Origin of the sequence: Bacillus sp. 7884-1, assembly GCF_002272245.1 — a bacterium.
Classification (GTDB): Bacteria; Bacillota; Bacilli; order Bacillales; family Cytobacillaceae; genus Neobacillus.
In genome coordinates, this window is the sequence record NZ_NPDD01000001.1 from 1 (window position 1) to 57,671 (window position 57,671).

The 57,671-nt window shown below is 39.0% G+C and carries 58 protein-coding genes, 1 tRNA gene and 2 pseudogenes (1 of these 61 running past the window's edge); 38 read left to right on the forward strand and 23 right to left on the reverse strand.

Annotation, left to right across the window (positions count from 1 at the left end):
- The first annotated feature begins 58 nt into the window (after positions 1–58).
- Positions 59–131 (forward strand) — tRNA-Phe (locus CHI06_RS00005).
- A 277-nt stretch (positions 132–408) separates the two neighbouring features.
- Here the strand turns inward: CHI06_RS00005 and CHI06_RS00010 are convergent.
- A complete protein-coding gene (locus tag CHI06_RS00010) occupies positions 409–1,371 on the reverse strand; it encodes a S8 family peptidase (RefSeq protein ID WP_095246369.1) in 963 nt (320 codons plus the stop codon).
- A 319-nt stretch (positions 1,372–1,690) separates the two neighbouring features.
- Positions 1,691–2,080, reverse strand: coding sequence for a VOC family protein (locus CHI06_RS00015; protein ID WP_095246370.1), 390 nt, complete (start codon positions 2,078–2,080; stop codon positions 1,691–1,693).
- 514 nt (positions 2,081–2,594) lie between these two features.
- Here CHI06_RS00015 and CHI06_RS00020 point away from each other — a divergent pair.
- The 20 genes from CHI06_RS00020 to CHI06_RS00115 all read left to right on the forward strand — a co-directional run bounded on the left by CHI06_RS00020 (position 2,595) and on the right by CHI06_RS00115 (position 23,067).
- A complete protein-coding gene (locus CHI06_RS00020) occupies positions 2,595–3,722 on the forward strand; it encodes an acyl-CoA dehydrogenase family protein (RefSeq protein WP_095246371.1) in 1,128 nt (375 codons plus the stop codon).
- Between the two features lie 174 nt (positions 3,723–3,896).
- Positions 3,897–4,214: a hypothetical protein gene (locus CHI06_RS00025; protein WP_095246372.1), complete on the forward strand. Its 318-nt coding sequence runs from the start codon at positions 3,897–3,899 to the stop codon at positions 4,212–4,214.
- Positions 4,215–4,236: 22 nt separating this feature from the next.
- Entirely contained in the window at positions 4,237–6,126 is a 1,890-nt protein-coding gene (locus CHI06_RS00030) for a XylR N-terminal domain-containing protein (protein ID WP_095246373.1), read from the forward strand.
- 48 nt (positions 6,127–6,174) lie between these two features.
- Positions 6,175–6,663, forward strand: a complete 489-nt coding sequence (locus tag CHI06_RS00035; RefSeq protein ID WP_095246374.1) for a flavin reductase family protein — start codon at positions 6,175–6,177, stop codon at positions 6,661–6,663.
- A 29-nt stretch (positions 6,664–6,692) separates the two neighbouring features.
- Positions 6,693–7,973 carry a Rieske 2Fe-2S domain-containing protein gene (locus tag CHI06_RS00040; RefSeq protein WP_095246375.1) on the forward strand — a complete coding sequence of 427 codons (1,281 nt, stop codon included), beginning with the start codon at positions 6,693–6,695 and terminating at the stop codon, positions 7,971–7,973.
- 3 nt (positions 7,974–7,976) lie between these two features.
- Positions 7,977–9,182 (forward strand): dipeptidase, encoded by a 1,206-nt coding sequence (locus CHI06_RS00045; RefSeq protein WP_257009109.1) that lies wholly within the window; start codon positions 7,977–7,979, stop codon positions 9,180–9,182.
- An 18-nt stretch (positions 9,183–9,200) separates the two neighbouring features.
- Complete coding sequence (locus CHI06_RS00050) at positions 9,201–9,965, forward strand: SDR family NAD(P)-dependent oxidoreductase (RefSeq protein ID WP_095246376.1); 765 nt, start codon at positions 9,201–9,203, stop codon at positions 9,963–9,965.
- Between the two features lie 25 nt (positions 9,966–9,990).
- Complete coding sequence (locus tag CHI06_RS00055) at positions 9,991–10,359, forward strand: hypothetical protein (protein WP_095246377.1); 369 nt, start codon at positions 9,991–9,993, stop codon at positions 10,357–10,359.
- A gap of 158 nt (positions 10,360–10,517) precedes the next feature.
- Entirely contained in the window at positions 10,518–11,933 is a 1,416-nt protein-coding gene (locus tag CHI06_RS00060; RefSeq protein WP_095246378.1) for an amidase, read from the forward strand.
- Between the two features lie 109 nt (positions 11,934–12,042).
- Positions 12,043–13,143, forward strand: a complete 1,101-nt coding sequence (locus CHI06_RS00065) for an NAD/NADP-dependent octopine/nopaline dehydrogenase family protein (protein WP_095246379.1) — start codon at positions 12,043–12,045, stop codon at positions 13,141–13,143.
- Positions 13,130–14,149, forward strand: coding sequence for a 3-hydroxybutyryl-CoA dehydrogenase (locus CHI06_RS00070; RefSeq protein WP_095246380.1), 1,020 nt, complete (start codon positions 13,130–13,132; stop codon positions 14,147–14,149). The genes CHI06_RS00065 and CHI06_RS00070 overlap by 14 nt, the downstream gene beginning before the upstream one ends.
- A 135-nt stretch (positions 14,150–14,284) precedes the next feature.
- On the forward strand, positions 14,285–15,616 hold the full coding sequence (locus CHI06_RS00075) for an MFS transporter (RefSeq protein ID WP_095246381.1): 1,332 nt from the start codon (positions 14,285–14,287) through the stop codon (positions 15,614–15,616).
- A gap of 290 nt (positions 15,617–15,906) precedes the next feature.
- The gene (locus CHI06_RS00080; RefSeq protein WP_095246382.1) at positions 15,907–16,734 is read left to right on the forward strand and encodes a dioxygenase family protein; all 828 of its coding nucleotides are present in this window, start codon (positions 15,907–15,909) and stop codon (positions 16,732–16,734) included.
- Positions 16,735–16,958: 224 nt separating this feature from the next.
- The gene (locus CHI06_RS00085) at positions 16,959–17,792 is read left to right on the forward strand and encodes an alpha/beta fold hydrolase (RefSeq protein WP_095246383.1); all 834 of its coding nucleotides are present in this window, start codon (positions 16,959–16,961) and stop codon (positions 17,790–17,792) included.
- Between the two features lie 29 nt (positions 17,793–17,821).
- Positions 17,822–18,550 carry a carboxymuconolactone decarboxylase family protein gene (locus CHI06_RS00090; RefSeq protein WP_095246384.1) on the forward strand — a complete coding sequence of 243 codons (729 nt, stop codon included), beginning with the start codon at positions 17,822–17,824 and terminating at the stop codon, positions 18,548–18,550.
- A gap of 11 nt (positions 18,551–18,561) precedes the next feature.
- Positions 18,562–19,251, forward strand: coding sequence for a CoA transferase subunit A (locus CHI06_RS00095; RefSeq protein WP_095246385.1), 690 nt, complete (start codon positions 18,562–18,564; stop codon positions 19,249–19,251).
- Positions 19,244–19,897 (forward strand): 3-oxoacid CoA-transferase subunit B, encoded by a 654-nt coding sequence (locus CHI06_RS00100; RefSeq protein WP_095246386.1) that lies wholly within the window; start codon positions 19,244–19,246, stop codon positions 19,895–19,897. The genes CHI06_RS00095 and CHI06_RS00100 overlap by 8 nt, the downstream gene beginning before the upstream one ends.
- Positions 19,894–21,033 (forward strand): muconate cycloisomerase family protein, encoded by a 1,140-nt coding sequence (locus CHI06_RS00105; RefSeq protein ID WP_095246387.1) that lies wholly within the window; start codon positions 19,894–19,896, stop codon positions 21,031–21,033. Before CHI06_RS00100 ends, CHI06_RS00105 begins: the two co-directional genes overlap by 4 nt.
- Positions 21,030–22,223 carry a thiolase family protein gene (locus tag CHI06_RS00110; protein ID WP_095246388.1) on the forward strand — a complete coding sequence of 398 codons (1,194 nt, stop codon included), beginning with the start codon at positions 21,030–21,032 and terminating at the stop codon, positions 22,221–22,223. Before CHI06_RS00105 ends, CHI06_RS00110 begins: the two co-directional genes overlap by 4 nt.
- A gap of 43 nt (positions 22,224–22,266) precedes the next feature.
- Positions 22,267–23,067, forward strand: coding sequence for a helix-turn-helix domain-containing protein (locus CHI06_RS00115; RefSeq protein ID WP_095246389.1), 801 nt, complete (start codon positions 22,267–22,269; stop codon positions 23,065–23,067).
- Positions 23,068–23,665: 598 nt separating this feature from the next.
- Here the strand turns inward: CHI06_RS00115 and CHI06_RS00120 are convergent.
- Entirely contained in the window at positions 23,666–24,871 is a 1,206-nt protein-coding gene (locus CHI06_RS00120) for an efflux RND transporter periplasmic adaptor subunit (RefSeq protein WP_095246390.1), read from the reverse strand.
- 15 nt (positions 24,872–24,886) lie between these two features.
- Positions 24,887–25,540: a hypothetical protein gene (locus CHI06_RS00125; protein ID WP_095246391.1), complete on the reverse strand. Its 654-nt coding sequence runs from the start codon at positions 25,538–25,540 to the stop codon at positions 24,887–24,889.
- A gap of 397 nt (positions 25,541–25,937) precedes the next feature.
- Between CHI06_RS00125 and CHI06_RS00130 the strand changes: the two genes are divergently transcribed.
- Positions 25,938–26,798: a DUF1002 domain-containing protein gene (locus tag CHI06_RS00130; protein WP_095246392.1), complete on the forward strand. Its 861-nt coding sequence runs from the start codon at positions 25,938–25,940 to the stop codon at positions 26,796–26,798.
- A 136-nt stretch (positions 26,799–26,934) separates the two neighbouring features.
- Here CHI06_RS00130 and CHI06_RS00135 read toward each other — a convergent pair whose 3' ends face one another.
- The 5 genes from CHI06_RS00135 to CHI06_RS00155 all read right to left on the reverse strand — a co-directional run bounded on the left by CHI06_RS00135 (position 26,935) and on the right by CHI06_RS00155 (position 32,516).
- Complete coding sequence (locus CHI06_RS00135) at positions 26,935–28,041, reverse strand: UDP-N-acetylmuramoyl-tripeptide--D-alanyl-D-alanine ligase (RefSeq protein ID WP_095246393.1); 1,107 nt, start codon at positions 28,039–28,041, stop codon at positions 26,935–26,937.
- A 50-nt stretch (positions 28,042–28,091) separates the two neighbouring features.
- Positions 28,092–29,177: a CapA family protein gene (locus CHI06_RS00140; protein WP_095246394.1), complete on the reverse strand. Its 1,086-nt coding sequence runs from the start codon at positions 29,175–29,177 to the stop codon at positions 28,092–28,094.
- Between the two features lie 203 nt (positions 29,178–29,380).
- The gene (gene ahpF, locus CHI06_RS00145) at positions 29,381–30,910 is read right to left on the reverse strand and encodes an alkyl hydroperoxide reductase subunit F (protein WP_095246395.1); all 1,530 of its coding nucleotides are present in this window, start codon (positions 30,908–30,910) and stop codon (positions 29,381–29,383) included.
- Positions 30,911–30,928: 18 nt separating this feature from the next.
- Entirely contained in the window at positions 30,929–31,492 is a 564-nt protein-coding gene (gene ahpC / locus CHI06_RS00150; protein ID WP_095246396.1) for an alkyl hydroperoxide reductase subunit C, read from the reverse strand.
- 373 nt (positions 31,493–31,865) lie between these two features.
- Positions 31,866–32,516, reverse strand: coding sequence for a DUF2238 domain-containing protein (locus CHI06_RS00155; RefSeq protein ID WP_095246433.1), 651 nt, complete (start codon positions 32,514–32,516; stop codon positions 31,866–31,868).
- Between the two features lie 200 nt (positions 32,517–32,716).
- Between CHI06_RS00155 and CHI06_RS00160 the strand changes: the two genes are divergently transcribed.
- Positions 32,717–33,010 carry a hypothetical protein gene (locus CHI06_RS00160; RefSeq protein ID WP_095246397.1) on the forward strand — a complete coding sequence of 98 codons (294 nt, stop codon included), beginning with the start codon at positions 32,717–32,719 and terminating at the stop codon, positions 33,008–33,010.
- A gap of 60 nt (positions 33,011–33,070) precedes the next feature.
- Here CHI06_RS00160 and CHI06_RS00165 read toward each other — a convergent pair whose 3' ends face one another.
- Entirely contained in the window at positions 33,071–33,649 is a 579-nt protein-coding gene (locus CHI06_RS00165; RefSeq protein WP_179292492.1) for a class I SAM-dependent methyltransferase, read from the reverse strand.
- A 217-nt stretch (positions 33,650–33,866) separates the two neighbouring features.
- Here CHI06_RS00165 and CHI06_RS00170 point away from each other — a divergent pair, with 217 nt between their 5' ends.
- Positions 33,867–34,730: a metallophosphoesterase gene (locus CHI06_RS00170; protein ID WP_095246399.1), complete on the forward strand. Its 864-nt coding sequence runs from the start codon at positions 33,867–33,869 to the stop codon at positions 34,728–34,730.
- A gap of 457 nt (positions 34,731–35,187) precedes the next feature.
- Positions 35,188–35,454, forward strand: coding sequence for a creatininase family protein (locus CHI06_RS00180; RefSeq protein WP_095246401.1), 267 nt, complete (start codon positions 35,188–35,190; stop codon positions 35,452–35,454).
- 63 nt (positions 35,455–35,517) lie between these two features.
- Here the strand turns inward: CHI06_RS00180 and CHI06_RS00185 are convergent, their stop codons facing one another.
- Together CHI06_RS00185 and CHI06_RS00190 are read right to left on the reverse strand one after the other, a co-directional pair.
- A complete protein-coding gene (locus CHI06_RS00185) occupies positions 35,518–37,032 on the reverse strand; it encodes a DHA2 family efflux MFS transporter permease subunit (RefSeq protein WP_095246402.1) in 1,515 nt (504 codons plus the stop codon).
- 25 nt (positions 37,033–37,057) lie between these two features.
- Positions 37,058–37,672: a TetR/AcrR family transcriptional regulator gene (locus CHI06_RS00190; RefSeq protein WP_095246403.1), complete on the reverse strand. Its 615-nt coding sequence runs from the start codon at positions 37,670–37,672 to the stop codon at positions 37,058–37,060.
- Between the two features lie 187 nt (positions 37,673–37,859).
- On the opposite strand from CHI06_RS00190, the gene CHI06_RS00195 reads away from it, so the two are divergent.
- The 6 genes and pseudogenes from CHI06_RS00195 (at position 37,860) to CHI06_RS00220 (ending at position 44,021) form a co-directional block, all read left to right on the forward strand.
- Complete coding sequence (locus CHI06_RS00195; RefSeq protein WP_095246404.1) at positions 37,860–38,516, forward strand: GNAT family N-acetyltransferase; 657 nt, start codon at positions 37,860–37,862, stop codon at positions 38,514–38,516.
- Between the two features lie 340 nt (positions 38,517–38,856).
- A pseudogene (locus tag CHI06_RS00200) lies at positions 38,857–40,295 on the forward strand (MFS transporter).
- Positions 40,296–40,335: 40 nt separating this feature from the next.
- On the forward strand, positions 40,336–41,523 hold the full coding sequence (locus tag CHI06_RS00205; RefSeq protein WP_095246434.1) for an amidohydrolase: 1,188 nt from the start codon (positions 40,336–40,338) through the stop codon (positions 41,521–41,523).
- 296 nt (positions 41,524–41,819) lie between these two features.
- Positions 41,820–42,590, forward strand: coding sequence for a transporter substrate-binding domain-containing protein (locus CHI06_RS00210; protein ID WP_095246405.1), 771 nt, complete (start codon positions 41,820–41,822; stop codon positions 42,588–42,590).
- 61 nt (positions 42,591–42,651) lie between these two features.
- Positions 42,652–43,296: an amino acid ABC transporter permease gene (locus CHI06_RS00215; RefSeq protein ID WP_095246406.1), complete on the forward strand. Its 645-nt coding sequence runs from the start codon at positions 42,652–42,654 to the stop codon at positions 43,294–43,296.
- Positions 43,293–44,021, forward strand: coding sequence for an amino acid ABC transporter ATP-binding protein (locus tag CHI06_RS00220; protein ID WP_095246407.1), 729 nt, complete (start codon positions 43,293–43,295; stop codon positions 44,019–44,021). Before CHI06_RS00215 ends, CHI06_RS00220 begins: the two co-directional genes overlap by 4 nt.
- Positions 44,022–44,116: 95 nt before the next feature.
- Here the strand turns inward: CHI06_RS00220 and CHI06_RS00225 are convergent, their stop codons facing one another.
- The 5 genes from CHI06_RS00225 to CHI06_RS00245 form a co-directional block, all read right to left on the reverse strand.
- Positions 44,117–44,482 carry an HIT family protein gene (locus CHI06_RS00225; RefSeq protein ID WP_095246408.1) on the reverse strand — a complete coding sequence of 122 codons (366 nt, stop codon included), beginning with the start codon at positions 44,480–44,482 and terminating at the stop codon, positions 44,117–44,119.
- A gap of 268 nt (positions 44,483–44,750) precedes the next feature.
- Entirely contained in the window at positions 44,751–45,908 is a 1,158-nt protein-coding gene (locus tag CHI06_RS00230) for a pyridoxal-phosphate-dependent aminotransferase family protein (RefSeq protein ID WP_095246409.1), read from the reverse strand.
- A 130-nt stretch (positions 45,909–46,038) separates the two neighbouring features.
- The gene (locus CHI06_RS00235; protein WP_373558120.1) at positions 46,039–46,929 is read right to left on the reverse strand and encodes a DUF2207 family protein; all 891 of its coding nucleotides are present in this window, start codon (positions 46,927–46,929) and stop codon (positions 46,039–46,041) included.
- Positions 46,930–47,009: 80 nt separating this feature from the next.
- Positions 47,010–47,369, reverse strand: coding sequence for a DUF2207 domain-containing protein (locus tag CHI06_RS00240; RefSeq protein WP_095246411.1), 360 nt, complete (start codon positions 47,367–47,369; stop codon positions 47,010–47,012).
- Positions 47,335–47,733: a DUF2207 domain-containing protein gene (locus CHI06_RS00245; RefSeq protein ID WP_095246412.1), complete on the reverse strand. Its 399-nt coding sequence runs from the start codon at positions 47,731–47,733 to the stop codon at positions 47,335–47,337. The genes CHI06_RS00240 and CHI06_RS00245 overlap by 35 nt, the downstream gene beginning before the upstream one ends.
- Positions 47,734–47,875: 142 nt before the next feature.
- Between CHI06_RS00245 and CHI06_RS29565 the strand changes: the two genes are divergently transcribed.
- The 5 genes from CHI06_RS29565 (at position 47,876) to CHI06_RS00270 (ending at position 51,383) form a co-directional block, all read left to right on the forward strand.
- Positions 47,876–48,655 (forward strand): hypothetical protein, encoded by a 780-nt coding sequence (locus CHI06_RS29565; RefSeq protein ID WP_179292493.1) that lies wholly within the window; start codon positions 47,876–47,878, stop codon positions 48,653–48,655.
- Entirely contained in the window at positions 48,639–49,229 is a 591-nt protein-coding gene (locus CHI06_RS00255; RefSeq protein WP_095246413.1) for a hypothetical protein, read from the forward strand. The genes CHI06_RS29565 and CHI06_RS00255 overlap by 17 nt, the downstream gene beginning before the upstream one ends.
- A gap of 501 nt (positions 49,230–49,730) precedes the next feature.
- A complete protein-coding gene (locus CHI06_RS00260) occupies positions 49,731–50,117 on the forward strand; it encodes a hypothetical protein (RefSeq protein WP_095246414.1) in 387 nt (128 codons plus the stop codon).
- 118 nt (positions 50,118–50,235) lie between these two features.
- Positions 50,236–50,721: a hypothetical protein gene (locus CHI06_RS00265; protein WP_095246415.1), complete on the forward strand. Its 486-nt coding sequence runs from the start codon at positions 50,236–50,238 to the stop codon at positions 50,719–50,721.
- Between the two features lie 95 nt (positions 50,722–50,816).
- A complete protein-coding gene (locus CHI06_RS00270) occupies positions 50,817–51,383 on the forward strand; it encodes a TIGR00730 family Rossman fold protein (protein ID WP_095246416.1) in 567 nt (188 codons plus the stop codon).
- A 47-nt stretch (positions 51,384–51,430) separates the two neighbouring features.
- Here the strand turns inward: CHI06_RS00270 and CHI06_RS00275 are convergent, their stop codons facing one another.
- On the reverse strand, positions 51,431–51,697 hold the full coding sequence (locus CHI06_RS00275) for a hypothetical protein (RefSeq protein ID WP_095246417.1): 267 nt from the start codon (positions 51,695–51,697) through the stop codon (positions 51,431–51,433).
- Between the two features lie 152 nt (positions 51,698–51,849).
- Between CHI06_RS00275 and CHI06_RS00280 the strand changes: the two genes are divergently transcribed.
- Both CHI06_RS00280 and CHI06_RS30295 read left to right on the forward strand, forming a co-directional pair.
- The gene (locus tag CHI06_RS00280) at positions 51,850–52,086 is read left to right on the forward strand and encodes a hypothetical protein (RefSeq protein ID WP_095246418.1); all 237 of its coding nucleotides are present in this window, start codon (positions 51,850–51,852) and stop codon (positions 52,084–52,086) included.
- 374 nt (positions 52,087–52,460) lie between these two features.
- A pseudogene (locus CHI06_RS30295) lies at positions 52,461–52,853 on the forward strand (DegV family protein).
- 170 nt (positions 52,854–53,023) lie between these two features.
- Here the strand turns inward: CHI06_RS30295 and hxlB are convergent.
- The 5 genes from hxlB to CHI06_RS00315 form a co-directional block, all read right to left on the reverse strand.
- Positions 53,024–53,572, reverse strand: coding sequence for a 6-phospho-3-hexuloisomerase (gene hxlB, locus CHI06_RS00295; protein WP_095246421.1), 549 nt, complete (start codon positions 53,570–53,572; stop codon positions 53,024–53,026).
- 2 nt (positions 53,573–53,574) lie between these two features.
- Positions 53,575–54,201 (reverse strand): 3-hexulose-6-phosphate synthase, encoded by a 627-nt coding sequence (gene hxlA, locus CHI06_RS00300; RefSeq protein ID WP_095246422.1) that lies wholly within the window; start codon positions 54,199–54,201, stop codon positions 53,575–53,577.
- Positions 54,202–54,432: 231 nt separating this feature from the next.
- A complete protein-coding gene (locus CHI06_RS00305; protein ID WP_095246423.1) occupies positions 54,433–55,410 on the reverse strand; it encodes a LacI family DNA-binding transcriptional regulator in 978 nt (325 codons plus the stop codon).
- A 232-nt stretch (positions 55,411–55,642) separates the two neighbouring features.
- Positions 55,643–56,926: an MFS transporter gene (locus CHI06_RS00310; protein WP_095246424.1), complete on the reverse strand. Its 1,284-nt coding sequence runs from the start codon at positions 56,924–56,926 to the stop codon at positions 55,643–55,645.
- A 1-nt stretch (position 56,927) separates the two neighbouring features.
- Positions 56,928–57,671 carry the 3' portion of a sugar kinase gene (locus CHI06_RS00315; protein ID WP_095246425.1) on the reverse strand. The gene runs 216 nt beyond the window's last position, so the window shows 744 of its 960 coding nt (coding positions 217–960); the start codon falls outside the window, past its right edge; its stop codon occupies positions 56,928–56,930.

Consider the following 57,671-nt stretch of genomic DNA (forward strand, 5'->3'; position numbering starts at 1 on the left):
ACCGCCATTTTTTATATCAGTAGGTTAACTCTACTGTTGATATAGATATAGATTGTATGGCTCAGTAGCTCAGTCGGTAGAGCAAAGGACTGAAAATCCTTGTGTCGGCGGTTCGATTCCGTCCTGAGCCATCATTTTTTTAAAAAAATTTATAAGTCTTATATATATAGGGGTAGCTAAGTGGCTAAACGCGGCTGTCTGTAAATCCGCCCTCATAAAAAAACAGTGCTAATTCTATGCGAATTGCACTGTTTTTTTTTTCAGGACTAGATACTTTTTCATTTATTTCGAATGAGGTAATCGAGTGCACCTAAGGTTTCTGTTGCACCATACTTGTCGACAACAATTTCTCCCATGCGAGTACGTTATGCCTTGAAGTACATGGGTTGCTAGGTTGGGATGCTCTTTTTATATTTTCAATGCCTGACCAGATAATTTTTGATTAAACACATCTGATAAGTAGTCCTCTACTGTTAAATACAGGAATCCATTGCCTTCAAGTTTTGGCGAGTTTCCTAGAGGAACTGTTCTCTTTATTAATTGTGCATAAAGCTCAGGCTCTGTCAGATTTCGCTCGAATCTTTTTGTGACAATATCTTTTATGAGCGCAAGTGCACCGGATACATGCGGTGTTGCCATCGAAGTGCCGGATAGTTTTGCATACGTGCCGTTTAAATAGGTTGAAAGGATTTCTTCACCAGGCGCTACTAAGTCGACTTCATTATTCGAATTTGAAAACTCAGAAGAATGTCGCTGCAGATCAATGGCTCCGACGCTGATGACTTCATTGTAGGAGGCAGGATAGGAGAATTCATCTGAAGAATCCTGTCCATCTCCCTCATTTCCAGCTGCACAAACGACTAGAATTTGATGAGCGACTGCGTTTTGAATCGCTTGATGCAACTCAGGTATATCCGCAGAACCACCGAGACTCATAGAGATAATATCCGCCTTCTGTTCAACGGCATAGTTGATACCATTAATGATCCAGTCGTATTGTCCTGATCCATTTTTATCGAGCACTTTTAAGATCAGTAAATTTGCTTCAGGTGCCACACCAATGACTCCGTTATTGTTTTGGACAGCAGCAATGGTGCCCGCCACATGTGTACCATGACCATTATAGTCAGTGTATACATTAGGATTTCCATTATCATCATCCGTGAAATTCCGGCCGCCGATAATTCGTTCACTCAAATCCGAATGGCTGACATCGCAGCCTGTGTCTAATATTGCAACTGTGATTCCCTTACCTTTCGATTTCTCCCAGATTTTTGGAGCCTCAATCATCTCAATGCCTTTTGGTACCTCAGACACCACTTCGACCACTTCATTCACTTGATACGGAATTAAACGTAATCTTTGTTCCATTCGTATCCCTCCTGACAGAATTGGTTTTCTGTGTATTCTAGGGAGTTACTAATAGTTTAACAATTCAGAATCTATTAAAACAGTTACTATAGTCGTGTTTTTATCGAACGAATGTTCCTTTAAATAAATAGCACTCTGCCTTCCATGAGCGCCATTTTCATTTAGTTAGTTAAAAATCCTATTCCTATGTATCGAATTATCTCAGTTATTAAGAGAAATATATCTTAAACCACTTGAAATAGCGGTTAAAGAAGAAACCCACATGGTGCGATATCCTCATTTCATAGAAAATGAGACTTGGCTTTTCCAATTTTCTTAGCTAGGCTTTTATCCGTTCTACAAGTTGGAGAAGTTCACGGTTAGGTCCATAGAATAAAATCATGCGTCCGCCTTCAAGTGTCGGCTTTGGTTCTTCGGAAGTAAATTGAATTCCTTTTTCCTTGAAATGGTTGATTGCCCCGTTAATATCTTCGACCGTAAAGGCAAGATGATTCACGAGGCCGCTCTCTGTATACTCTCCAATGGGATTAATATCGCGGATCAGCTCAATTTCCATATCAGGCTGGGACTCAAGATACAAAAATGCCATTTCCCTAATTGGACTGTTTCCTCGGAGACGCACCTTAAATCCCAGGATAATTGAATAAAACTCGATGGACCTGTCCATATCCGAAACCATAATCGCAGTATGTTCCATTTTGGAAATCATTGTTTTTCCCCTTTTCAATAGAATAATATTTTTACTCTCTAATGTTATGATAAAGAATTTCTATAGAAAAGAACTGATTAGCAAAGAAATATAATTTAGCGCTAAAAGGACTAAAATATCAAAATTTTCAGACCTAATGATAGATTGTTTATGTCTTTTTGATAATTTAAGATACGAATATAAGTTAAATATTCAAAAGTTTCAGATAGTAATTAGAAACGCTGTCGTTTTTTGAATCTTTTACTCTTGTACAAAGGAATCAATCAAGAATTAAACAGTTGGAGGTTGAAGGAAATAAAATTTGGCATTTATGCAGAATTGCAAAACCCAGAGAAAAAATAAAAAGCCTCATCCGCAAGTATATCAGGAAATTTTAAAGAAAATTGAACAAGCAGATAAACGAGGTTTGATAAATATTGTTGTCTCGAAGCAATAGTTGTTCGACCTTTTTATTATTGGAGAAAATCAATTAATCATTAGGTGAAACTATATAAGATATAGGGAGGAAAGAATCATGACTGCTGAAATAAAAAGTCAGAACCTGCTCAACAGTGTGTTGACCGAAATCCGCGCCCGACGGGATGAATTTGAGGCGAAGCGGCACGTGCCTCAGGACATGGTAGCGCAACTAAAGCAACTGGGCGTCTATCGCGCTCACACGCCGCGTTGCTTTGGCGGCGATGCCCGCTCGCCCTCGGAGTTCCTCAGGCTGGTCGAGGCCATCTCCGAGGCTGACGGCTCCGCCGGATGGGTGGCGAGCTTCGGCTCTGCTGCGGTCTATCTCGCGGCCCTGCCGCGCAATACGCTCGCACGCCTATACGCAAATGGGCCGGACGTGTCCTTCGCGGGCGGCTTGTTTCCAATCCAGCCCGCAGAGAAGGTCGAGAGCGGTTGGCGCGTGAACGGTCTCTGGAAGTTCGCGAGCGGCTGCAAGAGCGCCGACATTATTGGCGTTGGTATTGGCACCGGTGAAGGCGGCAAGCCGCTCACCGGTGTGCTCATGCCCGAGGACGTGGAAATCGTCGAGAACTGGGAAGTGCTCGGGCTGCGCGGAACGGGTAGCCATGACCTGCTGGTGAAAGACGTCTTCGTCTCTGACGAATGGACCTTTGTCCGTGGCGGTGTGCCTTCTATTGAAGAGCCGATTTACCAATATCCATCCATCGCTTATGCAGCACAGGTACTGGCGGTGGTCAACCTTGGCGTAGCCCGCGCCACGCTTGATGAAGTTTCTCAGATGGCCGGTGGACGTTCTGGCATCACCGGTGCACCGAGGATGGCCGATCGCGCTTACCTGCGAATCGCCGTGGCAAAGGCAGAAGCCTCGCTAAGGTCGGCGCGCGCCTTCTTCTACGAGGCAACCGATTCCGCTTGGGACTCGATCCTGAGGGGCGACGGTGTCTCCGCTGACCAAACAAGCATGTTGCGTCTGGCAGCTGTACAAGCTACCCGCGCAGGCGCGAGCGCCGTGCAGTCAGCCTACCTGCTTGCCGGCACCGCAGCGATCTACGACGGGCACCCGCTGCAGCGCTATCTGCGCGACGCGATGGTCGTGACCCAGCACGCCTTCCTCAGCGAAGGCATGTACGACGGCGCCGGCTCGGTATTCCTAGGCGTGCCGCCGATGCCTGGCTACATCTGACCCTGCCAATCAATACCGGAGCCACTATGTCGCAACCTGCCCAGAGAGCCCACTGTGCGTCCTTTTCTGCATCGGTATTACCTTAGAACTTCTATGACCTGCCAACCGGCAATGGCAATGAGATGTGGAAGGGATTCAGCGCCATAATAACCTCGTTAAAGGAGGACATTACCGATGCACGCACTAGATTTAAATAAATCACCATCCAATTATCAGGCTGAATGTATAGTTCATTTACCAGAAAAAGGATTTGTTGATTATTGTTCAAAACAGTTTTCTGTCAATCGAGGTGTCTTTAATGTCATTGATCACTGGTTTTTCGACTATGGACTGGAGAATATTGTTTTACGCCGCAAAGCTATCATTCAGTTTTTAACGTTTCTCCATACAGTAAATAGTTACCACAATAAGAAAATGTACCTACAGTTCGGGAAAGGCGGAGTAAAAAAAAGCCTTTATTATTTCGTTGACGAATGTTTAAATAAACAATAGTCAAAATAATGGGAGGCATTCCATGAGTATAAAAGCTAGTGACCTTAATTTAGACCATTTTATGAGTATTTCGGAAAAACCAGGATTGAATTTAAAGGAATTAAAGTTGACACTTACTAGTGCAACGGCATGGGGAGTGCTCCGAAAAGACTTAATTACGGCGTTGGGGGTTCAGCGGGCAAAACGATTTTTACTAAGATATGGTTATCAATGTGGTGTACACGAAGCACGCATCCTTAAAGAAACGATTAATTGGAAGGATGAACTAGAGTGGCTTATTGCCGGCTCCAAAATGCATTATTTGACAGGAAGGGCTTTTTCGTACCCAGAAACGTTCAATGTGGACATGAAAAAAGGTTTCTTTGATGTATCTGGCTATTGGATTGACTCGGATGAAGCTAATCAACACCTGCGGCATTTCCCTATGCATACAGAACCAGTCTGCTTCTATTTAGCAGGATATGCAAGCGGTTACACCAGTGAATGTTTAGGAAAGAAAACGATTTTTAAAGAGGTTAAATGCAAAGGTAAAGGTGATGATCACTGCCGATACGTGGGCAAAACTGTTGAACAATGGGGCAATGAAATTGCTGAAGATCTCTTTTTCTTTGAAAACGAAGATATGTCCGGAGAACTTGACCAAATGTACCGCCGAGTGGAACAGCAGAAAGAAAGATTTGAACTAGGTTCTTCATTAAGCCGTAATTTGACGCAAGCCATGCTTAAAGGGGAAGGTTTCCAGTCCTTTGCCAATCTTCTGGGAAAAAGTATTCATTGCCAGGTTTTAATTGAAAATAAACATTTTGAATCGCTTGCTAAATATGGAAAAAATCCAGGAATGGATGAATATATGACTGCACGAAATATCTGGGACAAGTGCAAAGAAGTGATTCATCATAACACTATTGTTGAAACACCTCTTAAGGATAAAACATTTAACATTTTGACGATACCCATTATAAACAGAAATCAGATTTATGGGTTTATCACCATAGATTCAGATCAAAAAAACGATGATTTTCGAAAAGATTTGCTTGAAAGGGTAGCGACAGTAGCTGCCTTACATGTACAGAATGAACGAGTGGCCATTGAAACAGAACACCGTATGAAAGGTGAGCTGCTTGAGCAGCTGCTTAACAATAAGGAAGTGGACACAAAGGAAATTAACAGCCGCTTTTCCTACATTGGTTATGATTTATCGGAGCAGCATTATATCTTGCACATGGAAATTAATGACCGAAAGGTGAAAGAAAAGGGCTCTGTTAATTACGATTATCTGAAAATTAGGGATAAATTAACCAATATATTTTATCAAAAACAGAATAAATTTGATGCCCCACTAATTTTAACTAAATTAAATACCGTTCAAGCTATCATCTTGAAGAAATATATCGACTCTGAAAGAACCACGATTAAAGAGTTTGGTGAACAGCTTCTGAAGCAGATTGGAAACCAAGAACAGCAGATTTATATTGGAATCAGCAATGAAACCCAGCAGCTTTCTGATTTTCATAAAAATGCTGAAGAAGCGAAGAAGGCGGTTGAATTAGCGAAGGTGAGGTCGTCAGACTCTCGGGTCATCCTAACAAGTGAATTAGGCCATTTAACCTTATTTTTAAATGCAAGGGAACCGATGGAACTGGAACGATTCGCAAACGAAAAATTACATTCCATTCTTGAATATGATAAAAAGAAAAATTCAGAATTGCTGGTGACGCTTTTTTACTATTCGCAAAATGAATTTAATTTACATAAATCAGCACGAGAAATGTCAATTTCAATTAGTGGAATGAGATATCGTATACAAAAAATTGAAGACTTGCTTTCTATTGATCTATCAAGCTCTAATAGTCGCTTTGAGATTCAGATGTCCCTGCAGATTCTGTTGATGCTTGGGAAAATAAAAATGTAATTTGGATGCTGCATTTGAAGGCAGCTCATAACCAAAGGAGGAGAAAAAATGGATCCACGTCAATTTAGAAATACGCTTGGACACTTTGCTACAGGTGTTACAGTCATTACCACAAAAAGTGAGAGTGGTTTTATTGGTTTAACGGCAAACGCTTTTTCGTCGGTTTCATTGGACCCGCCTTTAATTCTCGTTTGTATTGATAAAAAGGCAGGCAGCGTCCATGCGTTTAAAAAAGGTCAGCCGTTTACAGTAAATATTTTACAAGAGAAACAAGAAGAAGATTGCTGGCGCTTCGCGAAAAAGTCCGAAGATAAGTTCAAGGGAGCTTCGTACTTCCTATCAGATGATGGCGTACCGATCTTAAAAGGGAACTTGGCAACGATTGAATGTCGTGTTGATGACTTACTTGAAGGCGGTGACCATTATATTGTAACAGGAAGTGTGAAGAGTGCTGCATTTGATGAACAGAAAAAACCGCTTCTATTTTTCCGTGGGAAAATCGGGCACTTATCAGAAGCCGTTGAGATTAAACCATAATCACTGAACTGAATTTAGGGGGGAATAAAATGTTATCGAAAGAAGATAATCAATTATTAACGCAAACAGGTCCTGGGACTCCAATGGGTGATATGTTCCGCCGCTATTGGATTCCTGTTCTGAAGTCTGAGGAATTAGAAAGTGATGGCAAGCCTCAGCGAATAAAATTATTAAGTGAAGACCTCATTGCTTTCCGTGATACGGAAGGGAAAGTGGGATTGATTGACGAACGGTGTCCTCATCGTGGAACCTCCCTTTATTTTGGAATTAATGCTGGGTGCGGTATCCGCTGCATGTATCATGGCTGGAAGTTCGACTCGAAGGGGAACTGCACTGAAATTCCCTCTGAAGAAAAAGATGGGAAGTTCAAACAATCTATCAAACTGAAAAGATATCCGACAATAGAAGCAAATGGTATTGTTTGGACCTATATGGCTCCTGAAGAAGAGCAGCCGCCATTACCAGATTTTTATTGGATGGGCCTTCCAGATGAGAACATATTGGTGGAACGTGTGTGGCAGGAATGTAATTATGCACAGGTTATGGAAAATGATCTAGATTACGTTCACGCTGCTTTCTTGCATAAAGCTCATCATACACAAGCAGTAGAAGAAGGGATATTAAGCAGTGATTTAGGGATCGATCCGGATCATCCGCTTGTCAAAAATCCACCGGTTAAACAGGCTGTTGAAGATACGAACTATGGGAAGCGTTGTGTTGCGGTCGGAATCGGAACGGAAAAAGAGAATGCTTTCATGGAGATTCATTATATTTTCCCATTTTATACGTATCCACCGAGATTTGGCGGGGAAGATGGAATGTGGCACGCGTTTATTCCAAGAGACGATTATAGTACCTGGTCATGGGATGTACAGTTTGCGCACAACCGAACCATTGATGTCGAAGCGCAGCATAAGCGCCGAGGTTTAAAATTGGATAAGGAATTAAAGAAACAAATCAATCTTGAAAACGAATATGCTCAAGATCGAGAATTACAAAAGACTGGAAACTTCACAGGCATTCGTGGTATTGCCAATCAAGATCATGCCGCTACTGAAACAATGGGCCCGATTGTTGACCGCTCCAATGAGCATCTTGGAACGAGTGATTTACCGGTTATTCATATGCGCCGCATTCTGCTCCAGCAGGTGGAAGCATTCCAAAAAGGTAAAACACCTTTAATTTTAAATAATGCATCACTCAAATCATTGTATAGTGATGGTCTCTATGATGATAACCAAAAATCATGGAAAGTTGCTTTTCCTATGAAAGAGCAATTTCAATTGAAAAAAACGGTTGCTAAATTGTAATTCATGATGAATGTGAAGCAATATGATGGTTACCAGTCCTTTAGTTATTTAAAAGCGAATCAAGATTATAAACAATATGAGTTATCCTATGAACTTGATCGAGTCCCAGCGTACTCGCTTCAATTAACAGAGAATGAAGCAGAAAGACTGAAAAAAATATTAACAAAATACCCGATCGTTTCATTACGTGACCATGGCTTTATTGTCCCAAAAAAATCTGAACAGATTCTCTCTTATTGTGGTGAATTGCACACTGCTTTTCATTATGAAGGAATATCTATGTCAGGAATTGACGTAATATTCGAAAATTTCATGGATGGGATTTCGATCATTTCCTCTAAAAACGGCCTGAAATGGGATGATGTCCTTTATTTGCTTGGTATGCGCTACGCTGATATCCAGCGTCAAAAGACGATTTATGTCGCAAGCACATACGGTGACTTGTTAAAAGCAAAGCGGAACAAACAAGTAGCCATATTACCGTCACTAGAAGCGGCAAGCATTTTAGAAAATGAGCTGGATCGTGTAGATATTTTGTACGGTTTCGGTATCCGCTGTATGGGAATTACCTATAACGAAGCAAATAGTCTTGGTTCAGGGCTGATTGAGAATAGAGATGGCGGCTTAACCAATTTCGGCCGCCGTGTGATTGAAAGAATGAATCGATTAGGGATGATAATTGACATTTCTCATTGTGGAGATCAAACGAGTTTAGATGTGATTGAAACAAGTGAGCACCCTGTTTTCATCACACATGCAGGTGCAAGGGCATTGTGGAACACACCACGAATGAAGCCTGACCATGTTTTACAAGCATGTGCTGAAAAAGGCGGGATCATTGGAATTTGTGCTGCCCCTAATACGACATTAACAAAAAACTCACCTAACCATTCACTGCAATCCGTGATGGAGCATTTTGAATATATTAGCAAATTAGTAGGCATTGATCATGTTGGTCTTGGACCCGACACTTTTTTTGGAGACCACGTCGCCTTACAGCATGCCTTTGACGATATGTTAGGCATATCAGCTTCTCACAGTGGAGAGGTTTATAAGGAGTCTACTTATGTAGAAGGGGTGGAAAATCCTGCTGAGGCCATGAAAAATATGATTGGATGGCTGGTGAAACACAATTATTCAACTAAAGCTATTACCAAGGCAGCAGGCGGGAATGCCATGCGGGTGATAAAAAGTATTTTAATAAACTAAGAGAGGGGACGATTACTTTTGAAAAGGAATGTAGTAGATCAAGAAGTGGCGATCGTTACGGGTGCAGGGCAGGGGCTCGGTCATGCGATTGCCATAAAGCTCCTTTCAGAAGGAAAAAGAGTTGTTTTTGTTGACGTGAATGAAACTGCCTTAAACGAAGTAAAAGAATCTGATCTTTTGCATCGTTACCATTCTTCCTATTCGATGTTTTTAACAGTGGATGTATCGGATGTCAATGCTATTAAAAAGAGTGTGGAAACGATCATGGAAGACTGGGGACGCATTGATATATTGGTTAACAACGCTGGTGTCCGTAAAGAAACCGTGATTGAGGAAGTATCGGAAGAGGAATGGAATCATATTTTATCAGTCAATCTCGGTGGGACCTTTTTCTACTCTCAAGCTGTACTAAACACGATGAAACAGAAAAAAAAAGGGCGTATTATTAATGTTTCTTCATTTGGGGGACAAGCGGGTCCGCTGACATCCGGTGCCCATTATTGTGCTTCTAAAGCGGGACAGCTTGTTTTAACAAAAGTATTTGCTAGGTCTTTAGCTGATCAGGGGATCACTGTAAATACTGTTGCTCCCGCTGCCATTGAAACACCAGAAATGGAAAAGATGGACCCAGCGGTATTAGAAAAAATGAAGGAGAGCATTCCAGTAAAACGCTTTGGTGAAGCAGAAGAAGTGGCAAGCATGGTTTCTTTCCTAGCTTCAGATGCTGCTAGTTATATTACGGGTTCAACCTTCGACATAAACGGTGGTTTGCTCATGCGTTAAACAGATTCTAAAGGAGATGAATGTAATGGGAGAAATTAAACATGGTGCACCTGAAATACCCAATCCATTGAGAGTTTTTATGACGTTTGAGTCGACAGGGTGGTTTGATACTACTCAGGAGCAAAAAGAAAAAGAAATTTTGCCGCTGCTTCATGAAGTCTTAGTGGAGTGGAAAGAAAATGGATCGGAATTATTAGGCACGTTTGACAGAGATATATTAACAGCCGGGCATGCAGGACCGGTTAATTGGCATGCGTGTTTTCTATATAATGTCCCTAATTTGCAAACGGTTACAAATATGACGCACTCCTTTCGAGCAACTGGCCTCGATCGCTTCTTCCGTCTTGAAGCATCAATTGGACGTCCATTTTTCTTGTTAGAAAACAAGCGTTAAACAGTTGAACAAAAGAGATATGCCATTCAGGAGGAGAGGGGGGACCTTCTTGACTTTATATGAATATTTACAGGATATCCTGGAACTCGAAAAGGCAGAGATGTTTATGATAGATCCTGCTTTTACGTTGAACCTTGAAGATTTTGAGAAGGATGAAAATGAGTGAACTGCTATTTGCTTCGATTGAAGCAGCCGGGTATTTAATGGCAAAGAAAGAGATTTCACCAACGGAATTAACGGCATTAACATTGGAACATATAAAAAAAAATGACCCTGCCCTTCAAGCATTTATCACCGTGATGGAAGAAGAAGCCATCGTTCAGGCGGAGAACTTAGAAAAAGAAATTCAAAGCAATCAACTTCGTGGACCGCTGCACGGAATCCCGATTGTGGTGAAGGATTTATTGCAAACAAAAGGGGTACGAACAACTTGCGGGTCAAAAGTTTTTCAAGACTGGGAGCCTTCAGATGATGCCATAACTGTTCAAAAGCTGAAGGACGCAGGAGCTGTCATCATCGGTAAAGCAAACTTGCATGAATTTGCAATGGGAGCAACAACTGAAAATCCTCACTATGGAAGTACAAAGAATCCATGGGATTTAACAAGAATACCAGGTGGTTCGAGCGGTGGTTCAGCTGTGGCCACGGCAACAGGTATGGCCTTCGGTGCTATTGGTACAGATACAGCGGGTTCAATTCGTCTGCCTGCAGCAATGTGTGGCACGGTAGGATTTAAACCGACTTATGGACTTGTTAGTCGTGAGGGGTGTCTGCCATTTAGTTGGTCTTTAGACCATGTAGGTCCAATGGCAAGAACAGTAAAGGATACGGCGATCATGCTTGAAGTGATGAAAGGATATGATTCCAAAGACCATTCGACTGTTAAAAGGGATGAGTCTGTTATCTATCCCGAGTTACAAACTCTTAAAGGAATTAAGCTAGGTTTTTATGAACCGTACATGTTTTCAGGAATCGATGAGAATGTGAAGACCGTTATTCAGAAAGCTTTTCAGCGATTAACCGATCTGGGGGCTGAAATCGTTTCTATTAACCTACCAGGGATAGAAAGGGCCCTTGATGCTTTAAAAACAATTGCGCAAGCAGAAGTGGTTTCCTTTCACGAACCGTTATTAAAGAGATTTGGAGATTTATATGGGGATGATTTGAAATATCGCTTCCAATTTGGCCGTAGTATTTCCGCAACCGATTATATAAATGCCCAACGAACAAGAAGACAGTTTATCACCGAAACACTTAAACAAATGAAAGAGCTTGATGCGTTAGTTGGTCCTACCAATGTTCAGCCACCGTTTGAGATAGGCACTATGGTTCCAGAACAGGCGATTAGCAATATGTTTACGCTTGGAAAAACACCACTTGCCAATATTCTCGGATTTCCGGCACTTTCCGTTGCCTGCGGTTTTACGTCGGATACTCTACCGGTTGGCCTCCAGCTGTTAGGAAAACCTTTTTCAGACAAAAGAGTTCTGCAAATAGGAGATTGCTATGAGAAGTCAGAGAAATGGGTACAGGCCTTGAGAGAGAATCAGCGTTATCTCCATGCGGTTACATGATATTTTTTTAGAGGGATTACATTAAAAGGCAGCCCTGAAGATGAGGAATTGAAAACGTTACTAGCTTGTATATGACAGTATTCCAAATGACAATTAGGAGGAAAAGGGAATGGAAATTGCGGTAATTGGTGGAGGAAATGGAGCATATGCAGCAGCAGTCGATCTAACGGAAAATGGTCATCATGTAAGGCTATGGAGAAGAGACAAGGATGCTTTTCAAGCAGTTCTCGATAACCAGACCATCCATGTAAAGGACCATAATGGATCACGAACTGTTTCTATTAAGCTAGCAAGCACTGATTTGAAGGAGGTGGTTAATGGAGCCGAATTAATTGTCATTCCATTGCCGGCTGTTACGCAACAATCGTTAGCCAAACAACTAGCGCCTGTGCTGGAAGACGGACAGGTGATATTCTTGCCGCCTGGAACGTTTGGAAGCTATTTAATGTCAAAGGTTCTAGTAGATGAGGGCTGCAAGGCGAAAGTTGCATTTGCAGAAACAGGAACTCTACCCTATTTAGCAAGAAAATACGATGAACTAACGGTTTCTATTTCTGGAAGGGCAACACGGCTTCCGACAGGTGTATTCCCTAGTGAACGATCCGAGCAGGCATTTGAAGTGTTAAGAAAAGCATTTCCATCCATTGAACCAATTCAAGATGCATTGGACGGAGCATTAATGAATGCAGGTCCCATCATTCATCCTCCGCTTATTTTAATGAACGCTGGTCCGATTGAGCATTTTGACAAATGGGATATCCATAATGAAGGAACACAAACTTCAATTAGAAATGTTCATAAAGCACTTGATAATGAAAGAATAAAGATCCGTGAAGCATTAGGGTATACTAAGCCACATTTTCCGCTTGATGATCATTATAATATTGAAGGGGAAGAATGGATGTATGGGAATGGTGCTCATGAAAAGCTAGTAGATGGAGAGGATTGGTTTGAGCCGTTAGAGTTAAAAACTCACCGTTACATGAGAGAGGATGTTGCGTGTGGACTTGCCTTTCTCGTTTCAGTTGGAGAATGGCTGGATGTTCCCGTGCCAACTGCCAAAGGATTGCTTGCCATTGCTTCCGCTGTAGTCGGTGAAGACTTGCGTGTAACAGGTAGAACGATGGAGAATCTCCAGCTTGCTTCGAAAACAAAAGCTGAATTGAAAGAAATCCTGGAGAAAGGATTGCTCCAATATGAAATCAGCTAAAAAGACCATCTTTATCGCAGGTGCCGGCCGTATGGGTAGAGGTATCGCCTTAACCTTTGCTTATCAGGGTTTTCCAGTAACACTTATTGATATAAAAAATAGGAATAATGAAGAATTCAACAGCTTAAAATCATCAGCCTTAGCTGAAATTAAGAGCCAACTGGAGATTCTCGCGCTATCTAGCGTTTTTCCATATGAAATGATCGATCGTATTGTCGATAGAATAGAAGTTCGTCATATTCATGATCAGACTGACATATGGAAAGAAGCGGAAATAGTGTTTGAAGCAGTGCCAGAAATTCTAGCATTAAAGAAGGAAGTTTATAGTGGTATTTGTTCATCCTTGCAGAAAGATGCACTGATTGCTTCGACAACCTCTTCCTTTTCTGTAAATGAATTAGCTGAATTTGTTTTGCATAAAGATAGATTTATGAATACACATTGGCTTAATCCTGCTTATTTGATTCCTCTAGTTGAAGTAAGCCCAGGTAATGAAACGAGCGATATATCGTTAAAGGAAATGTTTAAACTACTTGAGGGAATTGGCAAGGTTCCTATTAAATGTGCACCTTCCCCAGGATTTATTGTTCCAAGGATTCAGGCACTCGCGATGAACGAAGCATCCAGGCTCGTTGAAGAAGGCGTTGCTTCTATTGAAGATATTGATAAAGCATCAAGGGTTGGATTTGGATTACGTTTTGCCGTATTAGGTCTATTGGAGTTTATTGATTGGGGAGGAGCCGATACGCTTTTCCATGCAAGCAACTATTTAAAAGAATCATTAAAATCAGAGCGATTTTCACCGCCGGAAATTATTGAAGAGAAAATGAAAAGCGGAAATATCGGATTAAAAACTAAAAGAGGTTTTTATCATTTCGATGAAACGAATTTAGACCAATATCAATTGGAGACTCTTCAAAAATTTATTGATTTAATACAGCATCTAGGGTTTATTACAGCACCTAAAGATGATAACTTAGCTATCATGAATGAGGGAACTTATTAAGGTTTTGGAAACATGTAGCCGAAAAAGTCTGAAGGTTCGAAAAATACTTTGTGAGGAAATCACACTTCAACAGGATGGTGTTTGCGGTATATTCCTGTTCGTTTATGTTTAGACAATTTTTAGGGGAGTGAGTCTATGAAAATTGAAAGTGTAAAACATAAAAAAATGGGAAGAATTGCAGCCGTTGCTGCGACGATAGGATCAGTTATTGAATGGTATGACTTTTTCTTGTATGCAACGGCCTCAGCATTAATTTTTCCAAAAGTATTTTTTCCCGCTTCCGATCCTTATATAGCAACGCTGCAATCTTTTGGCGCATTGGCAATCGGCTTTTTAGCCCGTCCTATTGGAGCAGCCATTTTCGGACATTTTGGGGACCGAGTGGGCCGCAAAACGGCATTGGTTCTTACCATGTTTTTGATGGGAATAAGCAGTCTAGCGATGGGGCTTTTACCAAGCTATGACAACATAGGCATGTGGGCACCTACTTTGCTGATCTTTTTACGATTAATTCAAGGAATTGGAGTAGGAGGAGAATGGGGTGGAGCTGTTCTTCTTTCAATGGAGTGGGGGAAAAAGAATAGGCAAGCCCTAATGGCGAGTTGGCCACAGATGGGTGTCGCAGCAGGTCTTTTGTTATCTTCTATGGTCATTTCACTGATTATGTTTATTTCAGGTGACGGCTTTTATACCTGGGGATGGCGCATACCTTTTCTCTTTAGTGTACTACTGCTGATTGCTGGCTTGATTATTCGATCAAAGATACCGGAAACACCTTCTTTCCAAAATGTACAAGAGGACAAACAAGTATCTCGCATGCCTGTATTAGAGGTGATTAAAAAGCATCCAAGGGAGATTCTATTAGCAGCTTTGATCAGACTATCTGAGAACGGTCCATTTTACGTGTACGCTGTGCTTATGATCAATTATGGCATGGAAACATTTAAAATAGACAAGCAATTTTTAGTGAATGCTAACACAATCGGAAGTGTGGTAATGGTATTTTGTATTCCTTTCTTTGGCTATCTGTCAGATCGAATTGGCATTAAGCGTATGTATTTGATTGGTGTAGCCACTACCTTCCTATGGGCATTCCCGTACATAGGGCTTGTCAATACAGGAATTCCGTGGGTTATTTTCCTGGCTACCGCCTTAGCGATGATTCCTCATAGTATGCAGGTGGGTCCACAAGGTGCGCTTCTTGCGAAAAGCTTCCCTGCTAGGTTACGATATAGCGGCCTGTCACTAGGGACACAATTTGGATCTATCATCGCGGGAGGAATCGCACCACTTATTTGTACGTTTCTTTTACACAAGTTTGGCACGGCATATGCAGTGAGTGGCTATATTGTTTTTGTTGCCATTGTTTCGTTTACAGCCACACTAATGCTTAAAAGCTATCCCAATTCGGAGGATACGTCTTTGGAAGTCAAAGGAACTCCTTCCACTACTGTTACAGCTCAATGAAACTAACATAACGTTTTTAGAAAACCCTTTCACCCAGATGGTGAGAGGGTTTTCCTTTTGTCAGCTAAAAATATTTTAGAAACATATAAATTTGATTGCAGAAAATAAATGGATTCCATACGAGCAAAGTAGAAATCCATATGATTAATGCTAAATATTATGAATTTTCAAACCTATTAGTAGATTGTGATAATTTTCCGTGCGTTTTATGATTAGGGCATAGCATGATTATTGAAAAAACAGCTGAGCGAAACCGTTGCTAATTATGAAAATTAGAGGAGGCAAGAAGAATGAAAAATCAAAAGGTTATCGATGTTTACCAAGGTTTAGTAGTTAAGTTTAAAGAATTAATTAGTGAACATGAACTTGATCATGATGATTACCAGGATTTAGTCAATTGGATGGATCAAGTAGGAAAATCAGGTGAAATTCCATTATTTATGGATGTGTTTTTTGAAACGCATGCGCTGCAAGAGATGTATAAGAGCGTAAAAGGAACGGAGCCAACGATTTTAGGACCTTATTATATTGAAAATGCAACTGAAATTCAAAATCCGGGGACTCTTCCACAAAGACAAGAGGAGCCAGGGGACGTATTATTCTTTAGTGGTTCGGTCAAAGATACTGATGGCAATCCATTAGTAAACACGAAGATTGATATATGGCAAGCGGACGCTAACGGGGAATACTCTAACTTTGCCGAAGGTATTCCAGGTGATAACCTTAGAGGTGTTTTGTATACAGATGAAAATGGGAATTTTGAAATTAAAACGATTGTTCCAGGAAATTATTCGATTCCGGCAGATGGTCCCACTGGTCATTTTTTAAAGTTGATTGATCATCATTCTTATCGTCCAGCACATCTTCACTTGCTGTTAAAGCCTGAAAATGGAGATAAATTAGTTACACAAATTTATTTTGAAGATGATCCATATTTGGATAGTGACGTAGCACAAGGTGTAAGAGGGACATTAATTACAAAACTTGAAAAACAAGAAGATCCTAATGTACTGATTGAGAAGGGGTTAAATAAACCATTCTATACAGCTCATTTAGAATTTGAATTGAGACTTCAAGATACGCCTCATCTTAACAAAGCTAGTTTACAAACGTTATAAAATATTTAGATAAATCGTCCGTAAATTCAAATAGACATAAACCATTCTTCCCTAAATAGATAGAGTTGTTTAGTAAAAGATTGATCAAAACGACGAAAACTCGTGGATGGTCAGTCTTTTTTTTACAAAGTATTACATGAGAACGGTTAACATAAAAATTTAAACGAGAATAAGAGTAACCATAACGTTTCAAGTAGGTACATGAATAACAAGGAGTGTCATTTATGAAAACGTATATAAAAGAAATGAATAACCACCATTTTCAAATTGCGGATTATCCAGGTGAAAAAGGTACCATTATTGCGATTCATGGGTTAACAGGAACACATAAAAATATGCACTATTATGCAGAAGCACTAAAAGGTGATTATCGATTTATTGCTGTTGATTTAAGAGGACGTGGGAATAGTTCGGAAGCCGATGAACATCCATCGATCTTTAGACATGCAGAGGATGTCATCGATTTAATCACTGAGCTGGAAATAGAAAATCCAATCTTAATTGGTCATTCAATGGGTGCATTTATCGCAGCCATTGTAGCAAGTAAATTGGATACGGTTAAAGGCTTGGTTTTATTAGACGGTGCAGCGAAAATGTCTGACCAGCAAAGTGCCATCGTAAGCCCATCGTTAGGAAGATTAAGTAAAAAATATGATTCTAAAGAAAGTTATGTAGAAGAAATTAAAGGGATTTATCACCGATTAGGTGTTGAATGGACACCTATTTTACAAGAGGTAGTGGAGTATGAGTTTCAAGAAGTCGGAGATAAATGGGAGCATAAATCGTCAGAATTCAAAATACTTGAAGACTTTGAGAGTTTTTATTCCTTTAACCCTAAAACCGTGTGCTCCAAGGTTACATGCCATACTTTATTAGTGTATGCAAAAGGTGAAATAGGTCCGTTTCCGCCATTTTTTTATGAAGATGCTTATGATGCTACGAAGAAATATACAGGTCATATTGAAACGTTTATATCGGAATGTAATCACTATACTATGGTGTTTGAAAATAGACCGGAGATCAATCAAGCGATAAAAACATTTTTAAAGGGAATATAAAGAAAACTATTTTACGAGGTGTTTATAATATGACTCAAGCGTTAGCGTATTTTAAAGAAGTTTATGATGTGGTTCCCGGCTGGGTTCAAAAAATGTACGAATATAACCCAAATGTACTTGATCACTACACAAGCTTACGTAGTGAAATTATGAAAGAAGGGGATTTAACTAGAAAAGAGAAGGATATTTTACTAGTAGGTATGAATGCGGCGAGATTGTATGAACGAAGTATGGTGTACCACACCAAAGGTGCAATAGATGGCGGCGCAACTCTACCAGAGTTAGCTGAATATCTCATCGTTCCCTATTTATATAACGGAGTACTAGCTTTAAAAACAGGAGTTAAGTCTTTAGAATATGCACTTACTTTAAAAGGCATTGAATTTCAGGCACTAAGTGAAAGTGAAAAAACAACAGAAGAGCTTCTTCTTCATATGGTAGAGCTTTTAGGTAAGGAGAACTCATCCTTTGTAACCAATGTGATAAAGCTTGTTCAATCAGGAGAGGAAGAATTACTTAAAGAGTATATTCTAAGTGATTCCGCCGTTTCAAAAACGCTGAAACATATTCTAATGGTTGGAATTTTCATTACTGAATTAAAAGGGAAGCATGTAGAAGAATGGATGATCGCTGCAAGAGCAAAAGGGGCATCTGAAGGACAATTAGCTGATGTGGGATTTGTTTGTTTATTAACGGCAGGTATCCCAGCTTGGTTTGAAGCAAGTGATTCATTACTAGAATTCAAAAATGTGATTTGAGGGTGAAAAACATGACGAAAATCCATAAAGATATAGAGACAGCTTTATCTTGTGTGGAAAATGGCCAAACGATAATGGTTGGGGGGTTTGGACTAATCGGTGCCCCTCTTACATTAATTGAAGGTTTAACAAAAAAAGAAGTAACAGAATTAACGGTTATCAGCAATAACTTAGGTGAGGCAGGTAAAGGGTTAGGGGAAATCCTAAGACAAAAGAAAATCAAAAAAGCGATAGGATCTTATTTTACTAGTAATCGAGAGGTAGGAGATTTTTACCAAAGAAGTGAAATTGAATTAGAGCTATTACCTCAAGGGACATTATCTGAATCTATTAGAGCTGGTGGTGCTGGCATAGGTGGGTATTATACGAAAACGGGTGTTGGAACAGAACTAGCAAAAGGGAAAGAAGAAAAAGAAATAAATGGAAATAAATATATTTTTGAACCAGCTTTACGAGCAGATGTGGCATTGATCAGGGCTTGGAAAGCAGATACACTCGGCAATCTTGTTTATTACAAGACAGCCCGCAATTTCAATCCATTGATGGCGACAGCAGCAGAGGTGGTCATCGTAGAAGTAGATGAGATTGTTGAAGCGGGAGAACTGTCTCCAGAAGAGATTGTCACACCCCATTTATTCGTCGATAGGCTGATTCTCGCGAAAAAAATCCTGACGAAAGAAGGTGTGATTGATTATGAATGAAAATAATCAAATTCAAGAGATGATCGCAAAACGGGCAGCGAAAGAACTGACAGGTCCTTGTGTCGTAAATCTTGGAATTGGAATTCCCACGTTAGTGGCGAAATACATTGACGATGAAGATGTCTATTTTCATACAGAAAATGGCTTGTTAGGTGTTACCGATGTGGCAGAAGAACAAATTGATCCAAACTTAGTAAATGCAGGAAAGCTGGCAGTTGGGGAAACAATCGGTGCCTCTTTCTTTAATAGTGCGGAATCTTTTGGAATGATTCGTGGTGGGCATGTTGATGTTGCGATACTTGGTGTACTGCAGGTAGATCAGTCAGGACAAATTGCCAATTGGGCAGTGCCTGGTAAGAACATTATGGGTGTAGGTGGAGCAATGGATTTGCTAGTGGGGGCAAAGAAGGTCATTGTAACGACGACACATACATCAAAAGACGGAAAAAGTAAGCTATTAAAAAAATGCCACTTTCCTATTACATCAACAAGAAGTGTAGACATGATTATTACGGAATTAGCCGTCTTTGAAGTGGAAGAAGAGAAATTAACATTAATCGAATTAATGCCAGGTGTAACAATTGAAGAAGTGAGAGAAAAGACTGATGCAGACTTTTTTCTACCAATAAAGGCGGGAACTATATGAAAATACATTCTTTAGATGTGTACGTAGTGGACTTACCAACAATCAGGCCTCACCATTTGGCGATGCATACCATTGTAACGCAGACGATTGTGCTGGCTTGTATAAAAAGTGATGATGGTATAGAGGGATGGGGAGAAGTGGCCACAATTGGTGGAGCATCTTACTCTGAGGAAAGTCCAGAGGCCATTAAATTGAATATTGATAAGTATATTAAGCCATTAATCATTGGAAAAAACCCAATTAACTTTGATGCCCTTTCACATATGATCGGTATACATGTGAAGGGGAATTACTTTGCAAAAGCATTGGTTGAATCGGCGATGGTCGATTTAGTCGCTAAATATAAGAATATTCCAAGCTATGAATTATTCGGGGGACAGTGTCATACCACATTACCTGTTGCTTGGACATTAGCGAGTGGAGAAACAGCAAGGGATATAGAAGAGGCTCAAAATTGCTTAGAAACAAAACGACATAATATTTTTAAATTGAAAATTGGAAAAGGCGATCCTAAAAAGAACGTAGCACACGTCATCAAAATTAAAGAAGCAGTTGGCGAAGTAGCGAGTGTTCGTGTTGATGTAAATCAAGCCTGGGATGAAGTAACATCTCTTTATTGTATTGAAGCATTAGAAAATGGCGGTGTGGACTTGATTGAACAGCCTTTAGTTCGTTGGAATAATGAAGGGATGTCGAAATTATCCTCGCGATTTAAAGTGCCAATTATGGCAGATGAATCACTGGGAACGATTCAAGAAGCTTATCAAATTGCAAAGTACAGAGCAGCAGATGTATTTGCTCTAAAAGTTCCAAAAGCAGGTGGTCTTACGGCAACTAAAAAAGTAGCTGCAATTGCAGAAGCGTCCGGAATTCCAATGTATGGTGGAACAATGATTGAATCATCATTAGGAACAGCCATTTGTGCACAGCTTTATTCAACTATCCCAGAAATAACGTTCGGAACAGAACTATTTGGTCCCCTGCTATTTAAAGACAATGTAACAGTAAACCAAATTGAATATGAGAATTTTGAATTGAAAATTCCAAAAGGACCAGGGTTCGGCATGGAAATTGATAAAGAAAAGCTGAAACATTATTCAAGAGAATTTGTAGGAAGTGGAGTGTCGAAAAAGTGACTAATGTCGTTATTATTGATTCCGTTCGAACCGCTATTGGGAAACTAGGGGGGGCATTAGAAAATGTTCCTGCTGACTTTCTAGCAGCTACTGTTCTTGACGAAGTGGTTAAGCGAGCGAATATTTCAAAAGATATGATAGATGAAGTAATAATGGGACAAGCAAAACAAAGTTCTGATGCATCAAATTTAGCAAGAATCGCTTTACTCCGTGCAGGTTTTCCAGTTGAAATACCAGGTTATACTGTTCATCGACAATGTGGATCAGGTATTCAAGCAATAAATTCAGCTAGTCAACAAATACAATGTGGTCTAGGGAATATCATTATTGCGGGTGGAGCAGAATCAATGAGTACAGCTCCGTATTATTTGAGAAATATTCGTTTTGGATTGAAATCGGGCAATGGACAGTTATTGGACCCAAATACTGAAAGTCAGCCTGGTTCACAGCCGATTGAAGATTATGGCATGTTAACAATGGGAATGACAGCAGAAAATTTAGCGGAAATGTACTCTATTTCAAGAACTGAGCAAGACGAATTTGCTTTAAGAAGCCAAGAAAATGCAAAAAGGTCAATTTCGACTGGGATATTTGTAAAAGAAATCGTTCCATATCGAATAAAAACGAGAAAAGGGTTGACTGAGTTTAAAGAGGATGAGCATCCAAGAGAAACTAGTGTAGAAAAACTCGCCCAGTTAAAACCAGTTTTTAAGGAAAATGGAACCGTAACAGCGGGGAATAGCAGCGGTAGGAATGACGGTGCAGCTGCTCTCTTACTTATGTCAGAGGAGGAAGCAAAGAGATTAGGTAAAAAACCAAAAGCAAGAGTAATTGCTCAAGCAGCTGCAGGGGTCTCACCAAATATCATGGGAATCGGACCAGTAAATTCATCACTAAAAGCTCTTCAAATGTCTGGTTTGAGTGTAGATGAGATTGATTTAATTGAATTAAACGAAGCTTTTGCTGCACAAGCTTTAGCCGTAATAAAAGAATTAAAGCTAGATCTAAAAAAAGTAAATCCTAATGGCGGTGCAATTGCCATGGGGCATCCAATTGGTGCTACAGGTGCCATTTTAGTAACAAAAGCGATGCATGAGTTAGAAAGAACAGGAAAAAGATATGGGCTTATCACTTTATGTATCGCAGGCGGGTTAGGAATTACAACCATTATTGAAAATATACAGTTATGATAAAAAGGGATAAATATATTGGTGGAAGCAGAAGGGGTCGGTAATGAGTTCACAGTTAATAAACAATTGTTTTATACCAATTCAGCCTGAATTAGAAAAAAACGCGGATTACTATTTCGAAAAAAAAGAGATAGATATAAAAAGTCAAACAACTATACTGTATTATCAACTTCAATTGAAAAAAAATTTAAACAAGTCTATTTCGATTGAACCAGATGGTTGTATTGACATCTTGTTTTGGTGTAATGACAGTTCCCCTCGTGCAATTGTGTATGGAAGCCGGCTCCAAAAAACACCTACTATTCTTCAAACCGGATATGAATATTTTGGGATCAGATTTATACCAAATCAAGATGTAAGAAATTTTAATTATTCCATGAAAGAAATTACCGATAAAGATATCCTCCTAGTTGACTTACTTAAATTAGATGCTCATACAATAGACCTATTAGTAAATGAAGATAACTTTTATAGGAGAATTAATTTATATAAAGAATTGATTGGCAATAAGCTGCTTACAAATTGTTCATCACAAAGAATTATTAGTTATGCAATAAATAAAATTTATTCTTCAAAAGAAAATATTAATATTAATAGTCTAGCGGAAGATATTGGCTACTCTTCCAGATACTTACGAAAGCAATTTGAAGAGCGTGTCGGGCTTTCACCAAAGTTATTTAGTCAAATTACAAGATATCAGTATTCTTTATCAATGTTACTAAACGAAAATCATTCTTTATGGAATGTTATTAAACTAAGTGGATATTATGATCAAGCACACATCATTAATGAATTTAAAAAGTTTGGGAGGATCACACCTAAACAATTAGTGAAAAACAGTTAAAAATTTTCCTTTTTCTAATTTACATATTTAGAAAAGACCGAAATCAATTCAATTGATTACGGTCTTTTTCTTTTTCTCCATAAAAACTCTCTAATTAAGATAAGTTTATGTTCCGCTTTATCCAATAATTTATAAGCCTATCTAGATATGATGTTATTATCAATTAATTATTAAAGGGGTAGAGAAAAGACGACTCGAGTTTTGTGCGGTTATTTAAAAGAGAAGTCTATTCTTTATTTTTTGGCTCTGTTAAGCTTGGCTGTTGATTTGCGCTCCACTAAGGAAGGCTTCTTTTAGTTACTTAAAAAACCTTGTAATTTATTAGTTCTAGGGGGGATGGCGATTTCTTGCCGTCCCCCTATTAATCTATGTATTGAGCATATTTCAGAAAAGATAATTTATTTTTATTAAACAAAAGTTTTTTAGGAGAATTTAAATTAAATACTTTATTGGAAAATTTTAAATGATTAAACCTTTTTATTAAACTGAATACTAAATTACAAAGAAAGAATCCGTTTTGATCAAAATTTTCAAAACGGATTCCTTTAAAATTGCCTATGAATATGGGATTTACGATATATTTTTAATAGAGAAGCATTTAGTTAGTTAAAAATCCTCTTCCTATGTATCGAATAATCTCTTTTTCTCCCATTTTTCCAATTAATTCTGTTTCTATTTGCTTCGTATTTATTGGCGTAAAAAATGGAACATTATTTTTTAGAGTAGATGGTTGAAAAACGATTAGTTCCCCTTTTTCGACTCCTGCCTTCAGTTCTTGTACTTGGTTTACGTGAATACCTTTTTGAATGGTTCGCTTTTCAATGGTTCCATCTTGCTGCAATACATAGATATAGGATTTAGCCACTATTTTTTTAATAGATATACGTGGGACAGTCAGTACATTATTTACTTCTTTTTTAATTATGTTCAGATTGACATGAGTGCCGTTGACTATTTCTTCTTCGGTGCCTTCTTTTAATGGGACAGAAAAACCGTATTGACTTTTCTTATTTACTTTTGGCTGATTAATAGGGTTCGAAGATATCTCCGTGATGGTACTTTCAATTTTCTTTTTTAGAGCAGGAGAAGTCACATCAACCTTCATTCCCTCTTTAATTTTCAGAACTTCATCCTCTTCCAGGATTCCTTCAACCTGTTGTTGATCTGAAGAAATGGTGATGAGCGGATTTTTTAAATGATGACTTATCTCTATGATGACTCCTGAAATATTGCTCTTTACAACGAGATTGTCTAAACTTTTACCTTTGCTGTCAATAAGAGTTTTGTATTTTTCTATTTCGCTTTCAATTCTGCCCATTTGTAATTCTTTATCATATATTTCTGCTTCTATGAGCATCCTGTCATTAGAAGCAACTTCCTCTTCATTTTCTAGCCCTATTGAAAGATCGGTTTTTAATGATTCCAATTGAGCTATATTTTCTTCAATAATGCCTAATTCACTTTCTAACCTTGTGATTTCCACTTCCAGTTTTGCTTTGCTTGACTCAATATCGGTAGAGGAATATTTAAACAGCGGCGTTCCTTCTTGAACTTTTTCACCTTTTTTCACAAGAAACTCCTGGAACTGTCCATTTTTGTCATCGAAGTAGACAAATTGCTCTTCTGATGGGGTAATGACACCCGTTTTCTTTTTTGCTTGGACCAAATTTTGTTCCTTTACAGCTGTCCATTCATCTATGTAATTCACTTTCGTAATTTTATTGTCTTTTTTGAATGTCAGAAAAAAATTCAATGCCAAAAAAAATGTTATGAAGACCGTAATGGTCCATTTCTTCCAATTCAATGGGGGGAACCTCCTTTATAGTAATTCTTTTATGTATGGAAAAAGAGCTATAAAAATCCAAATAAATAGATTGATAGGGATGACAATGAGCAGACTAATCTTTGTGCTTTTTTCTGAAAGAACTTTTATAAATGTAGTTTGAAGAATAATCGACCAAATTTTAAAAAGAGTGATCGTTGAAAAAAAGTTTATGATCAACTCGTAGTCTGTTAAATATTGAGCGATAACTCCAAAAGAAAAAGGCAACGAGACCAGATCCAGTCCAACTATGTGAAAGGGTATACTTAAAGCTTGTTCGATTAGATAAATGGTTAAAATAAACAACTGCATGATGACTAGTTTTTTATAATCTACATGAGTAAATACCCAGAAATATAAAGCAGGGGGAAATAGTAAGAGAATCGAACCTAATATCCCTTGGATTACTTGTCCGATTCCAAATAACGCTTTGATTGTTTCAAACTCATTTGGTGATAGATCATAGATTGTCTTTGAAAGAGATTCATTTCCTATACCAAAATAGGCGCTAATACTGAAAAGGATCAAACTAGTAAACAATAAGAGTGCTGAACGTGTCCAAATTCCCTTGATTTGCTCTGCTTCCTTCATTTGGTGAGAGCATCTGTGCGATTGATAAAGTCCCCGAAGCAGCTGAACGCGAAAATACATGTAGAATCCTCCAAGAATTTGTCGTAATTTTATGAATGCTTCTATAGTAACCGATAAAAAATTTTTGAGAAACGTAAATTCTTCCTATCTTTTAAGGGGCTAATAGGTGTTTCTATCATTTCGTCCGCAAACTTTGGCACCAATCATCTCCTCTAAAGTAGTTTTGCAATACAAAAGCTATATTTAGTAAGCTTGGTTGTGGTTTCATCTTATTGCTGTAACATTACTATCTACTATGTAATAGTCTTAATAGAATTAGCATAAATGTTATCCATTCTTTTCATGAAATACTGAAAAGCTATGTTAAGATTATGCAAAGCCAATTTTTCAAATATAAATTGGCGGAACATGAGCGATTCTTATCTGAATGGCTGCATGTATTAAAGGAGGTCATTTTATGAAACGAAAATTACGTGCGATGTTGCTTACGATAATGATGCTAGTAGCAGTTCCTTCTATTAGTTTTGCAGATGCAGTAGAAGGAGATACGATAGTTTCTTTAGGGGAAAACCTAACGGAACAGCAAAAAAGTGATTTGTTAGCAGAGTTAGGGGTACCGGAAAATGCACAGATGATTACGGTATCCAATCAAGAAGAGCATGATTATTTAGGGGAGTTTATTCCTAAGGCACAAATTGGATCACGTGCGATTTCATCCGCGAGCATAACCATGGGTGCGAAGGATTCCGGGTTAGAAGTGCAAACGAACAATATTACATGGGTTACGGATGAAATGTATATCAATGCCTTGACTACAGCCGGTGTAAAGGATGCAGCTATAAGGATTTCCGCTCCGTTTGATGTTTCCGGTACAGCTGCTTTGACAGGAATTATGAAAGCTTATGAAGCAACAACGAATAAAGAAATTCCGGAAGAAATCAAAAAAGCGGCGAATGAGGAATTGGTGAAGACCGCACAGCTCGGTGACTCGATCGGTGCCGACAATGCTGCTGTTCTCATGGGAAAAGTCAAAGAAGAAATCGCCAAGAATGAACCGAAAACTGAAGCTGACTTGCGTGCGTTAATTGAACAAGTGGCCGCAGAGCTTGGGATTACGTTAACAGATGCAGAGTTAGATAGGTTAGTAGAATTCTTTAACGGTCTGAAGGCGATGGATATTGACTGGAACCAGGTAAAAGAGCAATTAAGTGAAATCTCTACATTTTTGCAATCAGAAGAAGGGCAGTCATTTTTACAGAGACTGCAAGATTTCTTAAATAGCTCATTTGATGAGGTTCGTACCCTCTTTGTTAAATGAACATAAGATGAAACTTTTGAGCCCCTCTCAATTAAGAAGGGGCTCTTTTGTTGGAAAGAGCGACAAATCGCAGACTAATTATCGAAAATTCTCTTCCTGCATAGAAGAAATAAGGACATCGATTCGAATTCCTTTATCATTTATAAAATGAACGCAGATATCGAACAGTCCGGTTCATTTTAAGTGAATGTGAACCTTTAATAAGGACGGTTGTTCCTGGAGTAAGGGTCCTTATTAGGGCCATATTTAGAGAATTGATCTCGATAAAGTGAAATACCTTTTCTTTTGGAAATCCGGATTGAATGGCAGCGTCGGCAATGTTTTTTGCATAGTCCCCATAGGTAAAGAGTGTATGGACCTTTTTTTTCGTGAGATATTCGCCCACTTCCTTATGACCATCTGCTGTATAACCACCTAACTCCAACATGTTTCCAAGAACGGCTATATTATTATTCTTTCCGAGGTTTTCTAGAACATCAAGGGCTGCTTTCGTTGCTTGGGGATTGGCACTCCATGTATCATCAATGATTTGAACATTGTTCGCAATACGATAGACAAATAACCTCCTCGAATTTCTAAGAATCTGATTTGAAAAGTTAAATCCTTGCTGCATTTCTTTTGGGGTAAAACCTAATTGGTGGGTTACAGCGATGGAGAACAAAGCATTGTAAATGTTATGAAGCCCGTAAAGTGGTACGGAGAAATTATGGATACTTCCATCCATTTTAACTTGAAAATTCATTCCCACATTACTATAAGTGACATTCCTTGCCTGATAATCTGCCTTTTCTTTGATCCCGACTGTTGCAATCTTGCCTTTAAATGAATCTGTGACCAGCAACTTTGAATTAGTATCATCCGCGTTTATATATAACCTTCCGAGCGGGTCCATTCCTTCAATAATTTCTGATTTGGCACGGGCTAATTCTACAATACTACTATTAAAATTCCCAATATGTGCATTCCCAATCGTTGTGATGATGCTTATATTTGGTTGAATAATACTGCAGTGCTTTCTGATATCTCCTGCTTTCAGCATGCCATATTCTAGCACTAACGCTTGATGGGCAGGCAGAATAGACTTGGCGTAATTCTCTGTATATTTGGGCAAGTTAAGATTTCTTTTGCTTTTCAATATTTTCAGGCGTCTACTTAAAATAGAGGCAATCAACTCTTTGGTTGTTGTTTTACCAGCACTTCCTGTAATGGCAATAATTGACCGTTTCTGATGATTTTCATCCATACAAATACTTCCCTTTTATCTAAAGTGGATTGGCTATAAAACTTGTAAATTTAGAATTCTACTTTCCCTTTTAAATGCGAAGTCGTATTTTCCCATACTTGTTTTATGGTTTCGATATCAGTAGAGGTTACATCATACGGACTAGGAATTTGAACAGGTAAAACGGAGAATTTGATACCGTCGTTTTTATTCAAATGGACCCATGTTGGGACATAGGAGAAATCTGTAATGCGAGTGTCTCCTTGTTTATCCTTCGTGATCTTTAAGTTTAGGATCAGTCCGCTGTCATTATGGATATTCTGAAGACGTTCCGGAATGAATTTTCCCCTTCGGTTCGGAACATAATTACCAAAGCGGTCGGAAATAAAATTACCTAACGAATAAATAACAAACCGCGGCTTTGTTATTCCTTCTCTATCCTTTATTTGTTCTAAGGCAAACGGCTGAATAACATGGGGATGAACTCCTAAAATGACATCCGCCCCAAACGCAAAGCAGTTTTTCACCCATTTCTTTTGCACTAAACTGGGATATCTTTTGAATTCTATTCCAAAGTGCAAACAAACGATAAGTACATCAACCTGTTTTCTTAACTTACTAATATTTGTTTCTACATCGGTTGTCATGTAGTTTACTAGCCATGGTGGATCACCCTGATTAAGTGCAACGTTGGTTCCATAGGTAAACGATAATATTCCGATGGAAATTCCCTTAACATTTGTAATTAAAAAGTTTTGGGATTCGGTCTTAGAACGAAAAGTCCCTGTATGAAGAATTTGGTGCTGATCGAGGATATCGAGCGTCCGTTTTAATCCGGTAACTCCACGATCCAAACAATGATTATTGGCCGTCGTCAACACATCAAATCCGCTGTTTTTTAATGTTCCTGCTAATTCATCGGGGCAATTAAAAAGTGGCCAGAGCGTTTTCTGCTGTCTTTGGATATAATTCTGTTCTCTTCCGAAGAAGGTTGTTTCCAGATTTCCAATGGTAAGGTCTGCCTGGCTTAGATAGGGTTTTACTTCCTTGAACATGTCATCAAAGGAGTACTTACCATTGGTAAGTTTAGCCGATTCTATTTGCCTTTCCCACATAAGAATATCCCCAACTGCAGCAATATTAATGGTAGTCATCATTTTCCTCGCCTTCTTAAGACATTCGTTAAAATATGATATGTCTATTGGATAAAAGTGGTGTATGGGTTTGTCCTATTTTAAGGTGTAGTTTATCAGCGAAACATATTATTCTCTGCCACTGCTATAGAAGAACTGTTTGGATAAAAGAGAAAGTCGCTTTGCTGTCAGGTAGCAAAGCGACTTTCTCTTTTTTAAAGATAACATTAATTTCGAATTAAATAATCGAATGCACCTAAGGCTGCAGTAGCACCTGATCCCATCGAAATGATGATTTGCTTGTAAGCACTATCTGTACAGTCACCTGCGGCAAATACGCCAGGGATGCTTGTAGCACCATGCTTATCGACAACGATTTCACCCATACGAGTACGTTCCATACCTTCGCCCAACCAATCAGTGTTTGGAACAAGACCGATTTGAACGAAAATACCTTCTAATTCAATATGTTTAACTTCTTCTGTTTCACGATCCATATAAGAAATACCATCTACCTTGTCAGTACCAGTGATTTCTTTTGTTTGAGCATTCAGTATTACAGTCACATTTGGCAGGCTGTGTAGACGTTCTTGCAGTACCGCATCTGCTTTTAACTCAGCTGCAAACTCAAGAACCGTTACATGCTTGACGATTCCTGCAAGGTCGATGGCCGCTTCAATACCAGAATTACCGCCGCCAATAACAGCTACGCGTTTTCCGGCAAACAATGGACCATCACAGTGTGGGCAATAAGCTACACCTTTGTTCTTGAACTCGGCTTCACCTGGGACGCCGACATTACGCCAGCGTGCACCAGTTGAAAGAATAACGGTTTTACTTTTTAAAATAGCGCCGTTTTCGAGTTCAACTTCTACAAATTCGTTCTTTTCTAAACGCTTTGCACGCTGTAGATTCATTACATCAATGTCATATTCTTTGACATGCTCTTCAAGACTTGCTGCCACTTTAGGACCTTCAGTATATTTCGTACCGATAAAGTTCTCGATACCCATTGTATCCATCACTTGACCGCCAAAGCGTTCAGCAACGATACCTGTACGAATGCCTTTACGAGCTGCATAGATCGCTGCACTCGCACCAGCAGGTCCGCCGCCGACAACTAGAACATCAAATGGTTCCTTGTCAGAAAGCTCGGAAGCATCTGTGCCAGAACCCATTTTAGCAAGGATTTCCTCAATCGTCATACGGCCGCCGCCAAAGTTTTCCCCATTTAGGAAAACCGTTGGCACAGCCATAATGTTCTTGCCTTCAACCTCAGCTTTATACGCTGCACCATCAATCATAGTATGAGAAATACCAGGGTTGAGAAGGCTCATGATGTTCAAGGCTTGTACAACATCAGGACAGTTGTGGCAAGTTAAGCTAATGTATGATTCAAAGCGATATTCGCCTTTAATGGCTTTAATTTGGTCGATTACTTTTAGATCAACCTTTGGTGCTCTTCCGCTAACTTGCAAGAGAGCCAATACTAAGGAAGTGAATTCATGTCCTAGAGGAATACCAGCAAATGTTACACCAGTGTCTTCACCGATGCGATTCACACTAAAGCTTGGTGTTCTCTCTAGTTCTGTTTTTTCAACCTTAATGTTTTTGGACATGGTTGCCAATTCATCAATTAATAGCAGCATGTCGCGAGATACGTCATCGGTTCCTGCGCTGACTTTAAGAAGGATTTCGCCTTCCATCAGTTGAAGATACTGGGATAACTGTGCTTTTATATCTGCATCTAGTAACATTTTATCTACTCCTTAAACTTAAATTTTTCCTACTAGGTCAAGGCTTGGCTTTAGTGTTGCAGAACCTTCTTGCCATTTTGCCGGGCAAACTTCACCTGGATTGTTGCGAACATATTGTGCTGCTTTAATTTTGTTAACAAGCGTGCTTGCGTCACGGCCAATACCGTCTGCATTGATTTCCATAGCTGTTACGACACCGTCTGGATCGATGATGAAAGTTCCGCGTTGTGCAAGACCTTCTTCTTCGTCAAGAACATCAAAGATGCGAGAAAGCTTTTGGTTAGGGTCGCCAATCATAACGTATTGGATTTTGCCGATTGTTTCTGATGTATCGTGCCATGCTTTATGTGTGAAATGTGTATCAGTAGAAACAGAATATACTTCTACACCAAGATCTTTAAGAGTTGCGTATTCGTTTTGAAGGTCTTCTAATTCAGTAGGGCATACGAATGTGAAATCTGCAGGGTAGAAGCAAACTACACTCCATTTACCTTTAAAGTTTGCATCGCTCACAGTGATAAAATCTCCGTTAAAATAAGCATTTGCGTTGAATTCTGATACCTGTTTTCCAATTAATGACATAATCTATTTCCTCCTAGAATTTGTTAGGAAAAATTGAACTGCATTTTTCCCTGGTTGTGAGAATTGTTCACAACAAATATTAATAACTAAATTAGAATAATTCTAATACAATGTTTATTATCATATAAAAACCATGGTCTTGTCAACATGAAAGATTACTTTTTTTAGAACATTTTTTGACACACCTTTATAAAAACGTAAATTAATTAAAAAAACACTGCAATCCCTTAGTAGATAAAGGTTTTGCAGTGTTTTTATTTTTTGCTAAATGGAAATGTTACATTGGTGTTACAGAGTTAATATTAAGGGGGCTTTTTGTTGGGCTGCGATTCTTATAAGCTAGAAGTACAAGGATTATTTTAAAGAGGACTTTTTATTCTTTTTTTCCTAACAGCTTGTTATGAAGGTTTGAAAAGATAAGTAGTGCAAGGATAGAGCCAATTAAGGTTAACGACATATCCCACTGTGCATCCCAAATATCACCTTGCATTCCTAAAAACTCTTCGGTAGCTTTTCCGCCTACGTCGATTTTTGTTGACAGCCATTCAATTATTTCATATAAAGCTCCAATGGCCAATGAAAAACTTAAGGTAACGAAATATAGCCACCATCCAATTGTTAACGGGGTTTTTCGCATTAATATTTCTCTTATCACAATCGTAAACAAACCCTTTAGTAAATGTCCAAACCTATCATAGTGATTCCTATTTAGATCAAAATAATCTTTTATCCAATTAAAAAGGGGAACCTTTGAATAGGTATAATGGCCGCCTATGAACATAATAATCGAAAGAATTGCGATAATGAAATAGGAAAGTGTAGTGAGTCGAAACTTATGATATGTAGTCAATGCGATGATTATGATCACAACGGCAGGAAGTACTTCCAACGTCCATGTTACATATCGTTCTGGCTTAATAACGGACCAAATAAAAACTGCTATAACAATCAATAGCAATAGTATATGAATGGTTGTACAGCTTCTATATCTTTTCACTTCTTTGTTCACTCCTTTATATCCCATTAATTTTTTATAGGTTGTCCAGTATTTCATTTATTAACCTAAAAAGCGATATTGGCGCAATCTCATTTTTCGAAGCCATTTTTGAAAGTTAAGTCCATAGCAAAACATTGCCAGCATGCTAAAACCCGTGAATGGAATAATAGAATATGGAAGGTGATAAATTTTTCTTTCCAAGTTCTCTATCGAGGGAGTGTTTGACGTTGAATAACTGGATAACTGTGCTTTACAAAATAGGGAGAAAACAGAATATTTTAAAGATGTTTGGCAGAAGAAGAAATAATCGAGGAATGATATGGGCGTCTATTTTGGGTTTGGGATTGAGCGCAGCAGCATATGGATTTAGAAGAAATAGAAACAGAAATATGCCGAATTCAGTTCAAAACGTAATGAATAATTCTCGATTCAAAAATATTATCCCGATGCACAAAATGGCAAATTTAATGGAGTTTTCAAAGGAATTAATACCCAACAAAAACTCTTTTAAAAACAAATAGAAGAACAAAAAAGCAGGAACTCCGCCGTTAGGATGGAATTTCTGCTTTTTTTCCATGTCATTATAATGAAGCTGAAAAATATAGCTCATTGTAAAAAAAACACTTTTTATATTTTTTTAGAACCTGGCAATGGAATTTTTCCTTTGTAAAGTAATTTAGATAATCTTCTTCCCGTAAAATATAATCGCCTTTATCATTCGTTCTCATAAACCAATTACTGATAGGAGACTTTTCAAACAAGCAAGGTTCTATCACAACGATTCTCCCATCCGGTTTTAAGACTCGCTTGAATTCTTTTATATAATCATAAACCATTTCTGGAGGGATATGGTGCAGGACAGCAATAATTAAAATATAATCAAAGCTGTGGTTGTCTGCGGGAAGTTCGTTTCCCTTAAACGTTTCAAAACGGTAATCGTTATACAATCTTTTGGCAAATTCAATCCTGTAGCTATCTGGATCGATCCCAAAATAATGATCAGGTGTACATAGGGTGCTGTTTGCCCCGGTACCTGCCCCAAAATCTAACACTTTTTTATCTGAAAAATTAAAATGCCGCTGAATATGGTTTTGAATATAGAATTTAGTGAACCATTTAGGTCGAATCAATGAGTGATAAATTCTCGGTGATAGCTGCAATCCGAAGCACCTGCACTTTAAATTAATAGTTTCTTCTTCTGAAAGAACAATATTATAGTTAGAAGGAAGCAGCCTTTTTATGCTTTTTACATAACATTCGTGAGAGGTAAAAATTGGTAATAAATATTAAAAATTTTCCTCTTTCCTTTTCCTCCATTAATTCCCGCTAACTATTTCTTTTAATTTCTTTATAATAGGATGGAAGGAGGAGATATAATTGATATTATTCTTTTTTATTCTGGTATTTTTAAGTATTTTACTCCTTTTCTATAGGGCATACCAAAATACTCATAAAGTTATTTTAAATAAAGTTCATTTATCACATATAGATTCTGATCAGTTGCAAGGACCTCATTTAAATATTTTACACATCTCAGATATGCATTTAGAAAAAATTTCTGTTTCTCCTGAACAACTCTATAACAAGCTAGCGGGAGAGAAAATTGATTTAATCGCTTTAACGGGGGACTATCTTGATAAAAAACGCAGTATTCCAAAGCTCATTCCTTATTTAAACGTTTTTAACAAGTTAAACCCATGTTATGGAGTTTACGTCGTGTTTGGAAATCATGATTACAAATTAAAACAAGTGGACTTTGAACGATTAAGAAATACGTTGGAATTACATGGCTGTAAAACGCTTCAAAATGAAAATGATACTATTATGGTTGAAGGAAGCCCAGTTCATATTATTGGTATTGACGATTTACACACAAAAAGAAGTAATTTGCAATCATCTTACTCAGGCATAATGGACGGATACCATTTAGTTTTAACTCATGACCCTAATATTGTTCTAAGTATGAAGGATTGGGATTTCGATTATCTATTATCAGGCCATTTCCATGGCGGTCAAATATACTGGCCTAAACCGTACCATCTCGCAAAATTGGGAAGGACCATGATGCAGATGAATATGATTAAAGGGTTGCATTATCATGAGGATAAACCTTTTTATATCAGTGAAGGATTAGGGCAAACTTCTATTAATATCAGACTCGGAAGTCGTCCGGAAATAACCCTCCACCAGCTTTCTTTAAACAAAAAAATGCGAGAGAAAGAGGTCCAGGCGGCTGTTTAAGACATAAGTCTATATCCATTTCATCAATAAAAAAGGCTGTTGAACCCACGTTCAACAGCCTTTTAATTTATTGTGCAAATGTAAAATCCTCTAAGAATTTGTCTGAGTTTTGTGAATGTATCTATTTTAGCCGAAAACAAATTTTGGGAAAACGTCAATTCTTCCTATCTCTGAGCAGGGAAAAAATGAACTTCTTTTTTCCTAGAAAATTTATGATTGAACACATCTGATAGGTAGCCCTCTACTGTTAAGTACAGCAGTCCATTGCCTTCGAGTTTTGGCGAGTTTCCTAGAGGAACTGTTCTCTTTATTAATTGTGCATAAGTTTCCATTTTAGAATCCAAATGGCTATTCGTCCAAGCTGTTTTTCTTAATATAAGGTTTGAAAAAGAACTCGTCTGTTGACGAGTCCTTCAATCGTGAATCCTTGTTAAATAGAATGATAGGAGAGGTTCAGATGTGTACTAGATTCCTTTCAAAAATGACAAATGGGGAAGTCGAAGAGTATTTAGATCGAAATGATATTATCTATGTTCCAGTTGGAGTAACCGAAACCCATGGAGCTTTGCCGCTAGATGCTGAAACGGTTTTAGCAGAAGCGATTGCTAAAAGGCATTGGACATGCAGGCGGTCGTTGAAACACTTCGTCAAGTGGATGTTTATACGAAGGATAGTATTCTTCCTAAATACGGGGCGCATTTGCCAGGCGGAAGAGCTTAAATAAACAAATAACAAGTCGTGTGAAAAAACTCCACCTAGACCAATTGGCTAGGTGGAGTTTTTTTTGTTAATTTGAATGTGCTGCTACTTTCATTTGAGTGCTGCCCTGTTGCTCTAGTTTTTGAACGACGTCTGCACTAGTATCGACGCGTTTAACAAATAAGGCTAAAATGAGAACCACGATATTAATCGCAAATGTTACATAGAATGAATATTGAATCCCGGCTAGTAAAGCTTGCTGTGTTAATAAAGCGGTTGAAGCTTCTGTCAGGGTGGCTGGGTCGACACCGGTCATTAAATTCTGGGCTTCTGTTTTTGTCACGGAGTTCATAATGGTTACGAGAATAGCCGTACCAAGGGAACCGGACACTTGCTGAGCCGTGTTGTTAATGGCTGTACCATGTGGATTTAAAACGGTTGGTAATTGATTTAACCCGTTTGTCATGATCGGCATCATAACCATGGACATCCCCAACATTCGGACTGTGTAGATAAGGATAATATAGGTATAAGTTGAATCATTTTGTAAGTGTGCCAGCATATACGTTGATACACCCGTAATGGCTAGCCCAACTACCGCTAGTAATCGCGGTCCAAATTTATCGAATAGTTTCCCGGTGATTGGCATCATAATCCCCATCACAATCGCACCCGGCAGCATCATTAAACCGGAGTCTAGTGGTGATATACCACGAACATTTTGTACATATGCAGGCGTTAAGATCATCCCTGAGAACATGGCTACGGCGTTTACGATCGCAATCACCGATCCAAGGGCAAACATTGGGTATTTGTAAACACGTAAATCTAATAGTGGTTCATCCATTTTTAATTGGCGAATAATGAAAGCGGCTAGGGCGATTGCGCCAACGATAATGGTGGTTAAGACAATGGTATCTGTCCAGCCCTTTGCGCTTGCAGAGCTGACACCATAGAGTAATCCGCCAAAACCGATGGAGGATAAGACAACGGAAAAGTAATCCAATGTTGCCTTTTTGTTTTGCTCCATGACGTTTTCAAGCTTCCAAACTGCCAATACTAAACTAATAACAGCTAAAGGTAAAATCATTTCAAACAATAGGCGCCAGTCATAGTATTCTACGATGTAACCGGAAAGTGTTGGTCCGATTGCGGGTGCTGTAATCATAACTAAACCGAATATCCCCATTGCGGCACCACGTTTTTCACGTGGGAAGCTGACTAAAATAATGTTCATTAATAGTGGTCCCATTACAGAAGAACCTGCTGCCTGAATCATGCGCCCCGTCAATAAGAAACCAAAGTTCGGCGCAAATGCGGCTACTGCTGTACCAAACGTGAAGAGTAGCATTGACGCAATGTATAAACTGCGGTTCGAAAAGCGAACTAATAAAAAGGCTGATGCAGGAATTAAGATTCCGCTCACGAGCATATAGCCTGTAGCTAGCCACTGTACGGTTGAATAATCTTTGATCCCTAAATCAACCATGATTGAAGGCAGTGCGACATTTAATAGCGAGTTATTTAAAAAGGAGACAAATGCCCCAACAAATAAAATCGCAATCATTAAGTATGGTGGTTTTTTTTGTAACGTTGTATCCATATATTTTCTATCCCCTTTTGGTTCGTTAATTTTTCTGTAACCCTCTTTTGAGCAGGTCCATTTGTACCAAATAATTTCTTAGTGCTTCTTCACCTGAATATTCCCTCACGAAAAGTTGAACAATATTTTGAAAGGTTACGCCCATCAGAATTTTTAATACATGATGCAATTCGTGTTCATCCTGGATGTTTAAATTGCTTGTATCAATTAATTTAAGGGTATTGAGAAACTGGCTTTTCTGATTTTCCTCATAAACATCTTTCGCTAAGGTTTTTTCATGTTTGTAGTTCATATTTAAATAAACATTTTTAAAAAAGTTATTGTGTTCTTCGTTTCTATGGACCTCTATCATGAATTGAAAAGTAGCAATAAACGTCTCAAATAAATCTCCGTTTTTCTCATTGAGAACGGAAATAAATCGTTGATTATTCTTTTCAGCTAATTGATTTAACAAGTAATAAAATAAATCCTCTTTATCCTCAAAATATTGATAAAAGCTGCCCCTTGGAATTCCAGCACTTTTGATAATATTCGCAATGGATGCTTCATGTAGCGGCGCTCTGGAAAATTCTTGTTTTGCAGCGTGAATTAACGTGTCCTTTTTATCATTTGATAAGTGAAAAAACGTTTGTTTTGGCATTTTCATTCTCCTATCATGAGATGTGACATTGTGTCACAATTGGGTACTAAAGGATTGTATATGACACCGTGTCATAAAGTTAACAAAAAAATGACAGCGTGTCATATCAAGCTCGTTATATGAAAAAGTTCTAGTATGTTAAAATAATAAATAGACTGCTAGATTGGAAGAAGTGAGATAGGGCTAAATGGGGGTCACTGAAATAGAAATAGTAGAAGGAACGATCCATGATTTAAAGAAAGTTTATCAGCGATTTACAGCTGACTTTGCAAGCGAGGAATTAAAAGGCTATGAGCATCTTAAGCTGCTGATGTCAAAAACGAGATACAAGTTACTGTTGGCAAAGGATCCTATAACGAATGAAGAAGTTGGCTATGCCTTTATCTATGAGTTCGATCGGTTACAATCGATTTGGCTTGATTATATGGCCATCGATGACCAATTTCGTGGCTCAGGGTATGGAGCTCTTTTATTTAAGAAACTTACTAAATGGAAACAAAATGGGTTTAGCGGCGGAATATTTATAGAAGTAGAAATGCCGGAGGAAAAAGAAGGATTTACGAGAGAAAATCAACTAAGAAGAATCCGCTTTTACGAAAGATTAGGGGCGAAAAGGTTACCTATCCCTTATCAATTACCAACAAAAGATGGCGGACTTCCCATGTACCTTTATTTTTGGCCAAGTCCCGATGTTGAAAAACTGCCTAAGGAACAAATCCAAGAAGCAATCTCAGAAGTATTTCATTACATCCACTCAGATATAAAACATAAAGACTACATCTTAATGGAATTTTACACATTAATCGAAGATGGACTTTTATATTTAGATAGGCTAAGAAAATAAAGGTTTATCTCTCTTACGAGAAGTATAGACCTTTATTTTTTTTTTGGACCGATAATCAAAATGGTTGGAGAATTATTACTATCTTTTGACAAGTAACACAGATTCTTAATAAAACGAGTTCAATGGGAGCTGTTTATTATTATGGAATCTAAAGCGATTCAGCGTGTAGGTTATGTGCTCATGACCAATAGCTTATCTCTTAAAACCCCCTAGATGTGATCATGTTAATTTGCTTTGAAGGAATTAATGGTCTGCCTTCACTTTACATTTTTGACTACTGTTTTTCGGGTAGGTGCATTCTAAAAATAACAGGGACTTATTACATCATAGGAGGCACCTCATGGAGACAAGTTATAAAGGTACAGATAAAATGATCACAGGAATTGTGTTCGGGGTTATCACATTTTGGCTATTTGCACAAGCAATGGTCAATGTGGTCCCGGCCGTTCAAAAAGATTTGGGGATCTCATCCGGAACGCTGAATATAGCCATCAGCTTAACCGCTTTATTCTCCGGAATGTTTATCGTAGCTGCTGGTGGACTCGCAGATAAAATTGGCCGTAAAAAAATTACCTATCTCGGGTTAATTTTAAGCGTTGTTGGTTCTCTTTGCCTAGTGGTAGCGCAAGGCGCGACATTGTTAATTATCGGACGTATCATTCAAGGGCTTTCCGCAGCTTGTATTATGCCAGCAACGATAGCCTTAATGAAGGCTTACTTTGACGGAAAAGACAGACAACGTGCCCTTAGTTTTTCTGGTCGATTGGATCTTGGGGCGGTTCTGGGGTATGTTCGTTTGCTGGTGGTGCCATTGCAACGTATATGGGATGGAGATGGATTTTTATCTTCTCGATTGGTTTTGCCCTCCTCGCCATGTGGCTGATTAAAGATACACCTGAAAGCAAAGCGGAAGGAACCGGTGCGTTTAAATTCGATTATAGTGGTTTAGCGATCTTTATCGTCACGATGATCGCATTAAACGTTTTTATTACTTTCGGCGGGGACTTAGGCTGGACAAGCCCAACTTCCATCATCGCTGCCATTGTTACCATTATTGGAGCTTTTGTCTTCTTCAAAGTTGAAAAAAAGAAAGACATCGCACTGATTGATTTCTCTTAATTTAAAAATAAACCTTACGCTGGTGCCACATACTCAAACTTTTTGTTAAATGCGGTAGCGGGAACGCTCGTTGTTGCAAATACGTATGTTCAAGTCGGTCGAGGATTCACTGCCTTTCAGTCAGGGATGCTATCCATTGGATATTTAATAGCCGTCCTTGCCATGATTCGTGTCGGAGAGAAAATCCTGCAAAGAGTGGGTGCGAAATTACCAATGATTTGGGGCGCTATCATTACTACAGTTGGTGTAGCCCTTATGGGTTTAACGTTCTTGCCTGATTTTGCTTATACCGTTGTCGTATTTATTGGCTTTGCTTTATTTGGTCTTGGACTTGGAATATATGCGACGCCGTCTACAGATACATCTGTATCCAATGCGCCATCCAACAAAGTGGGTGAAGCTGCAGGGGTTTATAAAATGGCAAGTTCACTTGGCGGTGCGTTCGGTGTTGCCATTTCCGCAACGATTTATAGTTCCATTGCAGCGAATGGAAGTGTATCGACTGCAGCATCCATTGGGATCATTGTAAACGTGATTTTTGGGATACTTTCTATTCTTTCGATTATCATTATGGTTCCTAGTAGTGCAGGAAAACCATCAGAGGCTCCAACGAAAAAACCAAGACGCACACCAACACCAACACCAACTGGAAGTCACTAATTGAAAGAATTCTTTGTCATCAAAAGGGGAGACGAAAATGATGAAAAGCGATTTAATGGGAATGTTAGAATCACGAAAAGAAGAAATAATTCAAATCCGCCGCCATTTACATGAAAATCCTGAAATCTCTTTTAAAGAGGAGAAAACGTCTCAGTACATTGCGGATTTTTATAAAGGGAAAGATGTTGACATCCAAACGAATGTTGGGAATGGTTACGGCATGATCGTAACGATTAAAGGTGGAAAACCTGGAAAAACCATTGGTCTTCGTGCTGATTTTGATGCCCTTCCTATTGTAGAAGAAGCGGATGTGCCCTTTAAGTCAAAGAATGAAGGTGTCATGCATGCGTGCGGACATGACGGACATACGGCTTATTTGTTAGTGTTGGCGGATTGCCTAATCCAATTAAAAGATTCCATCCCAGGTACCATCAAAATCATTCACCAACATGCTGAAGAGGTCCCGCCAGGCGGAGCAAAAAGTATTGTCGAGTCTGGCATGATTGACGATTTAGATGCGGTTTATGGCATTCATTTGTTACCAATGGGACCTGCGGGGATAGTAGGTTATCATGCCGGGTACTCCTTCAATGGACGAGCATACATGAAATTGAAAGTACAAGGAAGAGGTGGACATGGTTCCTCTCCTCACCTTGCGAATGACGCCATTGTGGCCGCAGCACATTTTGTTACAGCTGCTCAAACCATTATTAGCCGCAGATTAAGTCCATTCGATGTGGGTGTTATTACAATCGGATCTTTTGATGGAAAAGGGACATTCAACGTGATCAAGGACAGCGTTGAACTTGAAGGCGATATTCGCTATATGACGGTAGAAACAAAAGAAACGATTGAGACAGAAGTTAAGCGGATTGTAAGAGGAATTGAAGTAGAATTTGGCGTAACCTGTGAGCTTACGTATACTCCAGATTATCCGCCATTATACAATGACCCTGAGCTTACGGCAATGGTTGCGGAAAGCTTGCAAAGCATGAACGATTCGGATATAAAAGAAGTAAAGGAATTCCCGGCGATGGCTCCATCCGAAGACTTTGCCTATTATGCTGAAAAATTCCCTGCCTGCTTCTTTTACATTGCCTGTACACCAAAAGGGGTAGAAAAGCCTTACTTCAATCATCATCCAAAATTTGATATCGATGAAGAGGCACTCCTAGTAGCTGCAAAAGCGGTTGGGCAAGTTGTCTGCAGTTATTATGAATTAAACTAAAAGTAATAAGGATGGTGCCAACCTTGCACCATCCTTATTAAATGACAGTAATTCTTTTGTTTTTTCGATCATTTCGACAAGTTTAATTATTCATAGAATAATAATTTTTTGGTATATATTTAATTTTAAGGGACTTAATTCCTATGTTAACAGGAGAAAGGTAACCTATTTCTCTTCAAATTTACTATATCCAAAGAATTTCCACTATTAAATCTATTTAGATTTATGTTATATTATAAAAGGAATTACTTATTACTACGATTATAGTAATAACTTAAATAAGGGGAGTGAATGAAATGAAAAAGTTTGGCCTATTTACTTTGTTTTTGGTTCTTACTCTATTTATCGCGGCATGTGGGACCGATAAAACAGCAAGTAAAAGTGGTAATAGTGAAAAAGTATATAAAGTTGGTGTAGATACGACGTATCCTCCGTTTGAATTTAAAGAAGGAGACGAGTATAAGGGTATCGATATAGAATTAATTAATGCGATTGCGAAAAAACAAGGGTTTGAAATTGAACTTTCTCCAATGGATTTTGGCGGAATTATCCCAGCTATGCAAGCTAACCAGCTTGACGTGGCTATTGCCGGAATGAGTATTACAGATGATAGAAAAAAGATTGTAGATTTCTCAACACCGTATTTTGACGCGGGATTAATCGTAGTTGTTAAAGATGATAATTCAACGGTTAAATCCGTTGATGACCTTAAAGGGAAAAAGGTTGCTGTTAAAAAAGGTACGTCAGGTGCGAAATATGCAGTAGATAATGCTTCAAAACTAGGAATTGAAGTTGTTCAATTTAACGATAGTCCTGCGATGTTCCAGGAAGTATCGAATGGAAATGCAGATGCTCTAATTGAAGATTACCCTGTTATCACTTATGCGATTGCCCAGAAGGATCTAGGATTAAAAACTGTGGGAGATCGTTTAAATGGAGATCAATACGGAATTGCTGTATTGAAAGGTGAAAATCAGGATTTATTAGAAAAAATTAACAATGGGCTTGCTGAGCTTAAAAAAGATGGAACCTATGATAAAATTCTAAAAACGTATCTTGGTGAATAAAATAATAGGATAAGGCGTGCTTAAAGCGAGCGCGTCTTCTTTTTGAAAGGGGATGAAAAAGGTGGATATTATTGTTTCTGCTTTGCCCATATTATTAAAAGGGCTTCAAGTAACACTCTATATCTTTTTGATTGCTATCATACTAGGTTTTTTAATAGGTTTAGTAATTGCCTTGCTGCGACTTGCACCTCTTAAAATCTTAAACTGGATCGCAAAGGCTTATGTAGACGCCATTCGAGGAACACCATTTATTGTGCAATTGTTCTTTATCTATTTTGGGGTAAATTCACTTCAGGTCATTTCCTTAAACAGTACGACAGCGGGGATCATTACGGTTGCGATTAATGCAGGGGCCTATTTTGCTGAAATTATTAGAGCGGGTATTCAATCGATTGATAAGGGACAAACAGAGGCAGCAAGGTCGATTGGCTTTACGAGCGCACAAACGATGCGCTATATCGTGCTTCCACAGGCTTTTAGAAGAATGCTCCCAACCATTACGAATCAGTCGATCATCAGCTTAAAAGATACTTCGCTTTTATCGGTCATTGGTATTGCCGATTTAACACAGCAAGGACAGATTCAAGCTTCAGCCACATTTGAAGCTTTCAAGATTTGGCTGGCTGTAGGTGTCATTTACTTCATCGTCATTTACTTGTTAACACTTCTTGCTAATTTCGTTGAGAGGAGGTTTCAACTGCGATGAGTATGATCACAGTAAAAAACTTAAGAAAATCATTTGGCAGCCTAGAGGTATTAAAAGATATTAATGCAGAAGTGAAGGAAAAAGAGGTTATTTGTGTTATCGGTCCTTCGGGTTCAGGTAAGAGTACATTCCTTCGCTGCTTAAATCGCTTGGAAGAGATATCCGGCGGTCAGGTAGTTATAAATGGACATGATATTACGGACAAAAAAGTCGATCTTAACAAAGTTAGACAAGAGGTTGGAATGGTATTTCAACAATTTAATCTATTCCCTCATAAAACCGTTTTAGAAAACATTACGTTGGGACCGATCAAGATTCATTCTACAGAGAAAACAGAAGCGGAAAAACTAGCGCTTGATTTACTAGATAAAGTAGGACTAAGAGAAAAAGCAAATAGTTATCCGGGAGAACTGTCCGGGGGACAAAAACAACGGGTGGCAATCGCCAGGGCTCTTGCCATGAATCCGAAGATTATGCTTTTTGACGAGCCGACTTCTGCACTTGATCCTGAAATGGTCGGTGATGTTTTAGAAGTCATGAAACAGCTTGCGATAGAGGGGATGACAATGGTCGTTGTTACCCATGAAATGGGCTTTGCAAGGGAAGTTGGAGACCGTGTTATTTTCATGGACGGCGGTTATATTGTGGAAGAAAATGAACCGAATGCGTTATTCGGCAACCCTCAGCATGAACGGACCAAAGCATTCTTAAGTAAGGTGCTTTAGGTACCTGTCACCATCTGCAGGTATAAAAAGGATTGGGTTTCTCGCGCCTCACGGTGCAAGCAGCCCAATCCTTTTTTAAAGATCCTTATATATTACTACAGTGATTCTTTAATCGTTTCAATCATTTCCTTATATTGTTCATTTGTTAAGTATGTTTTTCCAGGGTTCATTTCAAAAGTGGAACCCCAATCTGCTTTACCTTCGTATTTTGGCACAATGTGCATATGTAGGTGATGCATTTTGTCTCCATACGCTCCATAGTTAATTTTACCAGGTTGGAAAGCCTTGTCGACTGCTGCTGCAACCTTTTTCACATCGTTCATATAAGCCGCTAACTCCTGGCTGTCCAGTTCGAATAGTTCTTTTACATGATCCTTATATACAACATTACATCTTCCGGTATACGTCTGTTCTTTAAAAAGAAATACTGTAGATACCTCTAGCTCGCAAATCTCAATCATTATTTCGTCCCGTCGTTCATCCTCATCTGTTTATTGATTTTCAAACTACCTTTTATTTTACCCCTAGTTATATTAAAAGTATTTGTCTCAAAGTGTCGAATTTAATATCTTTTATTCAACCTTAGATTGATTTTTACATGTAGTTTTTCCCATAAAACTGGATACCGTTTTATTAGCCTGGAGTGACCGAAGAGTGTTTATGGAAAGTATTTGGATATCATTTGTTGAAAAAATAGAGACATGGTCACTTAGACCATGCCTCTTTGAATTATTTACTCTGTGCAGATAAGAAAACCTTTTGTGCTGCTAATATCCCTGATCCCGGTTCGAAGGAATATGAGAAATCTTGTAATCCGGCTTCTATAAGCGAAACGGCTTGCAGGATATCGCTCGGAAAGCAATAGCCCATATGCCCAAATCTGAAAATCTTCCCTTGCAGATGGCCAAGGCCACCAGCAAAATCGAGATGGTATTTCTCCTTTACATGACTGATGAACGGAGACAATTCTATTCCTTCTGGAGCACAAATGGCAGTAATGGTTGGTGATGCATACTCATCAGATGTTAACAGACCAATAGAGAGTGCCTTCATCGACTCACGAACCATATTTTTCATTAATTCATGTCTAGCTACCGTTTGTGCAAATCCGTCTTCTTCGTCTATCAAATCACATGCCGCAGAGAGTCCAAAAATCAATGAAATCGCTGGGGTGTTCGGTGTCATTCCTTTTGAAGCCCACTCACGATAGCTTAATAAATCCAAATAATAGGAAGGTGTGTTCCTTTCCTCTATCACTTTCCACGCTCGTTCACTGACGCTTAAAAGTGCAAGGCCAGGAGGGAGCATCATCGCTTTTTGTGATCCGGTTACTAAAATATCAATTCCCCATTGATCCATTTCAGCAGGGGCCCCGCCAAGACAGCTAACTCCATCGACGATAAATAGAGCATCAGTATGTGTACGAACCACGTTAGCTAGTTTTTCAATTGGATTTAGGATACCTGTTGAGGTCTCATTGTAGGTGGCAAACACGGCCTTTATATTGGATAAAGGTTTTAGAAACTGAATTAGATCTTCTTCCGTACAAGCCTCGCCCCAGCTTTTTTCAAGTTTATGTACCTTGAAACCATTTTTCTCACAAATCGAGACGAAATAATTACCAAAGGCTCCGACAGTGATGACCACTACCTCATCTCCGGGGGAAACTGTATTTACCGCTGCTGCTTCTAATGCTGCCGTTCCGCCTGATGGCAGTAGTAAAATATCTTGCTCCGTTCCGAAAATAGGTTTTACACGGTTGGTTGTTTCTTGGTATAACCGTACAAACTCTTCAGTACGGTGACTAATCATGTCTTTGTTCATCGCCAGTTGAACTTTTTTAGGAATTGGGGTTGGTCCCGGGTGTCGTAAAATATTTGGATACATCTATTTCACTCCTTTTTTTATCTTGCATTTTTCATGACATCTCTTACTCTATAATATTATAGATTGGTGGAAAGTAACAACATTGGATATAAAAGACAAAAGATTGAGATCAGCCTCAAGCTTTTGCCCGTTAGAAAGTACCGGAGCCGCCACCGCCGCCGCCTGTTCCACCACCACCACTTGAACTGGAGCTGCCATCACCGCTGCTGCTAGTTGACTGATAGGCGGACCGGAAACTTGAAGAAGTGTCAGGGCCGATATAAATAATCGAGTAGAAGAGGGCCGTATCACCGTCATTATAGCTGGATGGGGTGAGTGCTTCTATTAGCTCATCGTTTTTCCGATACACCTCCTTGCTACTGATTCCAAGTCCGTAAATATAAGCACGCATGCGCTCGTCATCAGACCATTTCTCCCATTCTGCTTGTGGTGTTTCCTTAAAGCGAGCTTTAAACTGCTTCCATTCGTAAACAATCTGGGCACCCTCCCAGGTCTTTGGACGATAGACACAAGCGTAGAGGATAACCATAAAAAATAGTAGGAGTGCTGCGAAAAAGGAGCCTAAGAGATCATAAATCGGGAAAAGGAACAGAAACGGCAGCAGCAATACACTTGAAAGACCAACCAGTAAACGATAGGTTATTTTATTCTCATAAAGGGAATAACTGTCCACTTCGTGCTTGATAGCGTCTCGCCATTGTGACTGAAATAAATGGAAGTTAGTATGATTTTTCTTATTCTTTGTATAAGAAGTTAAATCCTCAAAGCTAAAGGTATGCTGACTGCCGATTTTATCAAAAAGCCATTCCATCAATATATTTTCATGCTTTAACGGGCTTTTCGGCCTAACTCTGTTAAACTTGTCATCTGCCGATTTAGTCACATAACCCTGGCGAACCAAATCTAGTAAACCAGCAGCCATCGCCTGCGGTTGAAGATAGTGATTGTTTGTAAAGAAAATCGTTGCCGGCAAGCTCATGATTAGCTTTGGTACGGAATGGAACTGGGTACCTTCACGCATTAAATCATTGCGCCTTGAACGTGCGGACATCCAATCCCGAAGGAGTAACAGCAGAAAAATAATTGTAAAAGCAGGGAGACCTACCGTGCTAATCGTTGAAAGTGTTTCCTTGTTTTGGCATCGGCTGCAGCCTGCTCGATTAGTTCCTGCTCCGCCTTTAGAATGTCCTCTTTCATCGGTTTATCGGCAGTGGTTGTGGCATTTGGAAAAAGTCCAGCAGGGTAGGCCACGCGGATATCGGCATTGGTATTACTAGGAACATAGCCAAGATTAAAAAAGACGGACCCATCTTCCTGAATGGTTTCAGCAGTAAACGCCTCGTCATATCCAAAGGCAATGACATCCTCTGTCGGTCCAGGCGGATGAATCGTAATTGAGAGATTTTCATAAGAGGATTCATTTCTGTCAACCAAAAAATGGCCAGTAAAATTGCGCAACATCTTGATATACTTCTATTCCGTTTTTAATGGTGTAGTGGAGTGTTACCGTAATCGTTTCATCCTCACCTTTACGGTGAATTTTATAAAGGTCATCTTCTTTTTCAATTCGTAAATTCTTTCCGTTCTCGGTTGCCGTAAATTGGCTAATGGAAGCTCCCTTTTTCGGGATCACTTCACGGGTAATCTCGTTAAACTCACCATCAAACACATACGTATGCGTTTCTTCTACTTTTACATCTCCGTTGTTTTGCAAGTAAGCGTCCATTTTCACATTGGTAATCGAAAATTCCACAGCTAAGCTTTGATGGGGGAAAACGAACAACAATGCAGCCAATAGCAAGCTAGTAATCCACTTTTTTAGCATAAGTGTGTCACCTTCTTTCCTATTAGTAGTTATACGAAGGAAAAGAGGGAAGGTTTAACAAAATTTTCCACCTGGGTGGAGCAAGATACGGATATAATGGGAATGTAGTCCATTTAAAGAAACTAGATAAAGGGGGCGGAATATGCTTGCAGAAATTCAAGGTAAAATTAGTCGTACCGGTTCAAATTTAACGGAGCGGTTGGAAGATAATTTGACTGGGAATGTGTTCGGTGTATTGCGTTACATTCCATTTTCGGGAGTGCTTGGTGAAGTACTGGCAAATGGTGTTTATCCAAAATCAGTAGGGGAGGAAATACGCGATATCCATAAAGGCTTTTGGGCAGATTGTATTGATTTTTGGCCATATGATCGAGAGGGGGAGATTGATGCCCTGATTGAATTTGAAAATGTGATGATAGGGATTGAAGTAAAGTATACAAGTGGGCTTTCTTCAGATGATGGGGTTACGAATCATTTAGAGAAACAAAAAGCAGAAGAAATTTATAAAAGCATAAATCAGTTAGCCAGAGAATCTCGTATTGTTTCACGAAAAGGTCAAGATAAAATTAAGCTGCTGCTTTTTATTGCAGACCGGAAGTCATGTAAAGACGTATACGTGGACATTTCTGCGAGAGGAATCATAGAAAAAGATGTGGCATTCGGCTATATTTCATGGCAAGATATTTTGCTTCAGTTAAAGAACTTACAAGTAGCAGATCCCTTTCATCAGGTTATGATTCAGGATATTATAGCACTTTTAACTAGAAAAGGATTTGAGGATTTTACACATATGCATATTGAGGCTCCTCAGCCAATAAATGAACACGACTATTTTAAATTTTCTATGCAAAACAAGGTTAAATTAAGCTTTGAAACCACTCTATCAATAAGTGAGGGATTGTATTATGAGTTCGGCGGATAATATTCGAAATGCCTTTCATGTTGTCTATCATACATACGAAAATATACATAAATTAATGGATTATTGTAAAACTGTTGCTTCTGAGCAAAGTAATTATGTCAGCGTAGTAGATAAATTTTTGCGCTATAAATCGGATAATGACTTTTCTGGGTGGTTTATCCAAAATTTCATTCAATTGTTTCAGAATAAAGACGATATTGAATTGGAAAATGAGTGGCGGGATGGTCCGTTGTATGTCATGGAGCTTGAACTGTACAATGCTGATTTGGAGTTAGAAGAAAGCAAAGAGCTCCCATGTATACGGTTATCAAAATTTGAATATGAAAGTTTGCAAGATTGGTCAAGTGGATGTTCTCCGGCTAATCATTGGAGATTCTATTATCCATTACGTAATGACGATATTATGGATATACAAAAGGACGGAGATCATTTATACATTACACCGATTGATCAAGAAGCCAGTAACCGCTATTATTGGGGTGTAAATAAAATAACCAGCAAGCGTATTCCGCTTACCGACATAACCGCTGATAATGTTGTAGAACTGGTCTTTAAAACATTTGATAGTTTATAAGGATTTAATGAGTTGTATGCTAAATTAAATGATAGTAACTAAAAAAGGGTGGAAAAAGTGTAGAGACTGAAACTCTACACTTTTTCTGTGACTTCTCAGCGTAATACGTTTTACAGATTTAGCTCCGGTCACAAAAAAAAGATTCGGCCAGGTGCCGAATCAATAAAAAGATAAACAATAGGGGTCTTGAAAAAGATAGATAATAATAGTAATAGTCTTTCCTTTACTTGTAATTATCATACCTGCTAATTATGAAAAAACTATTAATAAAGGTATAAGTTTCTGTTACCGATTAAGCTGTTATTAAAAAATGAGAAACACATAAAGGATCAGTTTTTAGTAGAGAGTGTCGGTTTTGGACAACCCATCTAGAGCCTTCCGTAAGCTTTGACGTTTTAATGTGGAATAATTTTAGTTAATAATAATAATATCTTTATAGGGTATTAGGTAGGTAATGGTCCCTTTATTATGACTCATATTACCTGAGAGGAGATGGTTGGAGTGAAGTTTTTACAAACAAAAGCTTGGATCCTTTTACTTCTCATACAAGTTCTCATGCTAATTATAAGTATTTCGGGCGAAAATGGACCCGTAGGTGAAGGATCAGTTTTACACGCATATTTAACAAATGATCAAACCGATGCTGGAATTGAATTAAAGCTGCGTGGATCATTGGTCATAGGAATGGCTTTATTTGGTTTTGCCATTCTAACAAATGCCTATCGTAAAGGACTTCGTTGGTCTTGGTATGTATGCTGGGTATATCCGTTATACTTTATCCTCCATATCATTGGTTTTGGTACCTTTATGCCTGACATTATCTTTTTATTATTATCTTTAGCTGCACTATTTTTACCTTATAAAATCTTTTTTAAAGGAACTTGTTAACATAAAAATCAGAAGCCTATCACCCATCCACTTATCATATGTGTTTTTTATGTTTATTTAATGGACATAACATATAAGGTAAGGAAGTTCATAAATTTTTAAAAAGGGGGGTGTTGTGATGGGTAAGGAGTTTTCGAATAAAGATTCTGTAAGAATGGCGCTGATTGCTGGTACCATCCTTGGAATTATCGCTATTGGGGTTATAACGCTTAATGTTTTACTCGGTACAATGGTTCTTATATTAGCGGCAATCACTTTCGGTTTGTTCTGGTTTTATGGTACGGATACAACCGTTGTTTGCCACGGGAATGGCTTTACGGTGAAGATGGTGAGTAAAGGTAAAGGGACATCACTCCATGAGTACGGTTGGAATGAGGTTACGGAAACCAGATACTATGATAATGAAAGTGGAGAAGATCATTTGACTACCCGGCGTCTTCTTGTTAGGACAGCAAGCGGTCCTGTATTTAATCTCTATGCGATGAAGGGCTTTGAGGAACTCATTTCGATTTTCAATCAAAAAACCAACCATTTGCCGTATGTTTGGGTGAAACCAAGAGAGTTGTCTAATATTTTTATGAAGCGAGAGCGCAGCTTTCTTTAGGAAGCAGGAGGTCATACTTCCTGTTTCTTAAGTTTGTTTTACTTTCAAGCTTTGAATATAATCATAGTAAAACGGTAAACTTAGGAGGCGGCAGCATGAAACGAGTGGCGGTATATTGCGGTTCAAGTTTGGGTGCTTCAGAGGCGTATAAAATTGGAGCGATTCAATTAGGGAAAGAGCTTGCGAAACGGAATATTACCTTGGTTTATGGCGGTTCAAGTATCGGATTGATGGGTGCCGTCGCAGATACCGTGTTAAGTGAAGGCGGAAATGCGATCGGTGTGATACCTAAGATTCTGGAGGAACGTGAAATCTCTCATAAGGGGTTAACGGAATTGATCACCGTTGATACCATGCATGAGCGAAAAGCAAAAATGGCCGAGTTAGTGGATGGATTTGTGGTTATGCCTGGCGGGACTGGAACGTTAGAAGAGTTTTTTGAAGTATTTACGTGGGGGCAAATCGGGCTGCATAAAAAGCCTTGCGGACTCCTCAATATCAATCATTATTACGACCCGCTGATTCGCTTGTTCGAGCATATGATTGATCAAAAGTTTCTGCAGGAAAAGTTCGGTTCGATGGCAATTATTGAGGAAGAGCCAGCGGCCTTACTCGATAAATTTCTAAACTATGAGGCTCCTTCGGTGAAAGCATTTGAATAAGAAGGAATGGGAAAAAGCAGTGGATACACTGCTTTTATCATTATCCATTAATATAGTGAATGGATAGATAGGTAAATACATATAGCGGCTGCAGTAAATAAGAGGATAGACACTACACGATTCATTCTCAACTTCATTCCAACAGCAGAAAAAAAGATGGCTGCCGCTAATTTAGAAATGCTTTCATAAAAAGAGGTATTCGAAAAATAGGAGCTGCTGAAAATGATGGAGGCAAGGAAAGATATAGATATGACTAATCTAAACCACAATGGTCCTTTGAGAAAAAGTTGAATCATAAATTTAATTCGCTGCATACTGGAAAACTCCCTTCAAGAAAGCATATGGGGATTTAAAAAAAGTATAACTTGACTCCAATGTGTATCATCCTTTTTTGGCGTAATCATATTTTTCAATATAAGCAATGAATGGTACAATAATGTTAAATTATAGCAAGGAGGATGCCTACGTGAAACCAATTAAAGTAGAAGATGAAGAATTAAAAAAAGCCGTTAATTCAGGTGAGTCATATTTTCAAATAGGTAATCGAAAATTTCTTTTATTTGAAGTCGAGCAAATAAAAGAACCTAATGTTTATGAGGTAAGTGAGCCGGAGGAGGAAAGAAAACTTTTAGAAGCATTAGAAGATGAAAACCCTGTATTATCGGAAGAAGAGATTAACAGAATGTTGGAAGAACATTTATGAAAGTACTGTGGAGAAAATCATCCATTCAATCATTACTAGAGCTTGATAGATGGAGATCCACAGTTGAACCCCCCCCCCCATTGGCCCTCTGCTTAGGATATCAATTGAGCATTATTTCCATAATAAAGACTTAATACTTCATGTTCCAGGTAGAGCAGTCATTATTAGAAAATATCCTGTTGATTTACGAATGGTATTAATATCTGTTGGGAAATCCGATCCTTATAAAGTGTTTTCGACTTACCTCGAGAAATATTGAGATATTTTTAATAAGACATCCCCATCAAAAACCTCTGTGATTGTTATCTCTAATCAGTGTTCCGTCATTAAGCATTTTTCCTATTAATCCCTTTGAGGGGAAAAACCTCAATAAAATGTTTTCGACAGAGGTGCTGCCGAAGTCGTCACAGCCCGCACCTGCCTCTTTTGCTAATGCATTTTCCCAATTCGGTCCAGACAGGGAGATTCTTTGTTTTACGATTTCGTCTGGGTTAAGTGGAACCTATCAATCTGCTAGTATCGGCAAAGACTTATCCAATGCATAGGTGACCGTCTTTAATACACTGGCCGGTTCACTCGGACATGGACTCCAAATTATTCGTGCCGCTGAACTTACCAAACAAGGCTCGACAGTGGAAGAAATTGTTGCTGACCTTACGAAATACCGTGAAAATATGAATATCTTAGTCCTTTTAAACACTTTAGAGAATATTGTAAAGGGCGGCCGGTTGAGTAAATTCCAAGGATCGCTGGCGAAAATCCTGTAACTTTTTCATAAAAGGTTGGTCCTTTTCCTCGACAAAAAATTTCCCGGAAAACTATTCAAGTTCTCACTTCAAAAAGGCTTGAGGGCATTTTAATCAAACGCTTGATTAAGGTGAAAACTAGTAGACCTTGTCGAAAAAAAGACCCATTGAAAATGGGTCAGTGTTTCAATTTATTCTAAATTACTATGACGTCCAAATGCTGCTGTATGGTCCACTTGGGTAAGTGCGCTGTACTGAAGACATAGGGTATCAAATACAATATGAGCACATTGGTCAAATAGCGAACCAAGAGGCTGAATGGTTTTTAGTTCATTCTCACGGCGATATTTGGTGGCAGCTTGAACGTGTAGAATCGTGGTTGCAGCTGCCGCTAATGGTGATTCAGGATTTGTGGTAATACCCACCACCGAACAGCGAAGGGAATTTGTTTTTTCCGCCGTCCAAACGACATTCTTGGTTGTACCTGAGCCGGAAATGGCTACTAAAAGATCGCCTTCTTCGATGGAAGGGGTGATGGTTTCGCCTACAACATAAACGGTTGCTCCTAAGTGCATTAAGCGCATCGCAAACGATTTTGCCATCAAGCCAGAACGTCCTTCACCAATGACAAATATACGCTTAGCATTTTGCAATTGGACTGCAATATTTTGTAGTTGGTTTTCTTCTATTTGGCTTAACACTGTTTCTATTTCTTTTATTATAGTAGGAATGAGTAACATGATTATTTTGCCTCCACACATTTAAATTTTGCCGCAGCTTCTGCTGGATTCTCTGCCTTTGTGATAGCTGAACCAATAATTACCACAGATGGATTGAGCGTTTTTTGTAAGGATTCCAATGACTCCAAGGTAATTCCACCCGCTGCCGCAATGGTCATGCCGGGTTCATAGTTGTTGCTACTTTCAAGACCATGATTGGAGGCACCAAGCTCCTCCTGCTGATCCTTACTCACATGCTCACAAAATACCGCATTCTTGTATTTCATTAAATCCCTTTTTTGCTGTTCAGATGTATTTAATAAATCAATCATGACTGTTTTGTTGTATCGTTGTGCAACTTCCATACATGCATCAATGGTTACCAGGGGAGACACACCCATAACGGTAGCGACATCCGCTCCAGCCTTAAAACACATTTCAAATTCATAACGGGCATTATCAATCGTTTTGATATCGGCAACAATCGTTTTAGCAGGGAAAGTTTGTTTCATTTCTCTAACACTAGCCATTCCAAACTCCTTGATTAATGAGGTCCCAACCTCAATCCAATCAATCGAATCCGCAACTTTTTTTGTTAATTCTATCGCTTCATTTATTTCCATTCGATCTAAAGCAAGTTGTATTTTCATCGTCCAAACCCCTTTTCCGGCAGTTAGATAAATCGGTTTACTAAATCGGTTTATGAAATGATTATACTTCATTTGTAAGCGTTCTTCAATATAAAGAATTCATTCCTAAAAGAGAAGGGAGGAGTTGGTCGTGGTGCCTGACATCAGCATTAAAGGACTGTCCGCCTGAGGTGGACAGTGTCCACGAGCAGTGACAGGCACCGATCCAGGCACCGATCCAAACCCAAACTACTACACCATTTTGCTTGGAAATACGAATACTTCGGGTTCATGGTTTTCCTTTTGAATTTGTTCATAGAGCAGGTCGGCTGCTTTTCTGCCCATTTCGGCAGCGGGCTGGGTGATAAAGGATAGGGATGTCTCGAGCATTTGCGAGAATGGGATATTATCGAATACGACTACATCAAGGTCCTCTCCAAACTTAATTCCTTTTTCTTTTGTAAATTCTCCAAGAGCGATAAAGACTCGGTCATTTGCTGCAAACAGTGCCGTTGGTTTTACTTCTAAGGAGAAGAGCTGTTCCAGTTTTTTCTTCATTTCTGGAATACTTCCTTCAATAATAAAGTCTGGATTCACTTCTAGCCCTGCATCCATTAACGCTTTTTTGTAGCCTTCTAATCTATCTATCCGTGTACTGACTGTTAGTGGCTGTACAGCGAAGGCAATATTTTGATGCCCCTTCGCGATGAAGTGCTGAATCGCCTTGTAGGTGGATTCGGTATTATCGGTGATGACGGTAAATACATCGGGATTGTCTACTTTCCTATCCACAAACACAACTGGATAGTTTTGCTTAACCATGCTTTCATATAAAGCATTGTTTTTTCCAGTTGGAAAAATAATCAGACCATCCACCTGTTTGGCTCGAAGCGTTTCAATGTATTTCTTTTCTTTTTCAGGGTCATCATCAGCGTTGCAGACGATTGCCTGCAAATCGTATTGATGGAAGAAATCCTCAATGGCGCGGCTAACCTCTGTTGAAAAATAATGAGTAATATTCGCGACAATGATGCCGATAAGGGAAGTTCGTTTTTGCTTTAGACTTCGCGCCAAGAAATTTGGCTGATAGCCAAGGGTTTCGATGGCTTCTTCAATTTTCTGTTTTGTTTTTTCACTCATATATTCATAGCGTTTGTTTAAATATTGAGAAACAGTGCTCTTTGATACTCCAGCTTCACGGGCCACATCGGCCATTGTTATTCTTTCCATGCTATCTTCCTCTTTCCATTGGTCACTGCTTTCATTTTAGCGACAAATTTATGATTTATCTAGTGCTGGCGGTAATAGGAAGTCATATAAAAGAAAAGAGGATGACATTTGCATTTGTCATCCTCTTCCCGCTATGCCTTACATGCAGCTTGGACTTGGTCCATTCGTTTTTTTAGCATTTTTTGTTATCAATGCTAAGTAATCGTCTGTTAACTCTCATTTTGAATCCAAATTACGCGCTCACTTTCATATTTGCGGGCTTGCTGCTATCCTTTTTTGCGACATTTACCGCCCAGACGGTTAAGATTGCAGAAAGGAATAGAGATCCTGCCATAAAGATATATGATGCACCAAATCCACCTGTTGCACTGTTCAAATATCCTACGATATAAGCACCAACGAATGATCCTAATGCACCCATAGAGTTAATGAGAGCCATCGCACCACCTGCAACGTTACGTGGTAAGATTTCAGGAATAATCGCAAAGAATGGTCCATATGGAGCATACATCGCACCACCTGCAATGACCAACAGGGCAAAGGATATCCAGAAGTGCTGCGTTCCGATTGCATAAGAAGCATAGAAGGCGATTGCGCCAATTAACAGGAATGGCCAAACAAATGCACTGCGGTTCATCATTTTATCAGAGAAATAGGAAGCCGTTAACATAAGAACAATGGCTAAAACATAAGGGACTGAAGACAACCAGCCTGTTGTGACAATATCCATATTTGGCGCTGCTTTAATAATAGAAGGGAGCCACATCACAAATCCATAGACCCCAATGCTCCATAGGAAGTATTGAATGCTTAGTAAAATAACGGGTTTTGACTTAAAGGCTTCAGCGTAATTTTTAACCGGCTTTATTCCTTCTTGTTCTTTTGCTAATTGTAGTTCAAGCTCAGACTTTTCGTTATCTGTTAACCATTTTGCATCTTTCGGTTTATCGTTGACTAACTTCCACCAAATGAATGCCCAAATGACAGCAGGCAGACCTTCAATAATAAACATCCATCTCCAGCCAACAGATTCAACTAGGTAACCAGAAACAATTGACATCCATAGTACAGTTGCAGGGTTACCAAGAATTAAGAAGGTATTGGCACGAGAACGTTCTTTTTTTGTAAACCAGTTGCTTAAAAGTACGAGCATGGACGGCATAACAGCACTTTCTACTACACCAAGGGCGAAACGAATCACGAACAGCAACTTTACATTTGTTACCATACCTGTAGCAGTTGCTAGTAGGCCCCAAGCAATCAATGACCAAAAAATTAGTACCTTGGCACTCTTTTTCTCTGCATAAGCTGCACCCGGAACTTGGAAAAAGAAATATCCTAAGAAGAAAAGTGCACCGAGCAGGGAGGAGGTAGCCGCTGTAATATCTAGGTCTTTCGCTAACCCAGAAGCCGCTCCGAACCCATAATTGGCACGGTCAAGATAGGCAAGACTGTAAGTAATAAAGGCAATTGGAATCAGATAGAACCATCTTTTTTTAGCAATGGTTTGTTTCATGTTATTTCACTCCCTGTGAATGTTTTTCAATATATTTTTCTAACTGTTCTTTGGTAGGATAGCCATCATTGTCACCTGGTGACTGAACAGCTAGTGAACCAATTGCATTTCCTCGTACCACAGCGTCATGAATGGATATACCTTCTAGGAGTCCACTAATTACTCCGACGGCAAAACCATCACCTGCACCAACGGTATCAACGACATTTTCTACAGGAAACCCGAGTACAGTACCTTCCTCGGTTGCACTTTTATAAAAAGCTCCCGCCGGTCCCAGCTTAATAACGACAAGTTCGACACCCTTTTCTAAATAAAAGGAAGCGATGTCACTTGGATTTTTGAAACCTGTTAAGATTTCACCCTCAGCCAGCCCTGGTAAAACGTAATCAGCTTTACAGGCAACTTCATTGATTTCTCTTACCATTTCTTCTTGTGATGCCCAAAGAGTTGGCCGTAAATTCGGGTCCAAGGACACCTTGCGATTATTTTTTTTCATAAAAGTTAAGGCATGTTTGGCAAATCCCCGTGCATCTTCCGAGATTGCTAATGGAATCCCCGTCATATGAAGGTGTTTAGCCTCTAGAAAATACTCTTCATTGAAATCGTCTTCATTTAGATGGCTGGCAGCCGATCCTTTACGGAAGTATTGAACCTCTGGATCTCCTGCTAAGGCCATCGATTTTAATTGGAATCCTGTTGGGTACTTATTATCCAACAAAACATGGTCGATGTTGACGTTTTCATT

What these genes read in the sequence shown, in the direction of transcription:
- CHI06_RS00010 (WP_095246369.1), bottom strand. Translation starts at nt 1,371, where the DNA reads ATGGAACAAAGATTACGTTTAATTCCGTATCAAGTGAATGAAGTGGTC.
- CHI06_RS00015 (WP_095246370.1), bottom strand. Translation starts at nt 2,080, where the DNA reads ATGATTTCCAAAATGGAACATACTGCGATTATGGTTTCGGATATGGAC.
- CHI06_RS00020 (WP_095246371.1), top strand. Translation starts at nt 2,595, where the DNA reads ATGACTGCTGAAATAAAAAGTCAGAACCTGCTCAACAGTGTGTTGACC.
- CHI06_RS00025 (WP_095246372.1), top strand. Translation starts at nt 3,897, where the DNA reads ATGCACGCACTAGATTTAAATAAATCACCATCCAATTATCAGGCTGAA.
- CHI06_RS00030 (WP_095246373.1), top strand. Translation starts at nt 4,237, where the DNA reads ATGAGTATAAAAGCTAGTGACCTTAATTTAGACCATTTTATGAGTATT.
- CHI06_RS00035 (WP_095246374.1), top strand. Translation starts at nt 6,175, where the DNA reads ATGGATCCACGTCAATTTAGAAATACGCTTGGACACTTTGCTACAGGT.
- CHI06_RS00040 (WP_095246375.1), top strand. Translation starts at nt 6,693, where the DNA reads ATGTTATCGAAAGAAGATAATCAATTATTAACGCAAACAGGTCCTGGG.
- CHI06_RS00045 (WP_257009109.1), top strand. Translation starts at nt 7,977, where the DNA reads ATGATGAATGTGAAGCAATATGATGGTTACCAGTCCTTTAGTTATTTA.
- CHI06_RS00055 (WP_095246377.1), top strand. Translation starts at nt 9,991, where the DNA reads ATGGGAGAAATTAAACATGGTGCACCTGAAATACCCAATCCATTGAGA.
- CHI06_RS00060 (WP_095246378.1), top strand. Translation starts at nt 10,518, where the DNA reads ATGAGTGAACTGCTATTTGCTTCGATTGAAGCAGCCGGGTATTTAATG.
- CHI06_RS00065 (WP_095246379.1), top strand. Translation starts at nt 12,043, where the DNA reads ATGGAAATTGCGGTAATTGGTGGAGGAAATGGAGCATATGCAGCAGCA.
- CHI06_RS00070 (WP_095246380.1), top strand. Translation starts at nt 13,130, where the DNA reads ATGAAATCAGCTAAAAAGACCATCTTTATCGCAGGTGCCGGCCGTATG.
- CHI06_RS00075 (WP_095246381.1), top strand. Translation starts at nt 14,285, where the DNA reads ATGAAAATTGAAAGTGTAAAACATAAAAAAATGGGAAGAATTGCAGCC.
- CHI06_RS00080 (WP_095246382.1), top strand. Translation starts at nt 15,907, where the DNA reads ATGAAAAATCAAAAGGTTATCGATGTTTACCAAGGTTTAGTAGTTAAG.
- CHI06_RS00085 (WP_095246383.1), top strand. Translation starts at nt 16,959, where the DNA reads ATGAAAACGTATATAAAAGAAATGAATAACCACCATTTTCAAATTGCG.
- CHI06_RS00090 (WP_095246384.1), top strand. Translation starts at nt 17,822, where the DNA reads ATGACTCAAGCGTTAGCGTATTTTAAAGAAGTTTATGATGTGGTTCCC.
- CHI06_RS00095 (WP_095246385.1), top strand. Translation starts at nt 18,562, where the DNA reads ATGACGAAAATCCATAAAGATATAGAGACAGCTTTATCTTGTGTGGAA.
- CHI06_RS00100 (WP_095246386.1), top strand. Translation starts at nt 19,244, where the DNA reads ATGAATGAAAATAATCAAATTCAAGAGATGATCGCAAAACGGGCAGCG.
- CHI06_RS00105 (WP_095246387.1), top strand. Translation starts at nt 19,894, where the DNA reads ATGAAAATACATTCTTTAGATGTGTACGTAGTGGACTTACCAACAATC.
- CHI06_RS00115 (WP_095246389.1), top strand. Translation starts at nt 22,267, where the DNA reads ATGAGTTCACAGTTAATAAACAATTGTTTTATACCAATTCAGCCTGAA.
- CHI06_RS00125 (WP_095246391.1), bottom strand. Translation starts at nt 25,540, where the DNA reads ATGTATTTTCGCGTTCAGCTGCTTCGGGGACTTTATCAATCGCACAGA.
- CHI06_RS00130 (WP_095246392.1), top strand. Translation starts at nt 25,938, where the DNA reads ATGAAACGAAAATTACGTGCGATGTTGCTTACGATAATGATGCTAGTA.
- CHI06_RS00135 (WP_095246393.1), bottom strand. Translation starts at nt 28,041, where the DNA reads ATGGATGAAAATCATCAGAAACGGTCAATTATTGCCATTACAGGAAGT.
- CHI06_RS00140 (WP_095246394.1), bottom strand. Translation starts at nt 29,177, where the DNA reads ATGATGACTACCATTAATATTGCTGCAGTTGGGGATATTCTTATGTGG.
- ahpF (WP_095246395.1), bottom strand. Translation starts at nt 30,910, where the DNA reads ATGTTACTAGATGCAGATATAAAAGCACAGTTATCCCAGTATCTTCAA.
- ahpC (WP_095246396.1), bottom strand. Translation starts at nt 31,492, where the DNA reads ATGTCATTAATTGGAAAACAGGTATCAGAATTCAACGCAAATGCTTAT.
- CHI06_RS00155 (WP_095246433.1), bottom strand. Translation starts at nt 32,516, where the DNA reads ATGGGATATAAAGGAGTGAACAAAGAAGTGAAAAGATATAGAAGCTGT.
- CHI06_RS00180 (WP_095246401.1), top strand. Translation starts at nt 35,188, where the DNA reads ATGTGTACTAGATTCCTTTCAAAAATGACAAATGGGGAAGTCGAAGAG.
- CHI06_RS00185 (WP_095246402.1), bottom strand. Translation starts at nt 37,032, where the DNA reads ATGGATACAACGTTACAAAAAAAACCACCATACTTAATGATTGCGATT.
- CHI06_RS00190 (WP_095246403.1), bottom strand. Translation starts at nt 37,672, where the DNA reads ATGCCAAAACAAACGTTTTTTCACTTATCAAATGATAAAAAGGACACG.
- CHI06_RS00195 (WP_095246404.1), top strand. Translation starts at nt 37,860, where the DNA reads ATGGGGGTCACTGAAATAGAAATAGTAGAAGGAACGATCCATGATTTA.
- CHI06_RS00205 (WP_095246434.1), top strand. Translation starts at nt 40,336, where the DNA reads ATGAAAAGCGATTTAATGGGAATGTTAGAATCACGAAAAGAAGAAATA.
- CHI06_RS00210 (WP_095246405.1), top strand. Translation starts at nt 41,820, where the DNA reads ATGAAAAAGTTTGGCCTATTTACTTTGTTTTTGGTTCTTACTCTATTT.
- CHI06_RS00220 (WP_095246407.1), top strand. Translation starts at nt 43,293, where the DNA reads ATGAGTATGATCACAGTAAAAAACTTAAGAAAATCATTTGGCAGCCTA.
- CHI06_RS00225 (WP_095246408.1), bottom strand. Translation starts at nt 44,482, where the DNA reads ATGATTGAGATTTGCGAGCTAGAGGTATCTACAGTATTTCTTTTTAAA.
- CHI06_RS00230 (WP_095246409.1), bottom strand. Translation starts at nt 45,908, where the DNA reads ATGTATCCAAATATTTTACGACACCCGGGACCAACCCCAATTCCTAAA.
- CHI06_RS00235 (WP_373558120.1), bottom strand. Translation starts at nt 46,929, where the DNA reads ATGCGTGAAGGTACCCAGTTCCATTCCGTACCAAAGCTAATCATGAGC.
- CHI06_RS00240 (WP_095246411.1), bottom strand. Translation starts at nt 47,369, where the DNA reads ATGTTGCGCAATTTTACTGGCCATTTTTTGGTTGACAGAAATGAATCC.
- CHI06_RS00245 (WP_095246412.1), bottom strand. Translation starts at nt 47,733, where the DNA reads ATGCTAAAAAAGTGGATTACTAGCTTGCTATTGGCTGCATTGTTGTTC.
- CHI06_RS29565 (WP_179292493.1), top strand. Translation starts at nt 47,876, where the DNA reads ATGCTTGCAGAAATTCAAGGTAAAATTAGTCGTACCGGTTCAAATTTA.
- CHI06_RS00255 (WP_095246413.1), top strand. Translation starts at nt 48,639, where the DNA reads ATGAGTTCGGCGGATAATATTCGAAATGCCTTTCATGTTGTCTATCAT.
- CHI06_RS00265 (WP_095246415.1), top strand. Translation starts at nt 50,236, where the DNA reads ATGGGTAAGGAGTTTTCGAATAAAGATTCTGTAAGAATGGCGCTGATT.
- CHI06_RS00270 (WP_095246416.1), top strand. Translation starts at nt 50,817, where the DNA reads ATGAAACGAGTGGCGGTATATTGCGGTTCAAGTTTGGGTGCTTCAGAG.
- CHI06_RS00275 (WP_095246417.1), bottom strand. Translation starts at nt 51,697, where the DNA reads ATGCAGCGAATTAAATTTATGATTCAACTTTTTCTCAAAGGACCATTG.
- hxlB (WP_095246421.1), bottom strand. Translation starts at nt 53,572, where the DNA reads ATGTTACTCATTCCTACTATAATAAAAGAAATAGAAACAGTGTTAAGC.
- hxlA (WP_095246422.1), bottom strand. Translation starts at nt 54,201, where the DNA reads ATGAAAATACAACTTGCTTTAGATCGAATGGAAATAAATGAAGCGATA.
- CHI06_RS00305 (WP_095246423.1), bottom strand. Translation starts at nt 55,410, where the DNA reads ATGGAAAGAATAACAATGGCCGATGTGGCCCGTGAAGCTGGAGTATCA.
- CHI06_RS00310 (WP_095246424.1), bottom strand. Translation starts at nt 56,926, where the DNA reads ATGAAACAAACCATTGCTAAAAAAAGATGGTTCTATCTGATTCCAATT.